Raw genomic sequence first — 51,615 nt, forward strand, 5'->3', positions numbered from 1 at the left:
TCGTCGAGGAGCTCCTCGACGAGGAAGGCGTCACCGTCGTCATCCTCGACCAGGAGGACGGGCCAGTCGGTCTGGCCGGGCTCGGCTGCCGCCTGCACGGGCAGCTCGAGGAGGGGCGTGAGGCCGGCCGACGCGGGTCCGGTCGAGCTGGCTTCGCGCAGGTTGGTGGACGATGCCGCCGGTACATCCCGGATGTGTCGGGTGTGACCGGGACTCACGAGCGCGCTCAGGTGTATCCCGATCGCTTCGCCCGGTTCGACACCAGGGACGATGACGCGGTCCGCCGGGGTGTACATGGCGGTCAGTCCGGGCACCTCGGAGACCAGTAGGTCGCCATGAGGCGGGATGTCGCCGACCATAGATCACACTTAACCCCGGACAAAGGGGGCGTGATACCCCCCTAGGGGTGGTAACTCCCGCCCATGCCAGGTGATACGCCCTTACCTATGACAGGCGGAGTGTCCGGGCCGATCACCGTGGCGCTGGTCGATGACTACGACGTGGTGCTCGCCGGGGTGGCCCGCATCCTGGCGCCTTATGAGGATCGTGTCTGCGTCGTCGAGATCGATACGAACAGTCCAGTCGGTCAGGACGTCGACATCGTGCTTTATGACTCCTTCGCCCAGGCGGAGGCAGGCGGAGACGACCTCGGGTACGTCGTCGCGAACAAGCACACCGGCCGGGTCGTCATCTACACCTGGATCTTCCACCAGAACCTGATCGAGGACGCCCTGGCTCGGGGCGCGCGGGGGTACCTGTCGAAGACGCTCACCGGCCGTGAGCTCGTCTCCGCGCTCGAGGCCGTGCACGCGGGGAAGGTCGTCGTGAGCCCGGCGCCTCGCTCCCGCGCCACCGCGGGCCAGGACTGGCCGGGCCGGAACGAGGGCCTCACCGAACGGGAGGCTGAGGTCCTCGCACTGATCACCCAGGGCCGCAACAATGCCGAGGTCGCCGAGATCACCTGCCTGAGCCCGAACACGGTGAAGTCCTACATCCGCGCGCTCTACCGCAAGATCGGTGTGGCCAGCCGCTCCCAGGCCGTGCTGTGGGGCGTCCATCACGGATTCGCCCCGGACCACCACCACCGCATCCAGTCCTGGCACGCCAGGCCGTAGCGGGCCGGTTGGCCTGTCAGCTGGTCTGTCAGCCGGTGCCGGCCAGCGCCGCGGCGCGGCGGGCGAGCCGGGCGGCGGCGGCGCGCAGCTCCGGCGGCTCCAGCACCTCGGCGTCGAAGCCGAGGCGGGCCACGTGCACGGCCAGCCAGTCCAGGTCCTCCCCGCCGAGGACGAGCACGCACCACCCGTCGCGGTCGTCGTCCTCGACGCGTCCCACCTGGGGTGGCACCAGCTCACGCACCTGGTCCGGCCGGGCGTGCACACGGACCCGGGCGAGATGGCGGTACGGAGCCGCCGTCACCGACCGCTGCACGTAGGCGACCGGGTCCGGATGCTCCCTCGGCCGGAAGCGCCAGGTCGTCGCCACCGCGTCGCTCATCCGGTCCAGCCGGAAGGTGCGCCAGTCGGCGCGCTCGACGTCCCAGGCCATCAGGTACCAGCGGCGGCCGGTGGCGACCATCCGCACCGGCTCGACGGTGCGCTCGCGCTGGGCGCTGTCACGGCCGGCGTACCGGAACCGGACCCGCACCGCGTCGCGGCAGGACCGCGCGAGCGTCACCAGCAGCTCCGCCGAGATCTCGACACCGGGGCCGACGAGGGTCTCGGTGGCGCCGTGCACCGCGTGCATCTCGGCGCGCAGCCGAGGCGGCATCACCTGGTCGAGCTTCGTGAGCGCCCGCAGCGCCGCCTCGCCCGCTCCGGCGACCGTGCCGCCCGCCGCCAGCCGCAGAGACACCGCCGTCGCGATCGCTTCCTCGTCGTCGAGGAGCAAAGGCGGCAGCCGGGTGCCCGCTCCGAGCTGGTAGCCGCCGCCGACGCCCGCCGTGGCGCGGACGGGATAGCCGAGCGCGCGCAGGCGTTCGATGTCGCGGCGCACCGACCGGTCGGTGACGCCCAGCTCGGTGGCGAGCGCGGCGGCGGTCCAGGACGGGCGGTGCTGCAGGAGCGTCAGCAGGCGCAGCACCCGCTCGGTCGTCGCCTCGACGGTCATGCACGCATTGTCCCCGCGATCGCGGAACGAAACTGTCCGCTATTGAGGGGAGGGTGGAACCATGACCGACCAGACCTGGAACTCGATGCTGCGCGACCAGCTCGCCTGGCACTGGACCCACCAGCTGCGCGATCGCCTCGACGGGCTCACCGACGACGAGTACTTCTGGGAACCGGCGCCCGGCTGCTGGAGCGTGCGCCCGCGTGGCACCGGCACCGCGCCGGTGGCGGCCGGGGCCGGCGTGATGACCATCGACTTCGCGGTGCTGGCTCCCTCGGAGCCGCCGCCGTTCGCGACGATCGCCTGGCGGCTCGGGCACGTGGTCGTCGGCGTGCTCGCGGTGCGCAACGCCGCCCACTTCGGCCGCGCGCCGACCGACTACCGGTCGTTCGAGTACGCCGCGACCGCGACCGAGGCGCTGGCCCAGCTCGACGCGGAGTACGCCACGTGGATGGCCGGGGTCGAGTCCCTCGGGGAGGCCGGCCTCGCCCGGGCGTGTGGCGCGGCGGAGGGGCCGTATGCCGAGTTTCCGCTGGCGGCGCTGGTGCTGCACATCCACCGTGAGCTGATCCATCACCTGGCCGAGGTGTGCCTGCTGCGCGATCTCTACCTGCATACTCACCCGCAGGCCCGGCACGGAACCGGCCAGCGGGCCGGTGAGCAGACCCATCAGCGAATTCGACAGGAGGCGAGCTGAGATGGCCCGCGACGTCCAGATCACCTTCGACTGCGCCGACCCGGCCAAGCTGGCCGCGTTCTGGGCCGAGGCGCTCGGCTACCGCCTGCAGGACCCGCCCGCGGGTTTCGACTCGTGGGACCAGGCGCTGACCGCGATGGGCGTGCCACCCGAACGCCGTAACGACGCCTCGGCTCTGGTCGACCCCGACGGCGCCCGACCGCGGCTGTTCTTCCAGCGGGTGCCGGAGGGCAAGCAGGTCAAGAACAGGGTCCATCTCGATGTGCGGGCCGCTCCCGGGCTTGCCGGCGACGCGCGGATGGCGGCTCTGGAGGCGGAATCCGCGCGGCTCGTCGACCATGGCGCGACCCGGCTCGGGCGCCACGAACCCGCTCCGCCGCTCGGGGCCGGGCACATCGTGATGGCCGACCCCGAGGGCAACGAGTTCTGCCTCGACTGAGCGTCCGCGCCCGCCTGGGGGAAGGCCGTCGCGCCTTCCGCCAGGCGGCGCGCTCGGCGGAGCGGCCGTCCTCGGCCGCGGGGCGGCCCTAGATGGCGCGTTCGCCCTTGAGCATCGAGCCCGCGTCGATGCGGATGTTGAGGCCGGTGATGTAGCGGGAGTCCTCGCTGGCCAGGAAGGTGACCAGGGCCGAGACGTCGCCCGTCTCGATGTACGGGATCGGCATCGGCTGCATCCCCGGGAAGGCTGCCTCCGCGTCCTCGCGGGTGGGCGTCTTGCCCTCGGCGACGAGGTCCGGGCGGAACGCGCGGTAGATGTCGTCGTTCATCAGCAGGCGGGTGTTGACGTTGGTCGGGTGGACCGCGTTCAGCCGGATGTTGTGCGGGGCCAGCTGCAGCGCGAGCGTCTCGACATACTGGAACCCGATCCGCTTCGCGAACGAGTACCCGACGCCGCCGGTCTTGCCCATCGCCTCGGTGGTGTTCTTCATCAGGCCCGCGCACGAACCGGTGATGATGATCGAGGCGCCGGCCTGCAGGTGCGGAGCGACGACGGCGACCGTGTTGTGGGCGCCGACGAAGTCGACGTCCATGCCGTCGATGAAGCCCTCGATCAGGGTGTGGTCATTCATCGGCAGGATGCCGGCGTTGGCGCAGACGATGTCGACCTTGCCGAAGCGGGCGAGGCCCTGGTCGAGCGCGGCCTTCAGCTCCGCCTTGATCCGCACATCTGCCTTGACCGCGACGATGCCGCGGCCGAGCGCCTCGACCTCCTTGACGGTCTGCGCCAGATCCTCCGCGCTCGCCATCTCGTAGTTGACGCTCGGGATGTCCTCACAGATGTCGACCGCGATGATGTCCGCACCCTCGCTGGCGAGCTTGATGGCGTGACTACGCCCCTGCCCCCGCCCGGCGCCGGTAATGAAGGCGACCTTGCCGTCCAACTTGCCCACGTATCTCGTCCTCCTCGTCAAGCGGCGTCGGTCGCTGGTCGTGGCCGCATCCGCCCGTCCCTATGCGATCGGCACTCGCTGATGGTGCCGAATTATGCGATCCTTGGTCGCATATCGTCAAGGTCGCGTTCCGCCTCGCGCCGCGACAGCGTAGCCGCGCGGCGGGACGGGGCGGGACGGGGCGGCTCGCGAGAGCGCGTCTCCAGTCGGGTTCGTGTGACTCATCCGCCGACGGGAAGCTGGTGGGTCACGCCGTCGAGGAAGACGGCCATGCCGTGGTCGAAGACGTCGTCGGCGGACGCCGCGATGTAGGCGCGCCCGGCTGTGCGCAGGGCGGTGAACTGGTCGGCGGGCAGCCCGTCGAGCAGTCGGCCGAATCCTTCGGCACCGGTCGCTCCGCTCGGACCGCGGCCGGCGGCGCTGCGTTGGATGTCGGCGGAGCCGGCGATGAATTTGATCATCGTGATGGTCGTGCAGGCGGCCTGTTCGTCGGTCAGCCCGGCTTCGAGGAACAGGCCCAGCGCGGCGTCGATGACGCGCAGCGTGTTCGGTCCGTATGCCCAGGTGCTCCGCCGGGCGGATGGCGGCAGTGGCTGGTCGAGGATGACGCGCCGTATCTCGCGCATCAGAGCCTCGGTATCGGTGCGCCAGCCCTGGCCGGTGCGGTCGAGTCGGACGTCGCCCATCACGTGATCGCTGATCAGTGCGATCAGCTCGTCGCGGCTGGCGATGTGCCGGTAGAGCGAGGCATTGCCGGTGTGGAACCGATCGGCTACGGCGCGTACGGTCAGCGCCTCGAGCCCGTCCTCCCGCAGGATCTCCAGGGCGGCCTCGACGATGCGGGTGGTGGTCAGTCCGCCGGCGCGCGGCCTGCGCCTGGCTTCCGCGGCGGCGCGATCCGCCCACCAGCGGGCCGAGCCGGGTTCGGGCGGCGCGACCTTGTCCTCGGGGGGTTCGGAGCATCCGGTCTCGGTGGGTGATCGGTGCTTCACCGGACCATCTAACACCATCTTGACACTATGCGACCGCTGGTCGCATACTTCGGTGGCCGCAAGGGAGCGCCGGAAGGAAATGACGGCCACTTCGGTATGGAGTGTGCGGCCACGATTGCCGGACGGAGGACGGCTGGCTGTCCTCCTCCGCGATTCCTGCTATCGACCGCGGGGCGGGCGGGAGTTGGCCGCCGGCGTCGCCGTCCGGACGCGACCGGGTTTTCCTGGCCAGCCGCCAGGCGGACACCATGGCGCATTGCCGGATGCTGCCTCGTATTCATTGGATGATCGCGGGAAGGTGTCGCCGCCTTTGGCGCGGCTGAGATCACGAAATAAGGGAGAAGGTCGGATGAAAGAACAGCGCCGAGGGCGCAAGATAGCCATGAGCCCGGCCGAGGTCGACGCCTTCCTGACCGAGGAACGGACCTGTCGCGTGGCGACATCAGGCGCGGAGGGGCCGCATCTGACACCACTGTGGTTCGTCTGGGACGGAACCGCGTTGTGGCTCAACTCGATCGTCAAGAGCCAGCGTTGGACGGATATCGCGCGCGACCCGCAGGCCGCGGTCCTGGTGGACACCGGGCACGGCTTCAACGAGCTGCGCGGCGTGGAGATTCGTGGAAAGTTCGAGCCCATGGGCGACGTTCCGCGCACCAGTGCGCCGGACCCGGGGCTCGAGGTCCCGGAACGCCTCTTCGCCAGGAAGTACACCGGCCGCGACGAGATGCACTACGACGGCCGGCACGCCTGGCTGCGGTTGACTCCGGAGAAAATCACGAGCTGGGATTTCCGGAAGATGTGACCCGCGAACCCGGCGGGAAATCGACGTCGGGCGACCCCGGAAGAGACCGCGCAGACAAGGGAAGGATCCACCGTGAACTATCGTCGGCTCGGAACAACCGGCGTCGAGGTGAGCGGGCAGTGCCTGGGCGCGATGATGTTCGGTGGGCTCGGTAACTCCGACCATGACGACTGCGACCGCATCATCAATCGTGCGCTGGACGGCGGGGTCAACTTCATCGACACCGCCGACGTCTACTCCCATGGCGAGAGCGAGGAGATCGTCGGGCGGGCGGTGCGGTCACGCCGCGACGAGGTGGTGATCGCGACCAAGTGCTTCTACCCGATGGGGGACGACCGCGGTCGCCGCGGCGGTTCCCGGCGATGGATCATGCGGGCCGTCGAGGACAGCCTGCGCCGCCTTGGCACCGACCGCATCGACCTCTACCAGGTGCACAAGCCCGACTGGGAGACCGACCTGGAGGAGACCCTCGGCGCGCTGACCGACCTGGTGCGCCACGGCAAGGTGCTCTACCTGGGGTCGTCGTCCTTTCCGGCGGACTGGATCGTCGAGGCTCAGTGGGCCGCCGCCCGGCGCGGTGGCAACCGGTTCGTCTGTGAGCAGTCCCAGTACTCGATCTTCGCAAGGTCGGTGGAACAGGCGGTTCTGCCCGCCTGCCAGCGGCACCGGATGGCGATGCTTCCGTGGAGTCCGCTCGCCGGCGGCTGGCTCACGGGCAAGTACCGGCGCGGCGAACAGCCACCGGCCGGATCCCGGTTCGACGCCAACAGCCCCTTCATGCTGGGCAGCGTCAGCTCCGCCGAGGACCGCCTCTCGCGGACCCGGTTCGACGCGGTGGACGCCCTGCGCACGATCGCCGACCAGGCGGGACTGTCCCTGACCGCGCTCGCGCTGGCATTCGTCGACAGCCATCCCGCGGTCACCTCGACGATCATCGGGCCGCGTACCCTGCCGCATCTCGAGGACGCGTTGGCCGCCGCGGACGTCCGCCTCGACCAGGACACCCTCGACGCCATCGACAAGGTCGTGCCCCCCGGCACGGATCTCCCCGGCGTCGACCACTTCGTCCAGTACCCGGCGCTGCGGCCCGAGGCTCGCCGGCGGTCCGCCTGGCCCGCGCCCTAGACACACGCACCGGCAGGAGCGCTTACGCCGCCCGGCTGGCCCAGCAGGCCCAGCAGGCCCGGCAGGAGGAGGAGCATGAACATCGACGATATGATCTTGGTGAGCATCGACGACCATGTGGTCGAGCCGCCGGACATGTTCAAGAACCATGTGCCGGCGAAGTGGGCCGGCCTGGCGCCCCATGTGGAGACCGACGACAAGGGCGTGGACCGGTGGATCTACCAGGGCCGGGTCACCGGGGTCAGCGGCCTCAACGCGGTCGTCTCCTGGCCGGCGCAGGAGTGGGGGCGCGACCCGGCGGGATTCGCCGAGATGCGCCCCGGGGTCTACGACATCCATGACCGGGTGCGGGACATGGATCGCAACGGCATCCTCGCGTCGATGTGCTTCCCGACGTTCGCCGGGTTCAGCGCCGGCCACCTCAACCATTTCCGGGACCCCCAGACGGTGGTGATGATCCAGGCATACAACGACTGGCACATCGACGAGTGGGCGGGCACCTACCCCGGCCGGTTCATCCCGTTGGCGCTGCTGCCGACCTGGGACCCGGGGCTGATGGTCGACGAGATCCGCCGGGTCGCCGCCAAGGGCTGCCGCGCCGTCACCATGCCCGAGCAGCCCCACCTGGAAGGGCTGCCGAGCTACCACGACATCGACTACTGGGGGCCGGTCTTCGAGGCCCTGTCCGACACCGGCATGGTGATGTGCCTGCACATCGGCACGGGCTTCGGTGCCATCAAGGGCGCGCCGGACGCGCCGATCGACAACCTGATCATCCTGGCCTGCCAGATCTCGGCGCTCGTGGCGCAGGACCTGCTGTGGGGTCCGGCGATGCGCTCCTATCCGGACCTGAAGTTCGCCTTCTCCGAGGGCGGCATCGGCTGGATCCCGTTCTACCTGGACCGCTGCGACCGCCATTACACGAACCAGCGCTGGCTGCGCCGGGACTTCGGCGGAAGGCTGCCGAGCGAGATCTTCCGCGAGCACTCGCTGGCCTGCTACGTGACCGACCCCACCTCGCTCCGGCTGCGCCGCGAGATCGGGATCGACATCATCGCCTGGGAGTGCGACTACCCGCACGCCGACTCGATCTGGCCCAACGCTCCGGAGTTCGTCCTCGCCGAGCTGGCGGACGTTGGTGCGACGGACGAGGAGATCGACAAGATCACCTGGCGGAACGCCTGCCGGTTCTTCGGCTGGGATCCGTTCGCCGTGGTGCCGAAGGAGCGGGGGACCGTGGGCGCACTGCGGGCGACGTCGACCGACGTCGATACCACCATCCGCTCCCGCAAGGAGTGGGCGCGGCGCTACGCCGAACGACAGGCCAGCTGAACCAGGCGGACCACCGTCATGCCGCCGGGCCCGTTCTCCGAGTCCGTCCTTCGGGCCCGGCGGCACGACCGTCCAGGCGGCGCCGGCAGGCTCCCGGCCGGGCCGGCTGGCCTGATCACTGCGGGTGCGGGGTCTCGCCGCGTTCGAGCATCCCGACGAGTTTCGCGAGCCGGTTCGCCCGGCTCGACGGGCTCGGCGCCGTCATGATGCGGTGGATGACCGAGTATCGGTTCTGGCTGTTCAGCCGCGCGAAGAGCGCCGCGGCGGCCGAGGATGCCGCCAGCGCCGCGGCGAGGTCCTCCGGAACCTGCGCCGTCGCGGAACCGGCGTAGGCGCGCGCCCAGCGCCCGTCCGCCTTCGCGCGGTCGATCTCGGCCTGGCCGCGCGGGCGCATCCGCCCCTCGGCGATCAGCCCGGCCACCAGGTCGATGTTCCGCCGCGACCAGAGCGACGCCCGGCGGCGCGGGCTGAACCGCTGCCGGAACGTCGCGGCGTCGAAGGCCCTGCGCTGCCCGTCGATCCACCCACTGCACAACGCCTCGTCGAGCGCCTGGTCGTAGCTCAGCGAGGTCGGCGAGACCGTGCCCTTCTTCGCCAGGAGCAGCCAGACGCCGTCGAAGGTGTCCTCGTGCCCGTCGAGCCACGCCCGCCAGGCCGCGGCATCCGCGACGACGAGAACCTCCGGCTCCTCGCCCATGGCGGCACCCCCCTCACCCGGTCATCGGGAACGTCCCTGTCGGCCGGACATTACCTGCGCCGAACGGCGTGGATCGATCAGCTGGGGGAGATCAGCCGCGCTTAGGCTGGCGATGYCGCCGCGCGCGGGAGGGGCGGGAAGACGGCGATCGCGCCGAGGAATCTGCTGATCTCCTGCTCGCGGCCCTCGACGCGCACGCCTGGGTGACCCGCGGCGCGCGTCGACGGGAGCGTGGCGAAGTAGTTGGCCAGGTCGCGCCTGGTGCCGAGCAGCTCGACGTCCGGATGCGGATCCGCTCGGGCCTCCAGCATCCACCGGCCACCGCGCCCGCTGATCGTGTACGTGTCGTCGTGGTCGAGGGTCCGGACCACCCAGGTGGCCGGGCCGACGTCGAGCTGCTCGCGGTCCAGGACGAGGCGCACGGAGTTGAGCAGGTGCTCGGGATGGGTCGGTTCGCCCGGCGCGGGCGGGGCCGCGAGATGGCGCAGGCCCCACAGGGCGAGTTCGTCCAGCGAAGGCGCGAGGTCGTGGCCGGCCGGGGTGAGGCTGTACCAGACCTCGCGCCGGCCGGGCTCCCGGTCCACGCAGACGAGTCGCTCCGATTCGAGATCACGCAGCCGCTGCGTCAGCGTCCGCGGTGTGATGCCGCCAAGCCGGTCCATCAGGTCGGTGAAGCGTTTCGGGCCGGTCAGCAGGTCGCGTACGACGAGCAGGGCCCAGCGATCTCCCAGCCGCTCGAGAGTCTTGGCGAGCATGCAGAAGTGCGCGTACGCGGAGCGCGGCGTGGTCGGCACCCGTCGAGCCTACCCTCTCGTGGAGATACTATATCTACGATACTATTCGCGGCATGGTGAACGAGACCCGACGGATCTTCCGGGGCACCGACGAGGCTGAGGCCGCCCGCCGTGTGTACGAGGCATCGCTGTCCTCACCGCCTCGTCCCGACCGCGTCGAGGCCGGCTGGCTGCGCGAGCTGTGCCTGCGGGCCGGTGCCGCCGATGTCGGATTCGTGGACGTCGGCCGGGCCGGCCTGGGCGGGGAGAACGACAACGCCCGCCGGCTCATGCCCACCGTCCGGTCGCTGATCTGCCTCGTCGGGATCTCCAACCGGGACGCGATCCGATCGACCTCGCGCGCCACGGCCAACAAAGCCTGGCATCGCACCGGCGACAAGCTCGAAAGCGCCGCCGCGCGCATCTGCGAGGAACTGGCCGAGGCCGGCGTCCGCGCGATCCCCACCAACATGGGATTCCCGATGGACGTGCAGGTCCCACCCGGCCAGGCCAGCTGGGCCATCGCGCACAAGATCGTGGCCGTCGAGGCGGGGATGGGCCACATGGGCATCAACCGCAACATCATCCATCCGAAGTTCGGAAACTTCGTACTGCTCGACACCATCCTGATCGACGCGGAGATCGACGCCTACGGCCAGCCGCTGGACTACAACCCGTGCCTGGGCTGCAACCTGTGCGTCGCGGCCTGCCCGGTCGGGGCGATCAGCAACGTCGGGGACTTCGACTTCTTCGCCTGCCTCGGACACAACTACCGCGAGTTCCCGATCAGCGCGACCGACTGGGTCGACGCCGTGGCCGCCGGGGACGCCAGCGCCTACCGCGCGAAGTTCCGCGAGGACGAGACCCTGTCGATGCTGCAGTCCCTGGCGTTCGAGCCGAACTACAAGTCGGCTTACTGCATGGCGGTGTGCCCGGCCGGCGAGGACGTCATCGGCCCCTATCTGGCCGACAAGGCACGCCACCGCGACGACGTGCTGCTCCCGCTGCGTCAGCACCCCGAACCGGTCTACGTGCAGTCCGGCAGCCACGCCGAGAAGACGGCGGCCCGCAACCCGGCCAAACGCGTGCGTTACCTCGACTTCAAACCCGACGTCTCCACCGTCGCCAACTTCGCCCTCGGCCTCCGGCATATGTTCACGCCGAGCGCATCTCTGCCGGACGGGCTTCGGGTCGAGTTTCGTTTCCCCGACGGCACCCTGCTCGCCACCGTCAGGGACCAACGACTCACGACGGGATCGGCCGACGACCTGCCCGTGGACGCGACCGTGGTCTGCGACGAGCTCGACTACATCAGGATCCTGCACCGCCCGATCGCCGGCCGCCCCACCTACACCGAACCGGACAGGTACACCGTCAAAGGCGATCCGGCCGCATTCCAACGCCTGCTGGCGTCTCTTACCTGACCCGGACGCTCGATCAGGTCGGATGGATCCGCTCGAACTTGGTCCAGCCCCGCCAGCCGCGTTCCTCGAGCAGTTCCATGAGCCGACGGGCGATCGGCACGGAGTCGAGGAAGAAAGAGTCGAGGAGGTCCGCGAGCTCGTCGGTGATCTCCTGGTCGTGGTCCGCCCATTCCTCGATACCGGCGTCCTCGAGAGAGGCGACGAGCCGGTCGGCCACAGCGGCCAACCGCGGGTCGTCCACCCCCCAGTCGATCATCGCGACGAGATCCCAGTAGAGTTCGACCGTCGCCGGATTGTCGAGCTCCTGCTGCTTCAGCTTCATGTAGAGCGACATGTGCTGCGGGAGCTGGGCGGCCACCAGGATCCAGCCATCCCGCTCRCCCTCGATCATCCGCTCCGGCAGTCCTAGCTTGCGCAGCCGGTCGAGGTACGCCACGGCCTCCGGCGGCAGGGCCAGGCTGTCCCCGGCTGCCAGCTGCGCGATCCGCTCGCGGTGTCGTTGCCGCTCCCTGATCTCCGCGCGCAGGCGCCGGTCGATGTCGGCGACCGCGGCGTTGAACTCCGCCTCGCCCGCGGTCAGGAGCTCGCGGACGCGCGCGAGCGGCACGCCGGCCTCGGCGAGCGTACGGATCTTGATGAGCTCGACGACGGCGCGGGCGTCGTAGCGCCGGTAGCCGGAGCGGTCGCGCTCCGGCTCCGGCAGGAGGCCCTTGGCGTGATAGTGCCGCACCGCGCGCACGGTGACGCCGGCGTACGACGCCAGCTGGCTGATCGTGAGCACCGCGCCAGTCTCCTAGAGGCAAAAGGGCGTGCGAAAATGATCTTCTTCGCACGCCCGGCGGCCGTCGTCCCCGGGATCATTATTTCGCGGGTACGCGCAGGAACAGCCGGCGTGACCAGAGGTAGCCGAGCAGCGAGATCAGGACGCACCAGCCGATCGCGAACCACAGGTCGGAGTTCGTGTGCGCGCCCGTGACGAGTGCGCGGAGAGTGTCGATCATCGGGGTGAACGGCTGGTGCTCCGCGAACTGCCGCAACCCGGCCGGCATCGCGTCGGTCGGCACGAAGCTGCTGCTGATGAACGGCAGGATCATCAGGAACAGCGGGGTGTTGCTGGCCGTCTCGACGCTGTCCGCCGCCAGGCCCATGCCGACGGTCAGCCAGGTGAGCGAGAACGAGATGAGGATCAGCAGCCCGATCGCACCGAGCCAGCCGAGCGGGCCGGCGTCGGAGCGGAACCCGAGGAGAAACGCGAACGCCGACACGATCACCACGGCGATTCCGGTCCTGATGACGGCGCCCAGCACGTGGCCGGTGAGCACCGACACCCGGGCGATGTTCATGGTGCGGAACCGGGCGATGATCCCGGTGGTCATGTCGGACGCGGTCGAGATCGCGGTGCCGAGCGCGACGCTGGCGACGGTCATGAACAGGATGCCTGGCGTGATGAAGACGAGGTAGTCGCCGCGGTCCCCGCCGCCCTCCTGGCCCGGCAGGCCGGCGCCCAGGGTCCCGCCGAACACGTACACGAACAGCAGCAGGAACAGGATCGGCTGCGCGATCAGCATGATCGACAACGAGGGATAGCGGCGGATGTGCAGCAGGTTGCGCCGCAGCATCGTCGCCGAGTCACGGACGGTGTAGGTGGTGCTCATGCGGGGATCTCCTCGGATGCGGATGCCTTGGCCGCGCGGCCGGTGAGCGCGAGGAACACGTCGTCGAGGTCTGCGGACCCGACCGTCAGGCCGGCGACGCCGTCGTCGTCCAGGCCGTCGAGCACGCGGCGCAGCCCGGCGATGCTGCCGTCGTTCGGCACCTGCAGGGTGAGTGCCTCGGCATCGATGGTGGCCTCCGGGTGTGCCGCCGCCGCCGCGGCCAGCCCCGCGGCGTCGGTGAACTGCACCGACACATGCCCGCCGGGCACCCGCCGCTTCAGCTGGGCGGCCGTGCCCTCGGCGACCAGGCGGCCCCGGTCGAGGACCCCGATCCGGTCGGCCAGCTGGTCGGCCTCCTCGAGGTACTGCGTCGTCAGCAGCACCGTCACGCCGTCGGCGACCTGCTCGCGCACGATCGCCCACAGTTCACGACGGCTGCGCGGGTCGAGGCCGGCGGTCGGCTCGTCGAGGAAGATCAGCCGGGGCCGGGCGATGAGCGTCATCGCCAGGTCGAGGCGCCGCTTCATGCCGCCGGAGTAGGTCTGCGCCCGCCGGTCGGCCGCGTCGACGAGGTCGAAGCGCTTCAGCAGCACGGTCACGGCGGTGGTCGCGGTCGCCCGGTCCAGGTGCGCCAGGTCGGCCATCAGCCGCAGGTTCTCGCGGCCCGTGAGCAGCGCGTCGATCGCCGAGAACTGCCCGGTGACACCGATCGCGGCGCGCACCCCGGCGGGCTCGCGTCGCACGTCGAAGCCGGCGACGCGGATCTCGCCGTCATCGGGGGCCAGCAAKGTGGAGAGGATGTTGACGATGGTCGTCTTGCCGGCGCCGTTGGGCCCGAGGAGCGCGTAGACGGTGCCCCTCGGGACGGTCAGGTCGACGCCGTCCAGCACGGCGTGGTCGCCGTAGGACTTGGTGAGTCCGGAGACCTCGATCGCGGGGGTGGTAGTGGTCATGCCGCCATGCTGGGACCCTGACGCAGGGTCAAGGTCAAGCCGCTGCCGGCAGGGGATTTCCGGGGCAGCTCGATGAGATGTTGGGTCGGACGCACACCAGTACGTGGCCAAGGTCGAGCGGCGCCCCGTGGCGGCGGCTGCTGGGCGCCTCGCGATGCGACGGCGCGGGTCGGCCGGCCCCGGTCGAGGCGCGGCCGGGCCGTTTCAGGCGACGGTTTCCTCGCCGACGAGGGTGGTGCGGTGCATCAGGCGGCGGGAGGCGGCGGTGTAGGGCTGGGCGCGGTGCAGGATTCCGGTGTTGTCCCAGATGACGAGGTCGCCGCGTGACCACTGGTGGCGCAGCGAGAACCGGGGCTGGGTCGCCCAGTCGAGCAGCCGGTCGAGCAGGGCGCGGCTCTCGTCCGAGGCCAGGCCGACGACGTGGTCGGCGGTCGTGCCGACGAGCAGCGACTTGCGGCCGTTGCGCCGCGTCCAGACCAGTGGATGCTCTCGGGAGGGCACCTTGTCCCAGCTGGCGCGGATCCTGTCGGAGGCGTCCGGGTTGATCAGCCGCTGTGTGGCCGCGAAGCTGTGCACCACCCGTAGCTCGGCGAACCGGGCCTTGTCGTCGTCGGGGAGCCCGTCGTAGGCGGCGTAGAGGCTGGCGAACTCGGTGTCGCCGCCCTCGGTGGCGACCTCCAGTGCGGTCAGCAGGGTCGCCTTCTGGGGTACCGGGTCGTTGGCGCCGTCGATGTGCCAGTAGAAGGTGCCGGTCCGGTAGGCGGCCAGGGTGCTCTGCGCCGGGTCGAGGGAGATCGCGGAGACCTCGGGGAAGTCCTGCTGGCCGCCCATCGGGGCGACGACGACCTCGCCGAGCATCCGGGACAGCGCGACGAGGTCGGCGTCGCCGATGTGTGCCTCGCGGTAGATGACGACGCCATGTTCGTCGAGGTACTTGCGGGTGTCGGCGGCGACCGTCGGGTCCGCCAGCTGGTGGCCGGCGAGTCCGGTGATCTGGACGCCGACCTCGGCGCTGATCGGGCTGACGGTGACGGACATCGGTGACTCCCGTCGGATCGGATCGGATCGGGCGCGGGTGGTGTGGTTGGCGGCGCTGTTATGTGGCTGGCGACTGGCGCCGGGAAATGGCGTCGCGCAGGTCGTCGTCGATCTCGATGCCGCAGGAGGCGAACATGTAGGCGAGCGTCTCGTACGCGCCGACCGTGAAGATCACGTCCAGGAGCTGCTTGATCTCGAGCTTGTCGGCAAGCATGGCCCAGCTGGCGTCACCGATCTTGCCGTCACTGATCAGCTCGTCGGCCGCGCGCAGCAGCGCCGCGTCCAGCGGGTCCCACAGCGGGGCGTCCGGGCCGAGCGCGATCCGCTGGATCTCCTCGTCGGACAGGCCCTCGTCGCGCGCGATGAACGTGTGCTGCAGCCACTCGTAGCCCGTCCCGCGCAGCGCCGCGACCCGCAGCACGATCAGCTCCCGCTGCCGGCCGGACAGCGTGCTCGTCGACATGAGGTGGCCGTTGAACGTGTAGAACGCCCGCGCCAACGTGGTGTGGTGAGCGAAGGTCCCGAGCGTGTTCAGGGCCTTCGAACGACCCTCGGCGGACAGCTTCCGGGGCGTGCCCGGGGGCTCCAGCGCGGCCAGAATCTGCCGCATCTCCGTAGGCCACTGCCTGGGCCGGAGCGGCTCGATACGTGCCATGGAATGGTCCCTTTGTCGGTGATCGTCTGGCAGGGAGCCAGCCGGCGGTGCTCCTACGGTCGCTGCCCTACGGTTGGACGCCCGGCGTGGCGATCGCCGGGCAGGTGTGCTCGGCCGGGTGGTAGCCGTCGTGCCAGCCGTCGGTCCCGAGAAGGTGCAGCTTTCGTTCGTGCAGCCGCCAGCCGTCGGCCGTCCGCACGGCGACGTCGTGGTAGTAGCCCCAGACCTGGGGGGTCTTCCCAGCTCTCGTGAGGTGCCAGGCGTACACCGACGTCCGGACGGTGGCGCGGTCGTCGGTGTCGAACACGATCAGCACGTTGGCGTTGTGATGACTGGTCGCGACAAACCCGTAGTCGACGCCATCGCGGACCGCGCTGTCGAGCAGGGCCCGGTACTCGCGGCGCCCGTGGATCACGGGCGCGGAGCCGGGGCCGTAGTCGATGACGCAGTCCTCGGTGAACAGCGCCGCCAGTTCGTCGTTCAGCTTGTGGTCGACGCAGTAGGAGTAGCGGCGGACGAGATCGCCGATGGCGTCCTTGTCGAGCAGCCGGCGCAGCGCCCGGCGGTCGTCTCCGACACCGTCGTCGGAGGAGCTCATACGGAGACCGGGGCTTCGAGTCCGAAGAGCTTGGCGGTGGTCCCGCCGAGGATCGCCGCCCGGTCCGCCGCGCTGACGCCGCGGAACTGCTCGGCGATGACCTCCCGGGTGCGGCGGAAGGTGCCTTCCGGGTGCGGGTAGTCGACGCCCCACACGAGGGTGGATACGCCGGTGATGTGCCGGCAGGCCAGCGCGATCGGGTCCTCCTGGAACGACACGTGGATCTGGCGCTGGACGTACTCGCTGGGCCGCAGCGGATAGGGCCACCGCTCGTTGAGCTTGAACACCTGAGCCATACCGGTCTGGGCGTCCTCCGGACGATCGTCGTCCCACACGCCGACCCAGAAGTCCCGGTCCTGGCCGATGCCMAGCGTCCAGGCCTTGTCCATCGCGGCCATGAACGACACGAGCCAGTTCGCGTTGAACTCGACCAGCACGAAATGCAGATCTCCGAACCGCTCGGTCACACCACCACCGACGAGCGAGGCGATGATCTGCTGGGGCGCGAGTGACTGCTGGGTCGCGGCGAACACGATGCGGTCGACGACGAGATCGTCGGTGAGTTCCTGGCTCTGCGCCGCCACCGTCATCATGAGGCCCCGAAGCGTCGGCGACGCCTTCCGGCTCACCTTCACCCCGCCGGTAGCGACATGGAACGTCACGGTCATGCCGTTCGCCTGGGCCGCCGCCCACACCCGGTCCAGCTCCCGCGAGTGATAGGGGATCGGGGACACCGCCGGCAGGAGGATCGCCCGCAGGCCGAGTCCGGCCGCACGCTCGATCTCGATGACCGCGTCGTCGACGTTGGTCATCGGAATGGGTGCCGTCGGCGCGATCCGCGCGCGGTGAGCGGCGAACGTCTCGGCGACGTAGTCGTTGTAGACGCGGGCGTGTGCCATCGWCAGCTCGTGATCGTCCGAGTACAGGCCGAAGAACGACAGGTTCGGGTGCATCACCTGCGCGCGGACACCCTCGCTGTCCATGTCGTCGAGGATCCGGTCGGGCTGGCCGGTGTTGGGCGAGCCATCGAAATGGGGGTAGGCGGAGTTCGTCCAGCCCTCGAACCCGGGTGTGTGCAGCTTCCGGAAATGGGTGCGCCCGTCCTCGCCAAGCGGCGCGATCGTCAGGTCCTCCTCCCAGACGGCGCGATCCCGCAGGTGCTTCGGGAGCCGGGTCAGGAAGAGATCGGGTGGCTCGACGATGTGCCCGTCCACAGAAACGAGGAGCTCTTCCGTCACGGTGGGTCCCTACGCTCTCGACGGGGCGGCCCGCGGGCAGCCCGGGAAGGTGAAACTCGGTGTCACGCTAGCGACCGAGATTCACAAGTGCAAGCCAGGTTCAGGCCAGGGATAGGATCGCCCGGTGAACGGTGYGACTAGGACGACCACGCGGGACGTGCCCCGGACGACCGCGCGGGACGTGGCCCGCAACGCGGTGCGGGCGATGCTGGCGGAAGTGGCCCTGGACCTGTTCCGCCGTGATGGTTTCGACAACGTCACCATCAACGACATCGCCGCCGCGGCCGGCGTGTCCCGCAGCACCGTCCTGCGCCACTTCGGCACCAAGGAGGACGCCGTCCTGGGCGCCCTCGACGCCCACGGCGCGCAGGTCGCCGACGCCCTGCGCGCCCGCCCGCCCGCCGAGAGCGACTGGGTCGCGCTGCGCCGCGCGCTGGACATCATCGTGGAGATCTACCGCCAGGACCCCGCGGCCGCCCTCGCGACGACTCATCTCGTCCTGGCCACGCCCGCGCTGCACACCCGCCAGTGGGAGAAGCAGCACAGCTGGCGCCCCGCCCTGACCAGGGCACTCGCCGAGCGCGGCGCATCTCCGCTAGCAGGGGTCGTCACGCACTCCGTACGAGCCGCCGCCGCCCTGGACTGCCTCAACATCGCGATTGCGCACTGGGCGAGATCCGGCAACACCCTCGACCTCGCCGCCCTGCTGGACGAAGCCTTCGCGGCCCTCGGACCGTGACCGGCCGTCGGCCGGGGACGCCGTGCATCGCGGATCTCGAACCTCGGATGGCGCCGCGGCCTCGACGGCGCCGGGCGGTTCCGGACCGGCGGTACGGTTAGCGTGCTACGATCCGGACCGGTGGTCCGATCCGGTGGGGCGGACTCGCGGCCGGGTGGGAGGCGCGCTGGTGACCGTCGTGACGGAGAGGGCTGACGCCGCCCGCAACCGGGAGGCGATCCTGGTGGCGGCGGCCGAGCTGTTCGACCGCGCGGGCGTCGAGACGGTGTCGATGAACGACATCGCCGAGGCGGCGGGCGTCGGCAAGGGCACCCTCTTCCGCCGGTTCAGCAGTCGTACCGCCCTGATCGAGGCCGTCCTGACCCGCCGCGCCACGGCCTTGCTGCGGCGCGAGCACGACACACCGCCGTCCGGACCTGGGATCGAGCCCGTCGCGGCCTTGCGGGCCTACCTGGACAGCCTGCTGGACTTCGTCTGGGAGAACCGGTCTCTCATCCGGGCGCTCGACCAGAGCGGGCCGAACGTGTTCTACGAGAACCTGGCCAGCCAGCACTGGATCGGCGAACTGACCCGGCTGGTCGCCGCCGCGCGTCCCGGCGAGGACGCGGACTATCTCGCCCACATCCTGTACACGGCGATGCGGGCCGACGCCGTCGACTACCTCCATACCGCCCGCGGCATGTCGCTCGACCGGATTCGTGCCGGGCTGCATGCCGTCGCCGTGGACTCGGCCTCGGCCGCCGCCGTACCTGTCGTCGGCTGACCTCTCTCCGCGCTCTCCGCCACCAGGTCGCCACCCGGCGACCGGTCCGACCCGAAGGGGAACCGCCGTGATCAAAGTGATCATGCTGTTGAAGCGGAAGCCCGGGCTTTCCCTGGCCGACTTCGTCGACCACTACGAGAACGTCCACGTCCCGTTGGTCGAGAAACTCGCCACCAGGGCCACGCATTACGAACGGCACTTCCTGCACCCGATGGGTGACCTCGTCGCCGGCGGGGAACCGCTGGAGCCGGAGTACGACGTCGTCACGGAGATCTGGTACGACGACATGGCGGCGTTCACCGCCGAGCAGCGCGACGCCCGTCAACAGCCGGACCTGGTCGCCGCCGTCATCGCGGACGAGAAGGTCCTGTTCGACCGGGCCAGGACCCGCGTCGCCTTCGCCGAGGACCGGGTCTCCAACCTCACGACCACCTAGCCGGCGGCGGAATGCTGGAAATGGTTTCGGAGGCCCGTGCCGCGGGACGCGCGTATACCGACGTGGGCGGAGGCGGCCGGTGACCCGGGCGGCCAGATCCGCCGGAGATGAGCATCGACATGGCTGACCCAGACCTGGCTGATCTCGAGGTGTCCTGCGGGCTGCCGCCGGGGCCCGACTTCGCCGACCTGGCCGTGCTGGCCGAACAGCTCGGCTACCGCCGGGTGTGGATCTATGATTCGGCGCCGCTGTGGGAGGACCCGTTCGTCCACCTCGCGCTCGCGGCGGAGCGGACCAGCCGGATCGGCCTGGGTACGGCGGTGCTCGTCCCCGGCGAGCGGTCGGTGATGGCGATGGCGTCGGCCGTCGCCGCGATCGCCCGCATCTCCGACGGGCGGTTCCGGGCCTGCTTCGGAACCGGCTTCACCTCGCGGGTCGCCGCCGGCCAGCGCCCCATGAAACTGGACGCCCTCGCCGACTACGTCACCGCGCTGCGGCAGCTGTTGGCGGGTGGGACCGCGGTCGCTGACGGCAGGCCGGTCCGGATGCTGCACGCGCCGGGTCTCACCGGCACCCGGCCGCTGGAGGTGCCGATCTGGCTCAGCGTCTTCGGCCCGAAGGGCGCCGCCCTCGCCACCGAGGTGGCCGACGGCATCATCGGCCCGCCGCACCCCACCCTCCCCACCGCGACGATCATGTCCGGCACGGTGCTCGACCCGGGCGAGGACGCGGGTTCGGACCGGGTTCGGGAGGCCGTCGGGCCGTGGCGCGTTGTCGACTGGCACAACGCCTACGCCCAGGGCGGCGCCGCGGCCGTCGACGCGCTGCCCGGCGGCCAGGCCTGGCGGGAGGCGCTCGAGGCGCTCGCCCCGGACGGCGAGCGCCACCTGCTGACCTTCGAGGGACACGTCACCCACCTGCCCGACCGCGACCGCGCGCTGCTCGAGAACATCGACGTCCGCACCTTCGTCGGCGACCCCGAACGCATCCGGCGCGGCCTCGCGCGCATGGCCGGCTTCGGCTTCCGCGAGGTCGTCTACACCCCGACCGGACCCGACGTGACGCGCGAGTTGACCGCCTTCGCCACAGCTGCCAAGGCAGTCGAAACTGGGATCGGGGCCGCCGTCCCAACCCCAATGTGACCTGCCTTGATGAGTGGTCCCGGCCGGTGCGGCCCGGTCAGCGGGGATCCCGAGACCGTCGGCGGCCAGGTGCGCCGCGCGGTTCGGTGGTGTCGTTCGGTTTGGCGGCGGGCGCGGCGTGGGTCCGGGGGTCGTAGGTGACGCAGCGTCCGGGGCCGCCGTGCTTGGCCTCGTACATGGCCATGTCGGCGGCGTTGAGCAGGTCCTCGGCGTCGGTGAGGTCGGGATCTGACAGCGCGATCCCGACGCTGCCCTTGATCTGGACCGTGCGGCGTAGCGTGACCGGCTCGGCCAGCGCGGCGAGGATGCGGTTGCCGATGGCGCGCAGGTCGTCCAGGTCGGTGTCCTCGCACAGCACGGCGAACTCGTCGCCGGCGAGCCGGCCGACGACGTCACCGGGCCGGACCACGTAGCGGAGCCGGTCGGCGACCGCGCGCAGCAGTGCGTCGCCGGCCTGGTGCCCGAGGGTGTCGTTGACGGACTTGAACCCGTCCAGGTCGAGGAACAGGACCCCGACGGCGCGTCGGTCGGCGCGGGCGCGCCGCAGGCCGCGTCCCAGTCGGTCCAGGAGCGCCGCCCGGTTGGCCAGACCGGTGAGTGAGTCATGCCAGGCGCGGTAGCGGGCGTCGTCCTCGGCCCGGATCCGGATCACCGCGGCGCCGACGACCGCGGCGACCGCCCGGATGAACGCGATGCTGTCCGGGTTGAAGCCACCGGCGTGCCGGCGGACGACGAGGGTCGCGACGGGCGCGTCCGCTCGGCCGACCGGCACTCGTACGACCGATGGGGTGACGCGGGCGGCACATCCGTCCGGTCCCTTGGCCGTCGGCGCCACGGCCTGGTCGACCGGACCCGCGCCAGGCGTTTGCCGCTCGGGTTCCCAGTGGCGTCGCAAGGTGACGTCGTCGGCCGGGAGCCGGTCGAGGAGGGTCCGTGCGGCGTCCTCGCACAGCTTTTCCTCGTCGGCGCTTTCCAGCGCGGACTGCGCCAGGTCCGCCAGGGCTGTCTGGCGTGCGGTCCGCAGGCGCTGGGTGGCGRCCGACCGCTCGCGTTCGGTGACGTCGTTGACGATGCCGGCGACCGCCGGCCCTGATACGGCGGCGCCTCCGGCGGAGGTGCCCGGCATGGGGTCGAGGTAGATGTCGTACCACCGGCCCTGGGACTCGACCACGTCGTGCGCGTGTTCGCCGCGCATCGCCCGGCGGAGCAACGCCAGGACCGCTGGCTGGTCGGCGAAGGTCTCGTAGACGCTGGATGCCGCCGCCTGCCGCAGCGCTGTCGCCGGTGGTTGGGTGGCCGCGCCGCCGCTGACCAGCACGCGGCCCTCGTGATCGAGGAGGAAGATCGAGACCGGCATGTGGTCGACCACCAGCTGTAGCTGCAGATTGGTCGAGACGAGCTGCGTGATGTCCAGAAGTTGAGTGACGAAGCACGGGATGMCGTTCGCGGCGGCGATGGGCCCGGATGCCAGCACATGAATGACCCTGCCGTCCGGTCGGACGAACCGGACGATTCGAGTTCGATCTTCCTTCCTGTCCGCTTCACCTCTGCGGACGGCCTCGTTGAGTTCGTCCAGCTGGGTCGGGTCCACCAACTGGTGCCAGGGCCTACCGACGACCGTGGCCTCGTGCCGGCCGAGCAGCTCGCAGGCCGCCGCGTTGATCTGATGCACGAGGCCGTCGTCGACGCCGGAGACGATCAGACCTGTCTGGACGAGGCCGAACAGCCCCGCAGGACCCGAGGGACCATCGCGTCTGGTCACGGGCGTCGCCTCCCGCCGATGGTCCGACGGCCAGCCGTCCCCCAGAGATGCGCCGGGGCCACGGTGTATCTCCGTACCCCCGGACGAGAGCGCAAATCGGTCACCTTGTGCAGTCATCCTGCGTCGCGCGCGATTCGGCGTGTGGCGCGACGGCCGCGGAGGACCTGGTCAGGGGGACGCGATCGGCTGGTCGTGCTGGCCGTAGGCGTTCTGGTAGCGGTGGTAGAACCGGTCGATGAGGTCGGGCGGGATCGGCTTCGGGATGCCGAGCTGATGGGCGAAGTGGACGCTGCGGGCGACGTCCTCGCACATGACCGCCGCCTTGACGGCCGCGCGGGCGGTCGGGCCGATGGTGAACACGCCGTGGTTGGCCAGGAGCACCGCCGGGGAGCGGTGCCCGTCGAGGGTGGCGACGATGCCACGGCCGATGGAGTCGTCGCCGATCGCGGTGAGCGGGCCGACCGGGATGGGCCCGCCGAACTCGTCGGCCATGGCGGACAGCACGCACGGGATGGGTTCGTGGCGGGCGGCCCAGGCGCAGGCGTAGGGGGAGTGGGTGTGCACGACGCCGCCCACGTCCGGGCGGTGCCGGTAGACGTAGGCGTGCGCGGCGGTGTCGCTGGACGGGCTGAGGCTGCCCGCCACCACGGTGCCGTACAGGTCGCAGACGACCATCTTCTGCGCCGTCAGCTCGGTGTAGTCGACCCCGGAGGGCTTGATCACCAGGACCTCCCGGCCGTGCGCGTCGCGGGCGCGGGCCGAGACGTTGCCGGAGGTCCAGGCGACGAGGCCGTTGTCGACGAGGGACAGGTGCAGGTCGACGAGCTGGTCGCGTGCCTCGTCGACGGCGGGCCAGGGCGCCTGGTTGGTCATCGTGGGTCTCCGGTCGCGCTGGTCGGGTGTGGGCTGGCCGCCGTCGTCGCGATCGTGCGCGCGAGCGGTGCCGGATCGGGGAACGCCGGATCGGGGAACGCCGGATCGTCCGCCGGCGGCCTCGCGAAGCCGCGCCGGGCCTCGCCGCCCGGGGCCTCGCCGCGCGAGGCCGCGGCACGCAGGGCCTCGTCGCGCAGGGCACGCAGGCGGTGCAGCACACCGCCCGTTCCGGCGGTGGTGGCGCCGAAGTAGTCGTGCAGCGCGCGGTATTCGTCGTAGAGGCGGGTGTAGGCGGCGTGCCGGGCCGGGTCCGGGAGGTAGGCGTCGCGGTCCACCCGGCTCATGGCGGCCGCGGCGGCGGGCACGTCCGGATAGGCGCCGGCCGCGACGGCGGCGTGGATGGCGGAGCCGAGCGCCGGGGCCTGGCTGGTCGCGGCGACGTGGATCGGGTAGCCGAGGACGTCGGCGTAGAGCCGCATGAGGGTGGCGTTCTGGACCAGTCCGCCGGCGGCGTAGAACTCCCGGACGGGCACGCCGGCGTCGCGGAAGGCGTCGAGGATCCGGCGGGTGCCGAACGCGGTGGCTTCCAGCAGCGCGCGGTAGACGTGCTCGGGGCGGGTCGCCAGCGTCAGGCCGACGATCACCCCGGACAGCGTGTGGTCGACGAGGACCGACCGGTTGCCGTTCATCCAGTCCAGAGCGAGCAGCCCGTGGCTACCGACCGGGTCGATGGCGGTCAGCTCGGTGAGGTACTGGTGCAGGGACTCACCGGCGGCCCGGGCAGCGAGGCGGTAGGAGTCGGGGACGTGGTGCTCCGCCCACCAGGCGAAGATGTCGCCGACGCCGGACTGGCCGGCCTCGTAGCCGTAGCGGCCCGCGATGATGCCGCCGTCGACGACGCCGCACATGCCGGGCACGTCGGCGAGCGTGTCCGCGGACATGACGTGGCAGGTGGAGGTGCCCATCACCGCGAGCATGTGCCCGGGCTCGGTGACCCCGACCGCGGGAGCGCTGACGTGGGCGTCCACGTTGCCGGCCGCGACGACGGTGCCGGCGGCCAGACCGGTCCACCCGGCGGCGCGGGCCGTCAGGCTCCCGGCCGGGGCGCCGAGCGGAAGCAGCGCGGTCGACAGGCGCGTGTCCGGGTAGTCGGCGAACGCGGGATCGAGCGCGGCGAGGAAGTCCCGGCTGGGGTAGGCGCCGTCCTGGAATATCCCCTTGTACCCGGCGGCGCAGGTGTTGCGGGTCTCCGTCCCGGTGAGCTGCCAGACGATCCAGTCGGCCGCCTCGATCCAGCGCTCGGTGGCGGCGTAGACCTCGGGGTCCTCCTCGAGGACCTGCAGCGCCTTGGCCACCTGCCACTCGCTGGAGATCTTCCCGCCGTACCGGGCGATCCAGGGCTCGCCGCGCTCGTGGGCGAGGGCGTTGACCCGGTCGGCGTGTGGCTGGGCCGCGTGGTGCTTCCAGAGCTTCGGCCAGGCGTGCGGCCGGCCGGCATAGTCCGGCAGCTCGCACAGCGGCGTGCCGTCCGCGGTCGTCGGAAGCACGGTGCAGGCGGTGAAGTCGGTGCCGATGCCGAGCACCTCGGCCGGGTCCACTCCCGCGTCGCGCACGGCGGCGGGGACGGCGCTGGCGAGGACGGCGATCCAGTCGCGCGGGTTCTGCAGCGCCCAGTCCGGCRGCAGCTCCCGGCCGCCCGGAAGCCGGCGCTCGATCACGCCGTCGGGGTAGACGTGCACGGAGGTCGCCAGCTCGTGTCCGTCGCGGACCCGGATCACGCTGGCGCGCCCGGACAGCGTGCCGAAGTCGATGCCGACGACGTACGCGTCCCGGAGTGCGGGATCGGGAGTGGCGGTCATGGCGCTCCTCGCGCGGATGGGCCGGGTGGGGATGGGCCGGGTACCGGCTAGCGGCGGCGGTCGAGGCTGAAGTAGAGGTCGTTCAGCCGCAGGTCGGCGCCGAAGGAGCGGACGGTGGTCTCGGCGTCGATGAGCGCGAGCTCGACGCCGGTCATGCCGGCGAACATGTCCAGCATGTCGACGTCCACGGCGGTGGACAGGACGGTGTGGTGCGGGCCGCCGGCAGTCAGCCAGCATTCGGCGGAGGTCGGCAGGTCCGGCCGCGGGGCCCACACCGCGCAGGCGACCGGAAGCCTCGGCAGCTCGTGGTCGGGCTCGACGACGTCGATGGTGTTGGCCACGAGCCGGAACCGGCCGCCGAGGTCGCAGATCCCCACCACGAGGCCCGGTCCGGGTGCGGCGGTGAACCGGAGCCGGACGGGATCCTGGCGCCCGCCGATGCTCAGCGGGTGGATCTCGGCCGTGGGGCGGGCCGCCGAGATCGTGGGGCAGACCTCCAGCATGTGGGCGCCGAGGATGCGCTGTGGCCCAGGGCCGAGGTGGTACGTGTAGTCCTCCATGAAGGAGGTGCCGCCGGGCAGGCCCGCGCCCATGACCTTGACGGCGCGCAGCAGCAGGGCGGTCTTCCAGTCTCCCTCGCCGCCGAAACCGTACCCGTCGGCCATCAGCCGCTGCACCGCCAGGCCGGGGAGCTGGCGCAGCCCGCCGAGATCCTCGAAGTTGGTGGTGAACGCCTGGTAGCCGCCGTCGGTGAGGAACCGGCGCAGCCCGGCCTCGACCCGGGCCGCGTAGCGCAGCGACCCGTGGCGTTCGCCGTCGGCGCGCAGCTCGGGGGCGACGTCGTACTGCTCGTCGTAGACGCCGGTGAGCTCGTCGACCGCGTCGTCGTCGACCGCGTCCACCACGTCGACCAGGTCGTTCACCGAGTGGGTGTTGACGGCGACGCCGAAACGGATCTCGGCCGCCACCTTGTCGCCCTCGGTGACGGCCACGCCGCGCATGTTGTCGCCGAAGCGGACGAGCCGCATCCCGCGCAGGTCGGCGCGGGCGGCCGCGACGCGGGCCCAGCGGCCGACGCGGTGGCGGGTGCGTGGGTCCTCGACATGCCCGACGACCGTCACCCTGGGCAGCCGCAGCCGGGTCTGGATGTAGCCGAACTCCCGGTCGCCATGGGCGGCCTGGTTGAGGTTCATGAAGTCCATGTCGAGGCTGTCCCAGGGCAGCGCCTGGTTGGCCTGCGTGTGCAGGTGCAGCAACGGCTTGTCGAGCGCCTCCAGCCCGCGGATCCACATCTTCGCCGGCGAGAAGGTGTGCATCCAGGCGATCACCCCGACGCACGACGGGTCGACGTTGGCCTGCTGGCAGACGGCGGCGATGGTGTCCGCGTCGGTCAGCACCGGCTGCCAGGTGACCCGCGCCGGGATCGTGCCGTCGCTGGCCAGCCCGTCGGCGATGCGGCGCGACTGCGCCGCGACCTGCTCGAGGGTCTCGGGCCCGTACAGGTGCTGGCTGCCCGTCAGGAACCAGACCGTGGCGCCGGACAGGACGGGCACCGCGTGCTGGAGGGCGGGTAGCGACATGCGGCCTCGTTTCAGTGCGGACGGCGGCATCGGCCCGGGAACGAGCGGTCGGCGCCGCGGCGGCACCAGGGGAGAGTCTGGGCGGCCCGGCCACATTGTTAGCGTTAACAAATCGACCGTCAAGGTGCGAGAGCGGCGCCCGGGGACGGTCGGGTCTACCGGCCGCCGGAACGGCGGGCGACTCCCGCGCGGCGGCGCGGCGCGGCGCGCCCCGGCGGGGCGACGCTCTCCCGCTCGACCAGGCTGGGCGGGATCGGCGCGAGGCGCGGGAGCCCGTCGGGGGAGGGGTCGTCCAGCTGCGCCAGCAACAGGCGCACGGCCTGTTCGGCGACGGCCTCGAAGTCCGGGCGAACGGTCGTCAACGGCGGGCTGACGTAGCCCGCCTCCGGGATGTCGTCGAACCCGACGATGCTCACGTCGCCCGGCACCGACAATCCGGCCTGGCGCAGCGCCTTCATGACGCCCAGCGCGAGGTGGTCGTTGGCGGCGAAGACCGCGCGAGCCTCCGGCATCCGCGCCAGCAGCTGCCCCGCCTCGAAACCGGCGCCCAGCGACCAGTCCGCCGCGAGGACGGGCGGCACCTCGGCGCCGGCGTCGACCAGCGCCTGGCGCCAGCCCACCACGCGCTCCGCGCTGTCGAACCAGTCCGGTGGGCCGGACACGTGCCAGACGGTCTCGTGCCCCGCGGCCAACAGGCACCGCGTCGCCAGGCGGGCCCCCAGCTGCTGGTCGACCGTCACCAGCCGCGACGGGCGGGCCGGGTCGCCGTCGATCACCGCCATCGGCAGGTCGTCCGGGACGTCGTCGAGCGCCTCGTTGGCCGACACCACCGGCGCGATCACCACGATCCCGGCCACGTGCTGGTCCAGCAGCCGGGCGACCGCGTCGGCGATGGATGCCCGGTCGAGCACCGGGACACTGGCGACGCCGACGGCGAACCCGACCCTGCTCACCACCCGCTCGACCGCGGTCAGGATCGAGGTCGGCCCGTAGAGCGCGGTGTTCTGCGCGACGATCCCCACGGTCTGGGACCTTCCGGTGACCAGTGCCCTGGCCGCGCGGTTCGGCCGGTACCCCAGCTGCTCCATCGCCGCGCGCACCCGCAGGCGCGTCTGCTCCCTGACGTTCGGGTGCTCGTTCAGCACCCGCGACACCGTCTGATGTGAGACGCCGGCCAACTGGGCCACGTCCGCCATGCCGGGCGCGCGCCGGGTGAGGACCCGTGCGCCGGCCTCGCCCTCGGGCACCGGCGGCAGAGCCCGTCCCGCGTCCTGTGCCGCCCGATCCGGCCCTCCGGCCAGCTCTCGGGCGGGCTCCCGGACCGGCTCCGCGGGCCTGGATGGCGCGGGCCTGGATGGCCGATTCTGCCCCGACATGTTAGCGCTCACTCTACCGCTGAAGGCGAACGGACTCACTCCCGGGCGGGCAGGGACACGACCGCGTGACCTGGAGAGGTCCCGACTCCGTCCTGGTTGACCACGTTGATGTCCAGGGCTACAAGGTTCTCCCCGTTCTCCTGCTTCTTCCCGGTCACCACGCCGATGGTGGTGAGGACGTCGTTCTTGTGGTTGATCGCCCGGAACTGCATGCCGAGCTCACGGATTTCCGCCTCGTCACCGATCCAGGCCCGCAGCGCGTTGAGCACGTAGGCCCAGCGCAGGTTGCCCATGCCGAACGCCGCGCCCTGCCCGGCCGCCTTCCCCGCCTCGTCGTCCATGTGGACGTAGAAGAACTCGTCGTTGACGGCCGCGAACCGGTTCCAGTTCATGACGTCGGTCCTGCGCTGGAACGCCGGGATCTCCTGGCCGACCTCGACGTCCTCGAAGTAGACGTTGTGCGCCATCTCATCGGTCCTTGTCAGGTCGTGGCCGGCTAGTAGCGGATCGTCGTCTTGACCCGGGTCTTGACGATCTCGCCGTTCTGGTTGGTCCACTCGGTCGCGACGTACGTGTAGAGAGTGAGCCCGTGGCGGCCCTGGCGCTCCTCCCAGTGGGTCAGCCGGGATCGGGCGGTGATGACGTCCCCCGGCCGCATCTTCACGCCGAACTTCTCGGTCATACCGCCGTTGAGGATGTTCTCGCCCTTCTTCGCCTGCCGGTCCGGGACGGCTCCCGCTGGTCGCGGGTCGTTCACCGGGACGGCCCAGGCGAAGGGGTTGAAGTCGTCTGGGGCGATGATCCCGCCCCAGCGGGTCGACTTGGCGTACTCCTCGTCCCAGTAGATTCGCGGCGGCGTCTCGCCCCAGTACACCGCGATGGCCCACCTGCGGATGTCGGACGCCGACACCGGATATGAAACCCGCTCGTCGGTCCATACGCCACGCTGGGCCTCGAGTTCGGGCGTGACCAGCGTTTCGATGTGTTCGATGTCTTCGAGGTGCGTTGGGTGCCTCATGCTGGTGCCTTCTTGCTCGCGGCTCGCAGCGCCCGGACGTGGGCGAGCGGGTGGAACTCCTGGTTCTCACCCCAGCCCTGTTGGCCGTCCCACTGCCAGTCGGTGAGGGTCCAGTAGGCGAGTCGACCCGGCCAGCCGAACCAGCGCAGGGCCGTCCGGATCTCCCCGACCGCCCGCAGCTCGCGTCCGTGTTCGTCGACGGCGTCCAGCGCGACCCGGGCCGGTACGTCCCCCCGTCGTTCGAGCACGCGTCGGCTTCCGCTGACGAGATCGCCCAGGACTCCGTCGCGGAAAAGGTAGCCGTTGCGGACGGTCTCGACCCCGGGCTCGTCGGTGCCGAGGGTGATCGCGTGCCAGTGCGAGTCGGGCGACGCGATGGCCCAGAGGTAGTCGCCTGCGCGGGTGGCGCCCGGACGGTGCGGCCCCCAGGTCCGGTCGCGCAGCGAGAAGGAGTCGACGGCGATGCGCTCACCGTGCAGGACCAACGAGCCGGTGCACCGACCTGGCTGGTCGAAGTGACGGGCCCCGCTCACGATCGACATCGGATCGTTGCGGATCTCGTGTGGTTCCATGAGCGCCGTCCACTCGAGGTCGAGCTCGAGGCCGAGGTTCGAGTACGACAGCCGGTAGTGCCGCATCGGGTCGAGGACCTCGTGGCGGAGGCTGTTCGGCAGTTCGACATGGGCGAAGTCGAGGTGCTCGGCCGTCGGTTGCAGCCAGCGCCAGTCGTAGAAGAGGCAGTCGTAGGTCTCCTCGCCGCTGGGATCCCAGATCGCTGGGCCACCGCCCGGGACGCCGGTGCGCGGATCGTAGAAGAAGTAGACGAACCCGATCAGGTTCCGCGCCGGAACCGAGAAATGGAACCAGACGCTTTCGCGCCAGTAGGGGTCCTCGCCGTGATGGAAGACCTCGTCGCCGGCATCAAGCCCCACTGATCGCTCCAACGGTCGTGTCCCGCGGCCACTCGATGTCCAGCCGCAGCCGGGTCAGGGTCAGCGTGRCGATCCGCCAGCTGCCCCCCTCCTTGCGGTACGTCTCGTGGTAATGACCGCGACCCAGAATGCTTTTCCAGCCCTCGCGTGGGTGCCGGTCTGCCCACTCGATGACGTCCTGCATCGCCCAGATGCCGGTGGCGTGCCCCTCGTCGAGGATCTCGATCTCTCCCGTCAGACCCTGGTGGCACGACACGGCGGTCGTGAGACTGGATCGGAGGCTCGCGGCGTAGTTCGCGCCACCTTCCATCCACACGTCACCGCGCGGGGTGATGACCTTCATGTCCTCCGTGAACACTGACGCCAGCTCGTCCCAGAGCTTGGAGTCCATGTAACGGAAGTAGCGGGCCTTGAGGCTGCGGATCTCCTCGATCGCCTCCAGCCGGTCGATCCTGTCCATGCACGACCTCTCTCGCGTGTGCGCGCGCCGTAGACCGGAGCCGACCTCCCCGCTGAGCACGGACTCCACCGGCCACCTTCCCACGGGGAAAGTACACGTTCACTCTCTACCCGGGCACCGCGGAGCGCGACGTCGCGGGCGCCGCCCCACCGGCCTTCGTCGGCGCTGAGCCCGCTGAGCCGGYTGAGCCGGCTGAGGCGTCGCCGGCGGCGGGTCCCGTCGACGTGTGGGGAGTGGTCGGCGCCGGGGTGACGCTGGCGGACGTCGACGGGATGGTGCGGGTCAGGAAGCGCCTTCAGCACCCGTCCACCGGCTGAGCGTCCTCCCGCGCGATGCCTGTCAATTACATCGCGATATAAGACATCACTTTGACTGTGCCGTGGCGGGGAACCGATGATGGCGTCCTGCCGCGAGCCCAGGCGAGGGGATGTCATGGTGAAGGTTCTTTGCGTTCTTTATGACGATCCGGTGGGTGGATATCCCAGCTTGTACGCCCGGCCGGACCTTCCGGTTCTCGAAGCCTATCCCGACGGGCAGCGGCTACCCACGCCGCGGGCGGTCGACTTCACCCCGGGGACGCTGCTGGGAAGTGTGTCGGGAGAGCTCGGCCTGCGTGGCTTCCTGGAAAGCGGCGGGCATTCACTGGTCGTCACCTCGGACAAGGACGGCGCGGAGTCCGTCTTTGACCGCGAGCTACCTGACACCGATGTCGTGATTTCCCAGCCCTTCTGGCCGGCGTACCTGACCGCCGAGCGGATCGCGAAGGCGCCGAAGCTGAAACTCGCGATCACCGCCGGGATCGGCTCCGACCACGTGGACCTGGACGCGGCTATCGCGCACGGAATCACCGTCGCCGAGGTCACCTACTGCAACAGCGTCAGCGTCGCCGAGCACGTGGTGATGATGATTCTCTCGCTGGTGCGGAACTACCTGCCGTCCCACCAGTGGGTGCGGTCCGGCGGATGGAACATCGCCGACTGCGTGGAACGCTCCTACGACCTGGAGGGCATGGCTGTCGGGACGGTCGCCGCCGGCCGGATCGGGCTGGGCGTGCTGCGCCGGCTGGCGCCCTTCGGCGTGAAGCTGCACTACACCGACCGGCACCGGCTGCCGACGGACGTCGAGCGGGACCTCGGGCTCACCTTCCATCCGACCACGCGGGACCTGGTGCCGGTCTGCGACGTCGTCACCATCAACGCGCCGCTGCACCCGGAGACGGAGGGTCTGTTCGACGACGCGCTCATCGCCACGATGAAGCGTGGCGCCTATCTGATCAACACCGCCCGTGCCAAGATCTGCGACCGGGACGCGGTGGTGCGGGCTCTGGAAAGCGGCCAACTCGCGGGCTACGCCGGCGACGTGTGGTTCCCCCAGCCGCCGGCCGCCGATCATCCGTGGCGGACGATGCCTCATCACGGGATGACACCGCACATCTCCGGCTCGTCCCTGTCCGCCCAGGCCCGCTACGCCGCCGGCACCCGCGAGATCCTCGAATGCTGGCTCGAGAACCGGCCGATCCGCGACGAGTACCTGATAGTCCAGGGCGGCGCGCTCGCCGGCGTCGGCGCTCATTCCTACACGGCGGGAAACGCGACCACGGGAGCGCCGGGCTGAGCGACGACCGCCTGGCCGGGAGATGACAGGACGTCGCCGGGATCGGATCGCGCCGGCTTGCCGAATGGCGTCGGCTTATCGAATCGCGTCGGTGAGGCCGGGCGAAGCGGTGTGGCCGAGGTCGAGCAGGGTCTCGTAGAACCCGCCGAACCCCCGCTCCCGGTCGACGAGGTGGATCTCGAGGATCCAGTGGCACGGCCGCCCGGCGGAGTCCGTCCGGCGCATCGGGTGCTGGCTTCCCGGCGTGATGTAGTACTCGACGCGGTTGCCGGGGATACGGTCGTGCGGGAACTCGCCCACGAGGTGGCCGGCGAGTGGGCTCCCGTATTCCCAGCCGGCGTCGGCCGCGAGCTTCTCGACCGCGGCGAACAGCTGCTCCCCGGTGATGTCCGGGTGATCCTCGAAGTGGCGGCGCCCGGCCTCGAACACCAGTGACAGGTCGTTACGCAGGCGATGTTTGACCGGGTCGTCGCCCAGGACGAAGGTCCGCCCGTAGTCGCCCTCCCATCCGTCGAAAACGGGGCCGAAATCGCAGAACACGATGTCGTCATCGCCGATCACCCGGTCGGGAGGATTCTCGTCGTATGGCTGGAGGGTGTTCGGACCCGCCCGGACGATGCGTTTGTGCCAGTGCTGGCGCACGCCGAACAGCTGCGTGGCGAGGTCGCGGATGTCGTTACTGACACGTTGCTCGCTCCGGCCCGCGGAAATGAGGCCACGACGTTCGACCTCGCGAAGAAGCTCGGACGCCTTAGTCTGTGCGTCGAGCAGTCGGCTGACGCGTTCGGATTCACTGGCCACGCGGCTCATGGTACGGACCGGGCACTGACCAGACAAGAATCCTGACATTTACCTGGCAAGCCTCCGACATTCTCGGCCGTCAGCGTGGCCGCCGTTGCACGACGTCGGCGAGCACCGTTGTCACCAGCTTGTTGACGATTGCCGGGGCCGGCGCACCCAGGTCGCGGTCCGCGAACAGCAGATGCCCGCCACCGACCAGGGAGAGGGTGAGCGAGTCAATGTCGGCATCGGCGGCGATACGGCCGAGATCACGCTCGTCGGCCAGGTAGGCGGAGATCGCGGCCGTGGCCTGGGCGAGGATCGTGATGCCGCCTCCCGRCCGGGCTTGCCGCAGCCGAGCGCGTAGCTCGTCCCGGAAGGTGACGAGCGGGATGATCGCCACCGGAACCGGCCCGAACAGCGTGGTCAGCGCGCTGGTGAGGTTGTCGGCCACCGTGCCGGCGCCGGCGGACTCGCGCAGCTCGCTGGCCCGTGTCTCGAGCTGCGCGGCCCGATCGAGCACGAGTTCGGTGAGGAAGGCGTCGAAGTCGGTGAAGTGCCGGTGCAGGACGCCCTTGGCGCAGCCCGCCTCGTCGGTGACGGCCCGGCTGGTCAGGCCATGCGGCCCGGCCCGCAGCAGTACGCGTTCGGCGGCGTCGAACAGCTGCTGCCGCGCGTCGCGAAGATGCACCCCAGTCGGCACGCACAGATCCTCCCATCGATCCGCCCGGTGGCCTCCGTAGCCCAGTGGGCATGCGCCCATTAAAGTGGGCGCATGCCCACTTTGCCGCGAGAACCGCGTGAGACGGGAGAACCGCCAGCGGAGCTGCACAAGGCCCGGCGGATGGCCGAGTCGTTCGGCACGAACGCGCGACGCTATGACCAGGCCAGGCCCGGCTACCCCGATGCGCTGGTGGCGCGGATCGTCGCGGGGAGCCCGGGGCGTGACGTGCTCGACGTCGGCTGCGGGACCGGCATCGCGGCTCGGCAGTTCAAGGCCGCCGGCTGCGTCGTGCTTGGCGTCGAGCCGGACGCGAGGATGGCCGACTTCGCGCGATCCCGCGGTGTGCGGGTCGAGGTCGCGACCCTGGAGGCGTGGCAGCCGGCGGGCCGGACGTTCGACGCGGTGGTTGCCGCCCAGTCGTGGCACTGGGTGGATCCGGTCACCGGTGCCGAAAAGGCGGCCCGGGTGCTGCGTCCGGACGGGCGACTGGCGATCTTCGGGCACGTGTTCGAGCCGCCAGCCGAGGTGGCCGAGCCGTTCGCGGCCGCCTACCGGCGGGTGGCGCCCGATTCGCCGCTGCGTGGTCAGCCGGCTCGACGCCCCTTGGAGATATACCAGGCGGGGTACGCGATGATCGCCGACAGGATCCGCGAGACCGAACGGTTCGACGACCCGGAACAATGGCGATTCGACTGGGAGCAGTCCTACACGCGCGACCAGTGGCTGGCCCTGCTCCCCACCACCGGCGGCCTCACCCAGCTCCGCTCCGACCAGCTGGCCGAGATACTGGCCGCGGTCGGGGACGCCATCGACTCCCTGGGCGGCTACTTCACGATGCGCTACACCACCCTGGCGACGACCGCCCTTCGGCGTGGCCTGCCCGATCAGCGCGGGTAGTCGTCAGAAAGGCCAGAGCCTCGGCACGCCGACCCACCCGGCCGGCGGCAGCCACGCCTCGCCCGGGCCGTGACCGGAGCTCGGACGTGTCCTGAAGCGGCCTGTGACGTCGGCCTTCCGAACCGACCTTCCGAATCGAGGGAACGGGCGTCGCGGTCGCCGGTCTACAGATCCTGATGGACCGGGGGGCGGCCTCGGTGGACCGTGGTGACCATGCTCTGCACGGAACGTTCGATCTGGTCCGCGGTGGGCGCGGCCGGTATCGGATCGGTCCGCGTCGATCCCTCGGCCCGGAAGGCGTCGAGGAGGTAGGCGGTGAAGCGGCGCCAGGCGTCGGGCGCGGCCTCGTGGGTCGCGGCGGCCAGTCCGGCGTTGGCGAGCAGCAGGAGGCCGATGTCGGCGGCGACGAAGTCGGGCCGCAGGGAGCCGTTCCGCTGGGCCCGGGCGACGAGCTCCTCCAGCTCCGCGTGTGCTTCCGCCTTGAGCTCCTCGACCGCGCTGGACGAGGGAAACCGCAGGGTGATCAGGTCACGCAGGCCCGCGTCCGCCGCCTGCGCGCCGCAGAGGTACTCGATGAGCTCTCGGAAGCCCGCCCAGGGGATGGGGTTCTCCAACGCCCGGCCGACGGCGGCCCGGTAGTCGCGGATGTTCTCCTCGATGCTCGCCTCGAGCAGGTCGGCCCTGGTCGGGAACCGGCGGTAGAGCGTGGCGATGCCGACCCCGGCGCGCCGCGCGATCTCCTCCAGGCCGACCTCGATGCCGCGCTCGGAGAACACCTCCCGTGCGGCCCGCAGAATGCGCTCGCGGTTGCGCTCGGCGTCGACCCGCAGCGCGGGGCCTGACCGCCTGGTCGACCCGGCGGCCATCACCTCGTTCCCGCCGAGTCGCGGACCGTCCATGTGACGAGCCTACCTTCCTATCTGGAGGCGATCCTCCGTTTACCCTGCTAGGGTTATCCGGAAGATCTCCTCCACTTGTATCGCTTCCGACGACCGCCGCGTGCTCGACGAAGGGATGGCGCCATGTCACAGCACGTCGTCGCCGATGATCATCGGACGGGCTCCGCCTCGGTGGCGGGCGCGACTGGCCGGCGGGGTAATCCCTGGTGGGCCCTGGTGAGCGTTGCCCTCGGCGTCATCATGGTCGGCCTGGACGGGACCGTCGTGTCGATCGCGAACCCGCGGATCGCCGAGGACCTCAACGCCTCGCTGACCGACCTGCAGTGGATCACCAACTCCTATCTGCTGGCCCTGGCGGCGCTGCTGATCTTCGGCGGAAACCTCGGCGACCGCTACGGCCGTAAGCGGATCTTCCTTATCGGTGTGGTGGGGTTCGGTCTCTCATCGCTGGCGATCGGCCTGGTCGGCAACATCGTCGGGATCATCGCGTTCCGGGCGGTCCAGGGCGCGTTCGGAGCCCTGCTGCTGCCGAACACGCTCGCCATCCTGCGCGGCGCGTTCTCGCCCAGAGAGCTGAACCGGGCGATCGGGATCTGGAGCGGCGCGTCGTCCGTCTCGATCGCCGGCGGGCCGATCATCGGGGGCCTGCTGGTCGAGCACGTGAGCTGGGAGTCGGTCTTCTACATCAACGTGCCGATGGGCGCGCTCGCGCTGGGCGTGGGCCTGGCAGTGCTGCGCGAGTCCCAGAGCGAGAGCGTGGGCCAGCGCCATGACATTCCCGGCATCGTCACCCTGTCCGGCGGCCTGTTCGGCGTCATTTTTGGCCTGATCAAGGCGTCCAGCTGGGGGTGGACGGATGTGAAGACGCTCGCCTTCGTCATCGCCGGCCTGGCCGTGCTGGCTCTGTTCGTAGTGATCGAAACCCGGGTGCCTGCTCCGCTGCTGCCGATGCGGCTGTTCACCAACCGGTCGATCTCGGTGAGCAGCGCGGTCCTCGTCATCAACTTCTTCGCGTTGTTCGGCGTGCTGTTCTTCGTCACGCTGTTCCTGCAGAACGTCCAGGGTGTCTCGCCCATCGGGACCGGCGTGCACATCCTGCCGCTGTCTCTGGTAATGATGATCATGGGGCCGATCTCCGGCCACGTCACCGAGCGCTTCGGGCCCCGGCCGCCGATGGTGGCCGGGCTCGTCCTGTCCGGGGTCGCGTTGCTCCTCCTGACCAGGCTCGAGATCGGCTCCGGTTTCGGCGCGCTGTGGCCGTCGCTTCTCATGCTCGGCATCGGGATGGGCCTGGTCATCACCGCGAGCGCGGAGGCGATCATCGGCAACGCGCCGGTGGACGACGCCGGGGTCGCCGGTGGCCTGCAGACGACGGCACTGCAGCTGGGTGGCGTCATCGGCACCGCTGTGCTGGGCTCCATCCTCAGCAGCCGGGTGGGCTCGGTTCTGATCGACAAACTGACCGGCGCCGGCGCTCCCGCCGACGTCGCGAACCGCCTGACCGGCTCGAACGAGCTCATCAGCCAGGGAGTCGCGCCCAGGGTCACCGGTGCGCCGGAATCGGTGCAGGCCGCCGTGACGGCGGGCAGCCACTCGGCCTTCATGACCGGTCTGCACACGTCACTCGTCGTCGCTGGCGTCGCCACCCTCGTCGCCGCGGCGCTGGCCCTCCTGGTCCGACGAGGAGCCAACAGCGACGGCGCCGCCGTCGTCGTCCACTAGGCCGCCTCAGAGCCCGAGATCGGACACTGCCTCCATCAGCCGCCGCGTCGCACCTGAGGCGTCACACGCTCGTGCGCGGACCCTGTGGGTGAGCCGGGGGGATCGCCGACGGGAACGCCGAGCCGGGCCGACACGGTCCAGGCCAGCGTGGTGAGCAGGGCCCGCCGATCCTCGACGCGGCGCCCGGTGATGTCGACGGCCACGGTGAGATCGCCGACTAGGACCACCGCTCGGACGCGGCCGCGCAGGTAGACCTGGCCCGGCACGGGCAGCCGCCGCCGACGCGAACCGGCCATCAGCAATGTCCGCAGCGGGCCAGCCGTGAACACCAGGCACTGGATGGTCACCGCGGGGCCGCCCGCCCCGCGGGCCCGGAAGCTGCTGACATTCCCGAGGGCCAGTGGTAGGGCCTCGATCTGGCGGCCCGGAAACAGCGGCCGCAGGTCGGCGACGTCGAGCAGCGCCGTCGGATCCGGCCTGGCGGCGACGCCCAGCTGTGCCGGCGCCAGCTCCAGGACGTCGACCGACCAGGTACGCGCGCCGACGTCCCGGGACAGCCGCACGACCGATCCGACGCCGGGTGGGCACACCGCGGCGTCCAGGCCGAGCCGGCGCGCGACCGCGTGGCCGGAGGCACCGTCGTGCACCGCCAGCCACCAGGCGCCGGACGGCGCGTGCCAGACGCGCACCACCTCCCCGGCGGCCAGCGTCTCCGCGCCCGTCCCGCCGGCCGGATCGTCGACGTCGGTGTGGTACCTGAGGCGGCCAGGCCCGTAGCGTTCGCGCGCTTCGCCATGGGTGTCGTTACCTCGGGAGGCGCCGAGACCGCGGGTGTCGATCCCGGTCTCGAACCGGATGGTGATCTGGCGTGGCGTGCCGCCGCGGGCGGTCCAGGCCGCCGCCTCGGGCGACTCGTCGGACTCGAACGGCTTCACCGCCGCGGGCGCGTGCCCCAGCGCGGCGGCGTACACCAGCCGGTGACCGAGGGCGCCGATCGCCTCCGGCCCGGCCGCCGCCAGGTCGGGATCCGCGGCCAGGCCCGAGCCGACCCGTCGCCAGCGCCTGCGCCGGCGCCCGTCGTCCTCGTTGCGCGCACCGCCGATCACGATCATCGAGATCGTGGCGGTGGCGAGCAGCACGAGGACGAAGACGAGGAACCACTGCGCGGCGGGGCTGTTGATGGTGTCCTCGGTCTCGACCTCCGGCTCCACGAAACGGCGCGCGGCGGCGAGCCCGGCGAACGTCGAGACGGCGAGGACCAGGAAGACGCTGACGGTGGTGAGGCGGCGGACTCGGCGCCGCCGCGAGGTCTGGAACCGGGCGGCGGCGCGTTCGGCCTCGGCCACTAGCTCGTCCCGCCACCGCGACGGCGACGGCACCGCCTCCTGGAACAGCGCCCCGGCCGGCAGTGGCCCCCGCGCGGTGCGGACCGCGATGAGGCGCAGCACGGCGGTCTCGTGCATGGCGAGCGGCGGATCGTCCGCGCCGCGGCCGGACCCGGCGTCGGTGTACTGGACCAGCACGCCGAACCGGTCGTCGCGCCAGATGTCGACGAGCCCGCGCCGCGCCAGGTCGAGAACGATGGTCGCCACCGCCGTCGACGCCGCCAGGGTCGGGGAGGCGGCCACGGCGGCGGCCAGCGCCGGTTCCGGCCCCGCCTCGGCCGGCCGTCCCTCGTGCAGCAGCTCCCGCCTGATCCCCAGCCGGGTCAGTGCCACCGCGGCCGTCACCGCCGCCCAGGTCAGCAACGTCACCGCGGTCGCGACGTCCACCCACACGAGTTCGGCGCCCAGCACGATCATCGGGTCGGCACCACGGGAGGCCACCACGGTGGCGCCCCGTCGGCGAGTTCCGCGCGGGAATCCCTCTCGAGATCGGCATCAAGATCCGAGGCCATGTCCGAAACGTCGCATGTTCGCCAACGCGGGGCAATCCGCCGGCGCTGTCGCCTCCCCGACCCGGCGGGGCTTAGGCCGTGTCTGACGGCCTCCGGTCACGCGAGGCTCCGCCATTGCCGCGTGCCCTTTGGCCTAGCGGGCGCGCTGCACCCGTCGTTCGTCCCAGACCGGCTTGGCAGTCTCGCGAACCTTGCCGTCGGTTCCGAACACCAGGAAACGGTCGAACGACCGGGCGAACCAGCGGTCGTGGGTGACCGCCAGGGTCGTTCCCTCGTATGACTCCAGACCCTTCTGCAGGGCCTCGGCGGAGGCCAGGTCGAGGTTGTCGGTCGGCTCGTCCAACAGCAGCGCCGTCGCGCCGCCGATCTCGAGCAGGAGGATCTGGAAGCGGGCCTGCTGGCCGCCCGACAGCCGGTCGAACGGCTTGTCGCCGTGGCCGTCGAGCTCGTAGCGGCGCAGCGCGTTCATCGCCGCTCCCCGGCTCTTCGCGTGGTCGGCCCAGAGGATGTCGACCAGGGTGCGCCCCTGCAACTCCGGCCTGGTGTGCGTCTGCGCGAAATGCCCCGGCACGACGCGGGCCCCGAGCTTCCACTCGCCCTCGTGGGCGACGTCGCCGCCCGCGAGCAGCCGCAGGAAATGGGACTTGCCCGAGCCGTTCGAGCCGAGCACGGCGACCCGTTCGCCGTAGAAGACCTCCAGGTCGAACGGCTGCATGAGACCGGTCAGTTCCAGCCCCTTGCAGGTGAGGGCCCGCACGCCCGTGCGCCCGCCCCGCAGCCGCATGGTGATCTTCTGCTCGCGCGGCGGTTCCGGCGGCGGGCCGATCTCCTCGAACTTGCGCAGCCGCGTCTGGGCGGCCTGGTAGCGCGAGGCCATCTCGTCGCTGCGCGACGCGTACTGCCGCATGTCCACCACGAGCTTCTTCAGCTGCGCGTGCTTCTCGTCCCAGCGCCGACGCAGCTCCTCGAACCGCTCGAACCGTTCGGCGCGCGCCTGGTGGTAGGTGGCGAAGCCGCCACCGTGCACCCACACGACGCTTCCCGCCGGCCCCGGCTCGACGCTGACGATCCGCTGCGCCGCCCGCACGAGCAGCTCGCGGTCGTGGGAGACGAACAGCACGGTCTTGCGGGTGGCGCGCAGCTGCTCCTCGAGCCACTGCTTGCCCGGCACGTCCAGGTAGTTGTCCGGCTCGTCGAGCAGCAGGACCCCGTCGGGGCCGCGCAGCAGGGCCTCCAGGACCAGCCGTTTCTGCTCACCGCCGGACAGCGTCCGCACGGCCCGCCACTGCGCCTTCTCGTAGGGCATGCCGAGCGCGGACATCGTGCACATGTCCCAGAGGGTCTCGGCCTCGTAGCCGCGGGCGTCCGCCCAGTCGGCGAGGGCCTGCGCGTAGCTCATCTGCGCCGCCTCGTCGTCGCGTTCGACGAGCGCGACCTCGGCCTCGTCGACGGCGCGCGCGGCCCGCCGGATGAGCGGAACCGCGACCGAGACCAACAGGTCGCGCACGGTCCGGTCGTCGCGGACCGAGCCGACGAACTGCGGCATGACGCCCAGGCCCCCGCTGACGGTCACCGTGCCGGCGTGCGGCGCCAGCTCGCCGGTGATGATCCGCAGCAGCGTCGTCTTGCCCGCGCCGTTGGCCCCGACCAGCGCGGCGATGGCGCCATCCCCGACCCGGAACGAGGCGTCGTCGAGCAGCACCTGCCCGTCCGGCAGGTGGTACTCGACATGCGCGACCTCGACGTGGCTCATCGGTTCCATCCAAACCCATGAGGCCCCGCCCGGGGTCGGCCGGGTGGCGATCGCGACGTCAGGCCATCTGGTCGGGCGTGCTGGACCGTTCGATCATGCCGATGGCGGACTCGTCCTCCCAGGTGTAGCGGGCCAGGCCCTGCTGGAGCTGCATGCCGCCGCCGACCTCGGGCGGCATCACCATGAACGTCGAGAGCACCGTCTCGCCGCCGATCTCGACCGTGCCCTTCGCCGTCTCCAGCGTGACCGAGACGTCCTGGCCGCTGGCCTCCAGGGTCCGCAGCCAGGGGGCGCGCGCGACGCGGGCGGGAATCAGCTCGCCGCCGTCGACCACGTAGCCCTCGTTGTACGTGGGCTTTCCGTCGGCGCGCGGGGGATAGACCTGGAAGCCGAAACCTCGGCCGCTGGGGAACAGCGCCGCCTGCCACACATGGCCCCAGAACTTGGCCAGGCGGCGGATTCCCTGCCGGCGGATGCGGTCGGCGCCGCCGCTCAGATGGTGGACCTCGTCGCCGATGGTGAAAGTCCCGGTGGCCCGGCACAGCTGCTCGAACCGCCAGGGATAGCCGATGAGGTAGCCCTCCTCCTGGGTCGCCAGGATGCGGCGGGCGTCCTCGCTGGTCGAACCGTTCTCCCAGGGCGGCGCGGCCGGGTAGATGTCGATCTCGGCTTTGACGGGCACCTGCTCGCCGCCGCCCCACGGCGTCCAGCCGTCGATCTGCGCTCCCGAGGTGGTCGTGAGCGCCGTGCCGTCGAGCCGGACGCGCAGGTGGCGGTACGGCTCGACCAGCTCGAACGACAGCGGACCAGCACCCAGGACCCGTGGCCGGCCGTCCGGCCCGGCCGGGTCGTGTACCGGTCCCGTGCCGAACACGTTGTACACGCGCCCGTCCGCGAACCCGATGTTGACCTGGACGTCGTGCGTGTCCCACTGGTCGGCGACGGCCTCGACGCCGATGCGTGGAATGCCGAAGGTCCCGCTGTCGTCCCAGATCCACGCGTTGACCGACTCGCGCGCCTCCGGGTCGTCGGGCTGCCTGGCGAAGACGAACTCCCGTTCCTCGTCGAGGCCGCCGGTCAGGTCCATGGCCATGGGGTGGTCCCCTTTCATGYGGTCCACCGCGCGGACCGCGTCACGTAGTCGGCGAAGAGCGGCCGCACCTCGTCCAGGTCGAGGCCRAAGTCGGCCGGGTCCGGATGGACGTTCTCCTCGCGGTTCTCGGCGTTCTCGTGCCACCAGCGCCGCATCCCGGCCTCGAACGGTCCGGTGACGGGCTCGCCGAGCCAGGCGTAGAGCCGCCGGACCTCGCCGACGGGGTCGCGTTGCACGGCGCGGAAGTCCAGGTCGAAGAACCGCTCGTCGTGGCCCGCGTCGCGGAACTCCAACGCGCGTCGCATACCGACGGACCACTGCTCGACGTTGAGGGCCGCGAGGTAGTGGGGGTCGACCTCGTCGCTGAACATCGCGGCCGCCGTGGCGTACACGTCGGCGACGGAGACGAGGACCTCCGTCGGGTCCCGGTGCGTCATCACGAAACGTGCGTCCGGGAACGCCTGGTCGAGATGGCCGAGGTAGACCAGGTGGGTCGGGCATTTCAGCCGCCACGGCCGGCGCTCGGCGCCCCACTGGAGCAGTTTCAGCACGCGGCGTTCGTAACGGTAGGTCGACGTCAGGTCGGCGTCGAGCAGCCAGGACGAGTACGACGGGATCTGCGCGAATGCCTGGAACACCTGGGACTTGAAGTCGAGTCCCATGAGGTCGTGGTCCTCGAAGGGCCCGGTCGGCGATGACGGCTGCATCGTGGCCAGCTTCGGCGACAGCTGGCGCGTCATGGCCGACTTGGCCTGGGAACGGGCGATCCGCGGATCCGGGGCGGGCACGGTGGAGGGCGGCGGGCATGGCTCCTCGGCCTGCCACTGCACCAGCGAACGCGCCCCCGGATCCTCACCCAGCAGCGCGGCCAGCGCCGTGGAACCCGTGCGGGGGAGGCCCAGACCGATCAGCGGGCGTTCGATGACCTCGCCGTCGATCTCGGGATGACGGTGGTACCAGTCCTCGACCTGGAGGCGGTTCCTCAGCAGCCGGACGATGATGTCGCGCAGGGCGAACTCGCCGACGGCGGTCAGTCTCGCCTCCTTGCGTAAGGAGTCGACCAGCAGGTCGAGGCCCTCTCTGAACGTGTCCTCGCCGAAGTCCGTCAGGCTGGTCTCGGCGCGGGCCGCGGCGAGCAGGTCGTCGACGTCATCCATGCGTTTGCTCCCGGGATGGCTGGGTGCCCGGGCTGGCACCGGGCGTGGCGCTGGCGGCGGGTGTGTCCAGAGGCGGGACGGCGACGGCCGGTCGGGCCTCGGCGAGCGGAAGGCGGACACCGAGCTGGCCTGGCCAGGGCTGCGGCGCGCCGGATTCGCGGGAGCGGATTCGCGCGAAAATTGGTGGCAGCAGACTCCCCCGAATATGGGAGTCGCGTCAAGCTGCGCCGCGGCGCAGCGGGCTTCCGCCCCGTCCCGTCTCGGTCCTAGGAAAGGCCTGGGACGAGGAACTCCTCGACGAAACGGCGGACCGACGCGGAGTCGTCGGGGTCGACCGCGTCGCCCGGCGTCGTGACCAGGGACATGACCACGCGGATGACCCATTCGGCCGCGCGCGCGATATCGAGGTCGGCGCGTACCTCGCCGCGCGCGCGGGCCGTCTCGAGATAGGGGCGCCAGAACACGGCCATGCCGGGGACCGCCTGGCGCAGCCCGGCTCCCAGAACCGCGGCGCACGCCTCCGGTTCACTGGCTCGCAGCCGCAGGACCAGCGCGTCCGGCTCCTGCCGCCGCGAATAGCACACCGCCTCGGCGACCTGGGCGGCCAGTCCTTTCCTTTTCGAGACGAGCGCGCGGGCTCCGGCCCAGAACTGTTCGTCCTGCCGGATCAGGGCCGCGCCGAGCAGTGAGGCCTTGTCGGGGTAGTGGCGGTAGAGCCAGGCCCGCGAGAGGCCGGCCTCGTCGGCGACCCGCACCATCGTCGTGCGCCGGATCCCGACGTCGCGCAGGCAGCGGACGGCGGCGTCGAGGAAGATGGTCCGCACCGAGTCCGGCGGGTCCGCGGCCGCCGGGGTGAAGCCGATCATCGGATCACGAAGTCCTTGAGGTCTGGCTCGGCCGTCCACGTCCAGTAGTCGACGACGCGCCAGGGGCTGACGCCGTGGATCTCGCCGCGGGAGTTCTTGAAGTAGGAGTGCCTGATCGACGGCTGCGACCACACCAGCGTCCTGATCTCCCGCTGGGTGCGTTCGTGCCAGTCGTCATAGCGCTCCTGGTTCGGCTCCATCGACACGTGGCCGCCRCCGATGAGCTCGTCGAGGCACCGCGAGATGTAGCGCATCTGGCACTCGGAATGGAAGATCAGGCTCGCGCCGTGCGCCAGGTGTGTGCCCGGCCCGTACATCAGGAACAGGTTTGGGAATCCCGGCACGGTGATGCCGAGGTAGGCCGCCGGCCGCTCGCCCCAGAGCTCCAGCAGGTCCCGCCCGTCGCGGCCGGTGATCCGCATCGGCGCCAGCACCTCGGTCATCCGGAAGCCGGTGGCGAACACGAGCACGTCGGCGGGGTGGCGCCGCCCGTCGACGGTCACGACGGCGTCCGACTCGATGTGGTCGATGCTGGTCCGGACGAGGTCGACGTTGTCGCGCCGCAGGGTCCGCAGCCAGCTGCCGTCGTCCTGCAGGGTGCGTTTGCCGGTCGCCGGATAGTCCGGAACCACCTTCGCGATCAGTTCCTCGTCACCGCCGCACTGGCTGGTGATCAGGTTGGTGAACATCTGGCGGATGAGCTCGTTGTGCGCACTGATCGCGACCTGCTGGTCGGGATAGGCCGGATCGACGCGCGCGCCCGCCAGCCCGGCGTCGCAGCCTGGCCAGAGGATCAGGAAGCGGTACCAGCGGCCGTAGAACGGCAGGTGTCGCAGCGCCCAGCGGACACCGGGGCCGACCTTGGCGTGGTAGTTCGGGTTGGCGAACATCCACTGCGCGGTGCGCTGGAAGACGGTGAGGTGCCGGACGTCGGGCGCGATGGCCGGCGCGATCTGGAAGCCGCTGGCCCCGGCTCCGATCATCGCCACCCGCCGGCCGGCCAGGTCGACGTCGTGATCCCAGCGCGCGGTGTGGAACGCGGGGCCGGCGAAGTCGTCGCGGCCGGGGATGTCCGGCATCTTCGGCCGGTTGAGCTGACCGACCGCCGAGATCACCGCGCGGGCGGTCAGGACGCTCTCGGTGCCGTCGGGCCCGAGGCAGCGGACCGACCACGTGCCATCGTCGTCGTTCCAGTCGGCGCCGAGCACCTCGGTCCGCCAGCGGACGTGCGGGGCTACGCCGCGGGCGTTCATGACGTCCTCGAAGTAGCGCTGGAGCTCCGGCTGCTGGGCGAAGAACTCGGTCCAGTGGTCGCTTGGCTCGAAGCTGTAGCAGTAGAAATGGTTGCCGACGTCGACCCGCGCGCCCGGGTAGGAGTTCTCCCACCAGGTTCCGCCGACACCGGCGTTCTTCTCGACGATCGTGAACGGAATACCGGCTTCCTTCAGCCGGATACCCGCGAGCAGGCCGGACTGGCCGCAGCCGATGACCACGACGGGGAACGCGGCCCGGCCGGCCGGCGACGACGTCGCCTCGATCCTGCGGTCATCCGTGCCGGCGAGCTCCATCTCCTCGAGCAGCATCGGCACGTATTCCGGCGCGACCTCGCCGCAGACCAGCCACTCCATCATCTCGTGGAGCTCGTCGCCGGACAGGGACCTCGGGTCCGGGCACCCGGCGTCGCGGTAGTCCCGGATGACGTCGAGCGCGAGTGCCCGGACCTCGGCCTTGTCCTCCTCGGACATGAAGCCCTGGACCTCGTTGAGGAACAGKCCCGCCGGCTTCAGCCGGCCGCGAATCAACTCCAGATCCCCGGCCATGTGAACCATCGACATCATCAGCGTCGGGATGCTCACGTCGAGCAGGGCCGCGGCGATCTCGTCGTCAGAGGTGGTGAAGGTTTCGCCTGCGTGACGGTTCCGCATAAGGTATACAGTAGTACACAAGATCGATATTGTGTCTACGGACGCTTCGTCCACGGACCTCAGGTCTATGGATCTGGTGTCCATGGACATCGTGCCGACGGACGCCGTGTCCACGGTCGGCCGGTGCGAGGTCGACGGGTGCGAGGGAGAACCGTGCGCCAGGTCGTCGTGATGCGACAGATCGTCGTGACGGGTGCCGTGAGGGCTCGGGTGCCACGGGTCGCGGTCCGGGCCGGCGAACGCGTCGAGGCGTTGACGCGGCCGTGACCGGCGTGGTCGTCACCGGCGGCGCCTCGGGTATCGGTGAGGCCTGCGCGCGGGCGCTGGTCGACGAGGGCCGGCCCGTCGTGCTCTGGGACCTGAACCAGTCGGTCGTCGACGTGGCCGCCTCGTTGGGGATGAGCGCCGTCGTCCTCGACGTCACCGACGCGGCGGCGGTGGCGGCCGCGGTCGAGGCGTCGGTGGCGACGCTCGGGGGAGTCGACGGGCTGGTCCACGCGGCCGGAGTCGTGAGCATCGATCCGATCGGTGCGCTCAGCGCGGATCTCTGGGACAAGGTTCTCGACGTCAATCTGCGCGCCCACGCGCTCGTCAGCCAGGCGCTCCTGCCGTCGCTGCGCGCGGCCCCGGGTGCCGCCATCGTCGGGATCAGCTCGATCGAGGCGCTCCAGGGCAACGGCGCGATTCCGGCCTACTGCGCGTCGAAGGCCGGCCTGCTCGGGCTCACCCGCTCGATGGCGCACCAGCTCGCCGCCGACGGCATCCGCGTCAACGCCATCTGCCCCGGCTACATCGAAACCCCCATGATCGCCACGGCGCTCGACGTTCCCGGCCTGCGGGAGAAGTTCGAGAAGAGATCTCCGCTCGGACGGCTCGGCCAGCCGGCTGACGTCGCCAACGCCGCGGCTTTTCTGCTGAGCCCCAAGGCCGCGTTCATCACCGGTGCCTGCCTGGTCGTCGACGGCGGCGCGACGGCGGTCGACCCCGTCTGACCGTCCGGCTCCGCTGACCGRCCGGCCGGCCGGCCTGCCTGCTGGCCCGGCACGCCGGACGTCTTTGCCGGGTGGGCCACGTCCGGGCGGCCGGGCCCGAGAGCCCGCCGCGATAGTGTGCCGGCTGACCTGGGGAGTGTGGATGAAGTACCGCAAGTTCGGTCGAACCGGCGTCGAGGTCAGCAGTCAGTGCCTGGGCGCGATGATGTTCGGGGTCATCGGCAACCCTGACCACGACGAGTGCGAGCGCATGATCGGCCGGGCGCTCGACGCCGGGATCAACTTCATCGACACCGCCGACATCTACTCCCGCGGCGAGAGCGAGGAGATCGTCGGCAAGGCGGTCGGGGCACGGCGCGACGACGTGGTCATCGCGACCAAGTGCTTCAACCCGATGGGGACCGACCGCAACCAGCGCGGCGGGTCCCGGCGATGGATCATGAAGGCCGCCGAGGACAGCCTGCGCCGGCTCGGGACCGACTACATCGACCTGTACCAGGTCCACCGGCACGACTGGGACACCGATCTCGAGGAGACTCTCGGCGCGCTCACCGACCTGGTCCGCCAGGGCAAGGTGCGGTACATCGGCTCGTCGACCTTCCCGGCGGACTGGATCGTCGAGGCGCAGTGGGCCGCCCAGCGTCGTAACAGCGAACGATTCGTCAGCGAGCAGCCGCAGTACTCGATCTTCGCGCGGTCGGTGGAGCAGGCCGTGCTGCCGGCCTGCCTGCGCCACGGCATCGGGGTGATCCCGTGGAGCCCGCTGTCCGGCGGCTGGCTCACCGGCAAGTACCGGCGTGGCCAGGACGAGCCGGCCAGCTCGCGGTACGCCGCCGGCAGCGTGTTCGCCCGGGGCCGCACGATCTCCGGCGATCCGGACTCCGAGGCCAGGTTCGACGCGGTGGAGGAGCTGTCCAAGATCGCGGCGGCGGCCGGCCTCTCGCTCACCCACCTGGCGCTCGCGTTCGTCGACCGCCATCCGGCCATCAGCTCGACGATCATCGGCCCCAAGACCGTCGAGCAGCTCGACGACGTGCTCGCCGCCGTCGACGTCGTGCTCGACGACGCCACCCTCGACGCCATCGACCAGGTCGTGCGCCCTGGCACCGACCTCGCCGGCGTCTTCCACATGACCGGAGACCCGTCGCTGCGCCCCGAGCTACGCCGCCGGCCGGTCGCGCGGTCCTGAGGTCAGGTGCGCCCGGCCCGGCCCGGCTGGACCGGGCCGTGGCCCGCGTCAGTGGACGACGAGGCGTAGTGGCTGCGTCCGGTCGCGGTTGAGCTGGTCGAGCGCCGCGGCCGTCGCCGCGTCGGCGGGCAGGTAGACGACCAGACGTTGTTCGTCGTCGACGGGGAGCTCGAGGGTTTCGTAGGCGAGGCGAAGCGCGCCGGCATCGGGGTGGGCCAGGCGCAGGACGCCGCTGCTCTTCGCCAGGCTGGGAACCGCGTCGACCCGGTGGGTGAAGGCCTCCCCGGCGGTGACCGTCAGTTCGTCCACGAACGCCGCCATGTCGGGACGCGCCCGGAAGGGGCCCTGTTTGAGCGCCGCGACCTGTTCGTCGGCCACGTGGGCCCAGTCCGGGTAGGCGGCGCGGGCGCGGCTGTCGGTGAAGACGTACCGGGCGAGGTTGGGCTGCGCGGTGTCCAACAGCCCCGTGGGTCCGGCGAGCCGTTCGTAGCCGGCGGTGTGCGCGAGGATGTCGGTGAGCGGGTCGAGCAGCACCGCGGGTGTGGGCTCGAGGCGGTCGAGCAGGGCCTGGACGGTCGGGCGGACGACGCGCGACAGGCTGCCGAGGCCCCGGCAGTTGAACGCGGGGTCCGCGGCCTTCGTCAGTCGGTGCAGGTGGACGCGTTCGCCCATGGTCAGCCGGAGCGCGTCGGCGAGGGCCGAGAGCACCTGCGGGGACGGTCGGCGGTCGCGCCCCTGCTCGAGCCTGATCACGTACTCGACGCTGACGTCGGCGAGGGCCGCCACCTCGGAGCGGCGTAGCCCAGGGGCACGGCGGCGCGGTCCGGTAGGCAGGCCGACCTCGGCCGGGCTGACCTTCTCGCGGTGTGTACGCAGGAACAGCCCGAGCTCGTTGTCGCTCACGGTCCGACCGTAACAGCGTCCCCACCGTTGTTGGTGTCCCCGTCACTACCACCCTCCGCGCGGCCTTCCTGAACGCCCGCCCGCTGGCGAGAGTCGCCAAAAAGGGGCTCGGCGACGTCGAGCCCGACTCTGCGTCCGCGGGAGCTGAGAATCATGAGCGGTACGGTTGTGGTCATTGGCGGGGGTTATGGCGGCGCGGCGGTCGCCAAGGCCCTCGAGGCCGAAGCCGAGGCCGATGTCGTTCTGATCGATCCACGGGACGCCTTCGTCAACGCGGCCGGGTCGCTGCGGGCGCTGGTTCAACCGGCCTGGGCTCCCAGGATGTTTTTTCCTTTCGCCACGCTGCTCACCCGGGGCACGGTGATTCGAGAGCGAGCGGTCTCGGTGGATTCCGGCGGTGTCACCCTTTCCTCGGGGCGGCATGTGCGGGCGGACTACCTGGTGCTCGCCACCGGCTCCAGCTACGCCTACCCGGCCAAGTCGAAGGCTGACGCGACCGAGGACGCGCTGGCGGACCTGCGCGACACTCACAAGGAGCTGGCCGACGCCGAGCGTGTGCTGATCGTCGGCGCGGGTCCGGTCGGCCTGGAGTTTGCCGGTGAGATCAAGGATGCCTGGCCGAACAAGTCCGTGACCGTCGTCGACCCCGCCGAGACGCTGCTGGCGGGCTTCGAGCCGGATATGCGCGACGACCTGCACCGCCAGCTCGAGGACCTGGACATCCAGCTGCGCCTGGGAGTCAGCCTGACGGCGCCGCCGCCGACAGAGGCCGGCCGGGCCGGGACGTTCACCGTCGCCACGGCCGACGGCGCCGAGGTCACCGCCGACATCTGGTTCCAGGCCCACGGGGTGCGTCTCAACAACGACTACCTTGCCGACGGCCGGCTCACCACGCTCACCGCGCGCGGCGAGGTCGCCGTGACCGACACCCTGAACGTCGCGGGGCACGACCATGTCTACGCGGTCGGCGACCTCACCGATGTCGCCGAGGACAAGCTGGCCGCGTATGCCCTGCGGCATGCGGAGGTCGTGGCGACGAACATCACCGCGCAGCTGCGGGGCGAGCGGCCCACGACCACCTACCAGCCGCTGCCACATCCGATCATCCTGCTGCCGCTCGGACCGCGCGGCGGCGTCGGGCAGATGCCCACCCCCGAGGGCCCGGCCGTCGTCTCGGCCACGACGGTCTCCCAGTACAAGGGCGTCGACCTGTTCACCGGCCGTTTCACCGACCAGTTCGGTCCCACCGCGGCCTGAACGACCTCCACCGGGATGGGGCCGCCGCCTTCGACCCTGCGGCGAAACTCTCCAGAATCAGGAGGAGTAACGCGGGCGGACGGCGGCGGCCAGGTCGCCGTGCAGGTCCGCCAGCAGCCGGACGCACTCGTCCGCGGCGTCGAGAATCATGTGATGGTGGGCGTCCGGCAGCGTCACGAAGGTCGCTGCGGCGGGCAGCGCGCCGCGCGCGTACGCGGCGATCTCGTCGGTGACGATCAGGCTGAGTCCGGCGCGGACGTACCACACCGGCATCCGTAGCCGCGCCAGGCTGTCCACTACCCGGTCGTTGTCGGTCGGCGCGAGTCCGTGCTGGTCGAACTTCCAGGTCCAGCCCTCGGCGCCCGTGCTCGTGGTCGGTCGCACGGCGTACTCGGCGACCGGGTGGACCAGGTCCGCCGACGGTTCCGGCTGCGGTGGCTGCAGCCGGAACCGCGCGGTCGCGGTCTCCCGCGAGGTGTAGACGATCTCGCGCCCGGGTGGGAGCGACGCCACCCGTGGCGGTGGCGAGCCGGCCGGCCRCAGCATCGAGTCGAGCATGATGACACCGCCGAACCGGTCCGGGTGGCTGGCCGCGGYGACCGCCGCGACCCGGCCGCCCATGCTGTGACCGATCACCAGCGCCTGGCGGGACCCGACCGCGTCGAGCACCGCGATCAGCTCGGCGGTCCACATGTCCACGCCGTAGTGTTCGCGGTGCCCGCTGTCGCCGTGGCCGCTGAGGTCGAGTCTGATCACCCGCCAGCGCTCCTCCAGCGCCGGCAGCATCCGGTACCACCACAGGTGGTGCGCCCGGTAGCCATGCACGAGCAGCAGGTCGCGGCTGCCCGCCCCGGACACGGCGTAGCGGATCGGCACGCCGTCCACCAGCACCTCGTTCGGCAGCGCGGGCGCGGGCGCGGGCGCGGGCGGCCCCGGCCGCGCGGGCGGCTCCGCCCGTGCTGGCCCTGCCTGTGCTGGCACCGCCGTGCCACCGGACACGCCGGTCTCGACCGGGCTCATCCCGCCTCCGACCCGTCCACCCCGTGCAGTAGTCAGAACGAGCCGATTCTCGTCCCGCCCGGTCGGTAGACGCGCACGAATGTGGCCAGCGCACCAGTCCCTGAGGACAAGGCCGGGCCGGGCCACGCGGTGTGTGCCGGCGGTCGCCGCTGTTCCCGCGAGCAATGATCAGAACATGATCGTCGACTGTCAGGACTCGCCTGATTCCTCCAGGCTTGACGTATGCCGATATCGGAATATGGTTGCGGTCATGGCACGAGCAGCGACGACGTCGGACGTCTTCAACGCGATCGCCGAGCCGCAGCGTCGGGAGATCCTGGTGCTGCTGCGGGCGGGTGAGCGGCCGGTGACCGAGCTGGCCCAGGAGCTGGGGATGACCCAGCCGGGGGCGTCCAAACACCTGCGGGTGCTGCGGGAGGTCGGGCTGGTGCGGGACCGCAGGGCAGGCAAGCAACGCCTGTACGGCCTTGACGCCTTCGAGTCGGTCCTGACGTTCGCGCCCGACGGCGCG

General features: G+C 70.9%; 51 protein-coding genes and 1 pseudogene. 19 read left to right on the plus strand and 33 right to left on the minus strand.

The annotated features are described in order from the left end of the window. A pseudogene (locus BCD49_RS38135) lies at positions 1-359 on the minus strand (serine/threonine protein phosphatase); the annotation flags it as partial. A gap of 87 nt (positions 360-446) precedes the next feature. Between BCD49_RS38135 and BCD49_RS38140 the strand changes: the two are divergent. Continuing rightward, complete coding sequence (locus BCD49_RS38140) at positions 447-1,115, plus strand: LuxR C-terminal-related transcriptional regulator (protein ID WP_007511192.1); 669 nt, start codon at positions 447-449, stop codon at positions 1,113-1,115. Between the two features lie 28 nt (positions 1,116-1,143). Here the strand turns inward: BCD49_RS38140 and BCD49_RS38145 are convergent, their stop codons facing one another. Then, on the minus strand, positions 1,144-2,106 hold the full coding sequence (locus BCD49_RS38145; protein ID WP_007511193.1) for a helix-turn-helix transcriptional regulator: 963 nt from the start codon (positions 2,104-2,106) through the stop codon (positions 1,144-1,146). A 61-nt stretch (positions 2,107-2,167) separates the two neighbouring features. Between BCD49_RS38145 and BCD49_RS38150 the strand changes: the two genes are divergently transcribed. Together BCD49_RS38150 and BCD49_RS38155 are read left to right on the plus strand one after the other, a co-directional pair. Continuing rightward, on the plus strand, positions 2,168-2,803 hold the full coding sequence (locus tag BCD49_RS38150; RefSeq protein WP_007511194.1) for a DinB family protein: 636 nt from the start codon (positions 2,168-2,170) through the stop codon (positions 2,801-2,803). A gap of 1 nt (position 2,804) precedes the next feature. Then, complete coding sequence (locus BCD49_RS38155) at positions 2,805-3,242, plus strand: VOC family protein (protein ID WP_007511195.1); 438 nt, start codon at positions 2,805-2,807, stop codon at positions 3,240-3,242. Between the two features lie 88 nt (positions 3,243-3,330). On the opposite strand, the gene BCD49_RS38160 is transcribed toward BCD49_RS38155, so the two are convergent. Next, positions 3,331-4,194 carry a mycofactocin-coupled SDR family oxidoreductase gene (locus BCD49_RS38160; protein ID WP_007511196.1) on the minus strand — a complete coding sequence of 288 codons (864 nt, stop codon included), beginning with the start codon at positions 4,192-4,194 and terminating at the stop codon, positions 3,331-3,333. Positions 4,195-4,415: 221 nt separating this feature from the next. Then, the gene (locus BCD49_RS38165) at positions 4,416-5,204 is read right to left on the minus strand and encodes a TetR/AcrR family transcriptional regulator (RefSeq protein WP_007511197.1); all 789 of its coding nucleotides are present in this window, start codon (positions 5,202-5,204) and stop codon (positions 4,416-4,418) included. 331 nt (positions 5,205-5,535) lie between these two features. Between BCD49_RS38165 and BCD49_RS38170 the strand changes: the two genes are divergently transcribed. The 3 genes from BCD49_RS38170 to BCD49_RS38180 all read left to right on the plus strand — a co-directional run bounded on the left by BCD49_RS38170 (position 5,536) and on the right by BCD49_RS38180 (position 8,445). Then, entirely contained in the window at positions 5,536-5,988 is a 453-nt protein-coding gene (locus BCD49_RS38170; RefSeq protein WP_007511198.1) for a pyridoxamine 5'-phosphate oxidase family protein, read from the plus strand. Positions 5,989-6,060: 72 nt separating this feature from the next. After that, positions 6,061-7,113: an aldo/keto reductase gene (locus BCD49_RS38175; protein ID WP_007511199.1), complete on the plus strand. Its 1,053-nt coding sequence runs from the start codon at positions 6,061-6,063 to the stop codon at positions 7,111-7,113. A gap of 75 nt (positions 7,114-7,188) precedes the next feature. Further along, a complete protein-coding gene (locus BCD49_RS38180) occupies positions 7,189-8,445 on the plus strand; it encodes an amidohydrolase family protein (RefSeq protein WP_007511200.1) in 1,257 nt (418 codons plus the stop codon). 115 nt (positions 8,446-8,560) lie between these two features. Here the strand turns inward: BCD49_RS38180 and BCD49_RS38185 are convergent, their stop codons facing one another. Then, positions 8,561-9,142 carry a YdeI/OmpD-associated family protein gene (locus tag BCD49_RS38185; protein WP_007511201.1) on the minus strand — a complete coding sequence of 194 codons (582 nt, stop codon included), beginning with the start codon at positions 9,140-9,142 and terminating at the stop codon, positions 8,561-8,563. A gap of 101 nt (positions 9,143-9,243) precedes the next feature. After that, positions 9,244-9,936 carry a winged helix-turn-helix transcriptional regulator gene (locus tag BCD49_RS38190; RefSeq protein ID WP_071042483.1) on the minus strand — a complete coding sequence of 231 codons (693 nt, stop codon included), beginning with the start codon at positions 9,934-9,936 and terminating at the stop codon, positions 9,244-9,246. Between the two features lie 53 nt (positions 9,937-9,989). Here BCD49_RS38190 and BCD49_RS38195 point away from each other — a divergent pair, with 53 nt between their 5' ends. Then, positions 9,990-11,339, plus strand: coding sequence for a 4Fe-4S binding protein (locus BCD49_RS38195; protein ID WP_007511204.1), 1,350 nt, complete (start codon positions 9,990-9,992; stop codon positions 11,337-11,339). 13 nt (positions 11,340-11,352) lie between these two features. Here BCD49_RS38195 and BCD49_RS38200 read toward each other — a convergent pair whose 3' ends face one another. The 7 genes from BCD49_RS38200 to BCD49_RS38230 form a co-directional block, all read right to left on the minus strand. After that, the gene (locus BCD49_RS38200) at positions 11,353-12,120 is read right to left on the minus strand and encodes a MerR family transcriptional regulator (RefSeq protein WP_007511205.1); all 768 of its coding nucleotides are present in this window, start codon (positions 12,118-12,120) and stop codon (positions 11,353-11,355) included. Positions 12,121-12,199: 79 nt separating this feature from the next. Beyond that, positions 12,200-12,994: an ABC transporter permease gene (locus BCD49_RS38205; RefSeq protein ID WP_007511206.1), complete on the minus strand. Its 795-nt coding sequence runs from the start codon at positions 12,992-12,994 to the stop codon at positions 12,200-12,202. Then, entirely contained in the window at positions 12,991-13,947 is a 957-nt protein-coding gene (locus BCD49_RS38210; protein WP_007511207.1) for an ABC transporter ATP-binding protein, read from the minus strand. The genes BCD49_RS38205 and BCD49_RS38210 overlap by 4 nt, the downstream gene beginning before the upstream one ends. Before the next feature lie 204 nt (positions 13,948-14,151). Then, complete coding sequence (locus BCD49_RS38215; protein WP_007511208.1) at positions 14,152-14,985, minus strand: TauD/TfdA dioxygenase family protein; 834 nt, start codon at positions 14,983-14,985, stop codon at positions 14,152-14,154. A gap of 58 nt (positions 14,986-15,043) precedes the next feature. Beyond that, positions 15,044-15,640 carry a carboxymuconolactone decarboxylase family protein gene (locus BCD49_RS38220; RefSeq protein ID WP_007511209.1) on the minus strand — a complete coding sequence of 199 codons (597 nt, stop codon included), beginning with the start codon at positions 15,638-15,640 and terminating at the stop codon, positions 15,044-15,046. 67 nt (positions 15,641-15,707) lie between these two features. Further along, a complete protein-coding gene (locus BCD49_RS38225) occupies positions 15,708-16,238 on the minus strand; it encodes a nuclear transport factor 2 family protein (RefSeq protein WP_007511210.1) in 531 nt (176 codons plus the stop codon). Beyond that, entirely contained in the window at positions 16,235-17,476 is a 1,242-nt protein-coding gene (locus BCD49_RS38230; protein WP_071042484.1) for an amidohydrolase family protein, read from the minus strand. Before BCD49_RS38230 ends, BCD49_RS38225 begins: the two co-directional genes overlap by 4 nt. 124 nt (positions 17,477-17,600) lie before the next feature. Between BCD49_RS38230 and BCD49_RS38235 the strand changes: the two genes are divergently transcribed. From BCD49_RS38235 to BCD49_RS38250, 4 genes are all read left to right on the plus strand, one after another. Next, on the plus strand, positions 17,601-18,215 hold the full coding sequence (locus tag BCD49_RS38235) for a TetR/AcrR family transcriptional regulator (RefSeq protein WP_241832483.1): 615 nt from the start codon (positions 17,601-17,603) through the stop codon (positions 18,213-18,215). 169 nt (positions 18,216-18,384) lie between these two features. Further along, on the plus strand, positions 18,385-18,978 hold the full coding sequence (locus tag BCD49_RS38240) for a TetR/AcrR family transcriptional regulator (RefSeq protein WP_007511214.1): 594 nt from the start codon (positions 18,385-18,387) through the stop codon (positions 18,976-18,978). Positions 18,979-19,045: 67 nt separating this feature from the next. Continuing rightward, positions 19,046-19,414, plus strand: coding sequence for an EthD domain-containing protein (locus BCD49_RS38245; protein ID WP_007511216.1), 369 nt, complete (start codon positions 19,046-19,048; stop codon positions 19,412-19,414). Between the two features lie 119 nt (positions 19,415-19,533). Further along, the gene (locus BCD49_RS38250) at positions 19,534-20,556 is read left to right on the plus strand and encodes an LLM class flavin-dependent oxidoreductase (protein WP_007511218.1); all 1,023 of its coding nucleotides are present in this window, start codon (positions 19,534-19,536) and stop codon (positions 20,554-20,556) included. Between the two features lie 37 nt (positions 20,557-20,593). Here the strand turns inward: BCD49_RS38250 and BCD49_RS38255 are convergent, their stop codons facing one another. The 9 genes from BCD49_RS38255 to BCD49_RS38295 all read right to left on the minus strand — a co-directional run bounded on the left by BCD49_RS38255 (position 20,594) and on the right by BCD49_RS38295 (position 30,416). Beyond that, on the minus strand, positions 20,594-22,318 hold the full coding sequence (locus tag BCD49_RS38255; protein ID WP_071042485.1) for a GGDEF domain-containing protein: 1,725 nt from the start codon (positions 22,316-22,318) through the stop codon (positions 20,594-20,596). Positions 22,319-22,486: 168 nt separating this feature from the next. Continuing rightward, on the minus strand, positions 22,487-23,191 hold the full coding sequence (locus tag BCD49_RS38260) for an L-ribulose-5-phosphate 4-epimerase (protein ID WP_007511222.1): 705 nt from the start codon (positions 23,189-23,191) through the stop codon (positions 22,487-22,489). Then, positions 23,188-25,050, minus strand: a complete 1,863-nt coding sequence (locus tag BCD49_RS38265) for a ribulokinase (protein ID WP_083401955.1) — start codon at positions 25,048-25,050, stop codon at positions 23,188-23,190. The genes BCD49_RS38260 and BCD49_RS38265 overlap by 4 nt, the downstream gene beginning before the upstream one ends. Positions 25,051-25,097: 47 nt before the next feature. Continuing rightward, complete coding sequence (gene araA, locus BCD49_RS38270; protein ID WP_007511226.1) at positions 25,098-26,630, minus strand: L-arabinose isomerase; 1,533 nt, start codon at positions 26,628-26,630, stop codon at positions 25,098-25,100. A 155-nt stretch (positions 26,631-26,785) separates the two neighbouring features. Further along, positions 26,786-27,826 carry a LacI family DNA-binding transcriptional regulator gene (locus tag BCD49_RS38275; RefSeq protein ID WP_035929208.1) on the minus strand — a complete coding sequence of 347 codons (1,041 nt, stop codon included), beginning with the start codon at positions 27,824-27,826 and terminating at the stop codon, positions 26,786-26,788. A 215-nt stretch (positions 27,827-28,041) separates the two neighbouring features. Further along, positions 28,042-28,473: a MaoC/PaaZ C-terminal domain-containing protein gene (locus tag BCD49_RS38280; protein WP_007511231.1), complete on the minus strand. Its 432-nt coding sequence runs from the start codon at positions 28,471-28,473 to the stop codon at positions 28,042-28,044. Positions 28,474-28,502: 29 nt separating this feature from the next. After that, complete coding sequence (locus BCD49_RS38285; RefSeq protein WP_027140863.1) at positions 28,503-28,997, minus strand: FAS1-like dehydratase domain-containing protein; 495 nt, start codon at positions 28,995-28,997, stop codon at positions 28,503-28,505. A gap of 23 nt (positions 28,998-29,020) precedes the next feature. Next, a complete protein-coding gene (locus BCD49_RS38290; protein ID WP_007511235.1) occupies positions 29,021-29,956 on the minus strand; it encodes a DUF7065 domain-containing protein in 936 nt (311 codons plus the stop codon). After that, positions 29,946-30,416, minus strand: a complete 471-nt coding sequence (locus tag BCD49_RS38295) for a nuclear transport factor 2 family protein (RefSeq protein ID WP_071042490.1) — start codon at positions 30,414-30,416, stop codon at positions 29,946-29,948. Before BCD49_RS38295 ends, BCD49_RS38290 begins: the two co-directional genes overlap by 11 nt. A gap of 432 nt (positions 30,417-30,848) precedes the next feature. Here BCD49_RS38295 and BCD49_RS38300 point away from each other — a divergent pair, with 432 nt between their 5' ends. Further along, positions 30,849-32,030, plus strand: a complete 1,182-nt coding sequence (locus BCD49_RS38300; RefSeq protein ID WP_007511238.1) for an NAD-dependent formate dehydrogenase — start codon at positions 30,849-30,851, stop codon at positions 32,028-32,030. Between the two features lie 75 nt (positions 32,031-32,105). On the opposite strand, the gene BCD49_RS38305 is transcribed toward BCD49_RS38300, so the two are convergent. Both BCD49_RS38305 and BCD49_RS38310 read right to left on the minus strand, forming a co-directional pair. Further along, entirely contained in the window at positions 32,106-32,840 is a 735-nt protein-coding gene (locus BCD49_RS38305; RefSeq protein WP_051466351.1) for a M24 family metallopeptidase, read from the minus strand. Positions 32,841-32,910: 70 nt separating this feature from the next. Beyond that, complete coding sequence (locus BCD49_RS38310) at positions 32,911-33,513, minus strand: TetR/AcrR family transcriptional regulator (RefSeq protein WP_071042486.1); 603 nt, start codon at positions 33,511-33,513, stop codon at positions 32,911-32,913. A 72-nt stretch (positions 33,514-33,585) separates the two neighbouring features. Between BCD49_RS38310 and BCD49_RS38315 the strand changes: the two genes are divergently transcribed. Continuing rightward, the gene (locus BCD49_RS38315; RefSeq protein ID WP_027140862.1) at positions 33,586-34,431 is read left to right on the plus strand and encodes a class I SAM-dependent methyltransferase; all 846 of its coding nucleotides are present in this window, start codon (positions 33,586-33,588) and stop codon (positions 34,429-34,431) included. Positions 34,432-34,595: 164 nt separating this feature from the next. Here BCD49_RS38315 and BCD49_RS38320 read toward each other — a convergent pair whose 3' ends face one another. Further along, on the minus strand, positions 34,596-35,330 hold the full coding sequence (locus BCD49_RS38320) for a TetR/AcrR family transcriptional regulator (RefSeq protein WP_007511246.1): 735 nt from the start codon (positions 35,328-35,330) through the stop codon (positions 34,596-34,598). Between the two features lie 123 nt (positions 35,331-35,453). Here BCD49_RS38320 and BCD49_RS38325 point away from each other — a divergent pair, with 123 nt between their 5' ends. After that, complete coding sequence (locus BCD49_RS38325) at positions 35,454-37,052, plus strand: MFS transporter (protein ID WP_007511248.1); 1,599 nt, start codon at positions 35,454-35,456, stop codon at positions 37,050-37,052. Between the two features lie 35 nt (positions 37,053-37,087). On the opposite strand, the gene BCD49_RS38330 is transcribed toward BCD49_RS38325, so the two are convergent. The 6 genes from BCD49_RS38330 to BCD49_RS38355 all read right to left on the minus strand — a co-directional run bounded on the left by BCD49_RS38330 (position 37,088) and on the right by BCD49_RS38355 (position 45,743). Further along, the gene (locus BCD49_RS38330; RefSeq protein ID WP_198939485.1) at positions 37,088-38,881 is read right to left on the minus strand and encodes a hypothetical protein; all 1,794 of its coding nucleotides are present in this window, start codon (positions 38,879-38,881) and stop codon (positions 37,088-37,090) included. Between the two features lie 201 nt (positions 38,882-39,082). Beyond that, a complete protein-coding gene (locus BCD49_RS38335; RefSeq protein ID WP_007511252.1) occupies positions 39,083-40,702 on the minus strand; it encodes an ABC-F family ATP-binding cassette domain-containing protein in 1,620 nt (539 codons plus the stop codon). Between the two features lie 58 nt (positions 40,703-40,760). Beyond that, complete coding sequence (locus BCD49_RS38340; RefSeq protein WP_027140861.1) at positions 40,761-41,795, minus strand: DUF7064 domain-containing protein; 1,035 nt, start codon at positions 41,793-41,795, stop codon at positions 40,761-40,763. Between the two features lie 14 nt (positions 41,796-41,809). Next, complete coding sequence (locus BCD49_RS38345; protein WP_071042487.1) at positions 41,810-42,952, minus strand: sulfotransferase family protein; 1,143 nt, start codon at positions 42,950-42,952, stop codon at positions 41,810-41,812. Between the two features lie 266 nt (positions 42,953-43,218). Continuing rightward, positions 43,219-43,818 carry a TetR/AcrR family transcriptional regulator gene (locus BCD49_RS38350; RefSeq protein ID WP_007511257.1) on the minus strand — a complete coding sequence of 200 codons (600 nt, stop codon included), beginning with the start codon at positions 43,816-43,818 and terminating at the stop codon, positions 43,219-43,221. Then, positions 43,815-45,743 (minus strand): flavin-containing monooxygenase, encoded by a 1,929-nt coding sequence (locus BCD49_RS38355; protein ID WP_027140860.1) that lies wholly within the window; start codon positions 45,741-45,743, stop codon positions 43,815-43,817. The genes BCD49_RS38350 and BCD49_RS38355 overlap by 4 nt, the downstream gene beginning before the upstream one ends. A 138-nt stretch (positions 45,744-45,881) precedes the next feature. On the opposite strand from BCD49_RS38355, the gene BCD49_RS46045 reads away from it, so the two are divergent. From BCD49_RS46045 to BCD49_RS38365, 3 genes are all read left to right on the plus strand, one after another. Next, complete coding sequence (locus BCD49_RS46045; RefSeq protein ID WP_274535057.1) at positions 45,882-46,010, plus strand: hypothetical protein; 129 nt, start codon at positions 45,882-45,884, stop codon at positions 46,008-46,010. Beyond that, positions 46,007-46,735 (plus strand): SDR family NAD(P)-dependent oxidoreductase, encoded by a 729-nt coding sequence (locus tag BCD49_RS38360; RefSeq protein WP_007511261.1) that lies wholly within the window; start codon positions 46,007-46,009, stop codon positions 46,733-46,735. The genes BCD49_RS46045 and BCD49_RS38360 overlap by 4 nt, the downstream gene beginning before the upstream one ends. Positions 46,736-46,877: 142 nt before the next feature. Further along, entirely contained in the window at positions 46,878-47,924 is a 1,047-nt protein-coding gene (locus BCD49_RS38365) for an aldo/keto reductase (RefSeq protein ID WP_007511263.1), read from the plus strand. Between the two features lie 48 nt (positions 47,925-47,972). Here the strand turns inward: BCD49_RS38365 and BCD49_RS38370 are convergent, their stop codons facing one another. Beyond that, entirely contained in the window at positions 47,973-48,827 is an 855-nt protein-coding gene (locus BCD49_RS38370) for a helix-turn-helix domain-containing protein (RefSeq protein WP_007511266.1), read from the minus strand. A gap of 153 nt (positions 48,828-48,980) precedes the next feature. Between BCD49_RS38370 and BCD49_RS38375 the strand changes: the two genes are divergently transcribed. Next, positions 48,981-50,084, plus strand: coding sequence for an NAD(P)/FAD-dependent oxidoreductase (locus BCD49_RS38375; protein ID WP_007511268.1), 1,104 nt, complete (start codon positions 48,981-48,983; stop codon positions 50,082-50,084). Between the two features lie 57 nt (positions 50,085-50,141). Here the strand turns inward: BCD49_RS38375 and BCD49_RS38380 are convergent, their stop codons facing one another. Next, positions 50,142-51,104, minus strand: a complete 963-nt coding sequence (locus tag BCD49_RS38380) for an alpha/beta fold hydrolase (RefSeq protein ID WP_071042488.1) — start codon at positions 51,102-51,104, stop codon at positions 50,142-50,144. A 250-nt stretch (positions 51,105-51,354) separates the two neighbouring features. Between BCD49_RS38380 and BCD49_RS38385 the strand changes: the two genes are divergently transcribed. Further along, on the plus strand, positions 51,355-51,615 hold a 261-nt coding region (locus tag BCD49_RS38385; RefSeq protein ID WP_071042489.1), incomplete at its 3' end, for an ArsR/SmtB family transcription factor.

The organism is Pseudofrankia sp. EUN1h (assembly GCF_001854645.1).
GTDB lineage: Bacteria > Actinomycetota > Actinomycetes > Frankiales > Frankiaceae > Pseudofrankia > Pseudofrankia saprophytica.

What these genes read in the sequence shown, in the direction of transcription:
- BCD49_RS38225 (WP_007511210.1), bottom strand. Translation starts at nt 16,238, where the DNA reads ATGAGCTCCTCCGACGACGGTGTCGGAGACGACCGCCGGGCGCTGCGC.
- BCD49_RS38280 (WP_007511231.1), bottom strand. Translation starts at nt 28,473, where the DNA reads ATGGCGCACAACGTCTACTTCGAGGACGTCGAGGTCGGCCAGGAGATC.
- BCD49_RS38260 (WP_007511222.1), bottom strand. Translation starts at nt 23,191, where the DNA reads ATGACCAACCAGGCGCCCTGGCCCGCCGTCGACGAGGCACGCGACCAG.
- BCD49_RS38335 (WP_007511252.1), bottom strand. Translation starts at nt 40,702, where the DNA reads ATGAGCCACGTCGAGGTCGCGCATGTCGAGTACCACCTGCCGGACGGG.
- BCD49_RS38215 (WP_007511208.1), bottom strand. Translation starts at nt 14,985, where the DNA reads ATGTCCGTCACCGTCAGCCCGATCAGCGCCGAGGTCGGCGTCCAGATC.
- BCD49_RS38170 (WP_007511198.1), top strand. Translation starts at nt 5,536, where the DNA reads ATGAAAGAACAGCGCCGAGGGCGCAAGATAGCCATGAGCCCGGCCGAG.
- BCD49_RS38145 (WP_007511193.1), bottom strand. Translation starts at nt 2,106, where the DNA reads ATGACCGTCGAGGCGACGACCGAGCGGGTGCTGCGCCTGCTGACGCTC.
- BCD49_RS38195 (WP_007511204.1), top strand. Translation starts at nt 9,990, where the DNA reads ATGGTGAACGAGACCCGACGGATCTTCCGGGGCACCGACGAGGCTGAG.
- BCD49_RS38315 (WP_027140862.1), top strand. Translation starts at nt 33,586, where the DNA reads ATGCCCACTTTGCCGCGAGAACCGCGTGAGACGGGAGAACCGCCAGCG.
- BCD49_RS38150 (WP_007511194.1), top strand. Translation starts at nt 2,168, where the DNA reads ATGACCGACCAGACCTGGAACTCGATGCTGCGCGACCAGCTCGCCTGG.
- BCD49_RS38320 (WP_007511246.1), bottom strand. Translation starts at nt 35,330, where the DNA reads ATGGACGGTCCGCGACTCGGCGGGAACGAGGTGATGGCCGCCGGGTCG.
- BCD49_RS38305 (WP_051466351.1), bottom strand. Translation starts at nt 32,840, where the DNA reads ATGAGCCGCGTGGCCAGTGAATCCGAACGCGTCAGCCGACTGCTCGAC.
- BCD49_RS38250 (WP_007511218.1), top strand. Translation starts at nt 19,534, where the DNA reads ATGGCTGACCCAGACCTGGCTGATCTCGAGGTGTCCTGCGGGCTGCCG.
- araA (WP_007511226.1), bottom strand. Translation starts at nt 26,630, where the DNA reads ATGTCGCTACCCGCCCTCCAGCACGCGGTGCCCGTCCTGTCCGGCGCC.
- BCD49_RS38220 (WP_007511209.1), bottom strand. Translation starts at nt 15,640, where the DNA reads ATGGCACGTATCGAGCCGCTCCGGCCCAGGCAGTGGCCTACGGAGATG.
- BCD49_RS38155 (WP_007511195.1), top strand. Translation starts at nt 2,805, where the DNA reads ATGGCCCGCGACGTCCAGATCACCTTCGACTGCGCCGACCCGGCCAAG.
- BCD49_RS38185 (WP_007511201.1), bottom strand. Translation starts at nt 9,142, where the DNA reads ATGGGCGAGGAGCCGGAGGTTCTCGTCGTCGCGGATGCCGCGGCCTGG.
- BCD49_RS38275 (WP_035929208.1), bottom strand. Translation starts at nt 27,826, where the DNA reads ATGGCGGACGTGGCCCAGTTGGCCGGCGTCTCACATCAGACGGTGTCG.
- BCD49_RS38340 (WP_027140861.1), bottom strand. Translation starts at nt 41,795, where the DNA reads ATGGCCATGGACCTGACCGGCGGCCTCGACGAGGAACGGGAGTTCGTC.
- BCD49_RS38300 (WP_007511238.1), top strand. Translation starts at nt 30,849, where the DNA reads ATGGTGAAGGTTCTTTGCGTTCTTTATGACGATCCGGTGGGTGGATAT.
- BCD49_RS38325 (WP_007511248.1), top strand. Translation starts at nt 35,454, where the DNA reads ATGTCACAGCACGTCGTCGCCGATGATCATCGGACGGGCTCCGCCTCG.
- BCD49_RS38140 (WP_007511192.1), top strand. Translation starts at nt 447, where the DNA reads ATGACAGGCGGAGTGTCCGGGCCGATCACCGTGGCGCTGGTCGATGAC.
- BCD49_RS38350 (WP_007511257.1), bottom strand. Translation starts at nt 43,818, where the DNA reads ATGATCGGCTTCACCCCGGCGGCCGCGGACCCGCCGGACTCGGTGCGG.
- BCD49_RS38365 (WP_007511263.1), top strand. Translation starts at nt 46,878, where the DNA reads ATGAAGTACCGCAAGTTCGGTCGAACCGGCGTCGAGGTCAGCAGTCAG.
- BCD49_RS38375 (WP_007511268.1), top strand. Translation starts at nt 48,981, where the DNA reads ATGAGCGGTACGGTTGTGGTCATTGGCGGGGGTTATGGCGGCGCGGCG.
- BCD49_RS38205 (WP_007511206.1), bottom strand. Translation starts at nt 12,994, where the DNA reads ATGAGCACCACCTACACCGTCCGTGACTCGGCGACGATGCTGCGGCGC.
- BCD49_RS38165 (WP_007511197.1), bottom strand. Translation starts at nt 5,204, where the DNA reads ATGGTGTTAGATGGTCCGGTGAAGCACCGATCACCCACCGAGACCGGA.
- BCD49_RS38180 (WP_007511200.1), top strand. Translation starts at nt 7,189, where the DNA reads ATGAACATCGACGATATGATCTTGGTGAGCATCGACGACCATGTGGTC.